Source organism: Paracraurococcus ruber, assembly GCF_004353985.1.
In the GTDB taxonomy this organism is placed as follows: domain Bacteria; phylum Pseudomonadota; class Alphaproteobacteria; order Acetobacterales; family Acetobacteraceae; genus Paracraurococcus; species Paracraurococcus ruber.
Map to the genome: position 1 here is coordinate 1 of NZ_SMOA01000032.1, position 42,366 is coordinate 42,366.

The following is a 42,366-nucleotide window of genomic DNA, read 5'->3' on the forward strand; positions in this document are numbered from 1 at the left end:
GCCCTGGTCAGGCCGGCGCATCCTCCGCCGCGCGCCGGCGGCGCGGCCCGGCCGGCCGCGGCGGCTCGGCGCCGAAGCGCGTCCAGCCCGGCACCCCGGCCGTCAGGTTCACCTCCCGCCATTTCGGGTGCCTCGGCGGGCGCATGAAATTCTCGAATTTCAGCGCCAGCGCGCGGGAGAAGCGCAGCAGCCGGTCGCGCCGCTCGGGCTGGGTGTGGTTGTAAGCGGCCAGCACGGCGCCGACCGCGATGGTCTCCACCGTCGCGCCCGCCGGCACCAGGCCGGGATAGTCCGTCGCGCTGAAGCTCGCCGGCAGGTAGGTCTCCAGCAGGCCCTCGTTCAGCGGGATCGGCAGCAGCCGCGCCCCTTCCGGCAGCGGCGTGGTGAAGCGCGCCGGCTTGCCGGTGACGCGCACCATGGCCGCGATCTCGCCGCGCCGCAGCTTCTCGGTCGCGTCCACCGTCGCCTCGTAGACCGGCTGGATGGGAATGCCGAGGCGGGCGAAGACCAGCGTCGCGGTCATCGCCGTGCCGGATCCGCGGTTGTCCATGCTCACCAGCTTGCCGCCGAGATCCGCCAGCGTGGCGATCCCCGGCCCGGCGAAGACATGCACCTCCTCGTCATACAGCTTGGTGACGTACTGCACCTGCTGCTCCATGCGCGGGAAGACGCGCTGCTGCGCCGCCGCGGCCAGCACGTCCGACTGCACGATCGCCAGGTCCACCCCGCGCAGGTACAGCAGGTCCGACAGGTTCTGCAGCGACCCCTTGCCGATGATGGGCAGCAGGCGCAGCCCGTCCACGCCGTCGAGTACCGCGGCAAGGTCGGCGGCGAAGCGGGTATAGGTCCCGTCCAGCCCGCCGGCGATGACGCCGAGGACGTTCGAATTCGCCTCCGCATAGGAATTCGGCGGGGTGGCGGGGGCCTGCGCGGCGGCAAGGCGCGGCAGGGCCAGGCCGGCGGCAAGGGCGGCAAGCAGGGCGCGGCGGTCCATGGATCGGCTCCTCCTCTGTCGGGGCGGGCGGTCAGCGCAGGGTGGCGAGGAGGCCGTCGGCCGCGCGGTCGCCCAGCGCCCGCGCCCGCTCGTACCAGCCCCGGGCCCTGGCCGCGTCCGCCAGGCCGGGCGGCGCGCCGAACAGCGGCAGGATGTTGGGGTCGTAGGTCTTGCCGGCGGCGATTGCCGCCGCAGCGGAGTCCGGAACGGTGGCGGCCGCCCGTTCATACATCGCCCGGGCGCGGGTGATGTCGCCGCGGACCATGGCGGCATCGCCCATGCGCATGAGGGAGGCGAAGATCGGCGGCTCTGCCGTCGCCGCCGGCGGCAGCACCAGGGAAGGCAGGGCGGAGGCGGGCGGCGCCGTCCCCGGCGGCTGGGCCTGGGCCTGGATGGGGATCTGCGACTGGGGCTGGGCCTGGGCCGGCACGACCGGCGCCGCGGCCCGGGGCATGTCAGGCAGGCGGGGCCAGGCGCCGGCCGGCCCGGGCAGGAGCAGGCCGGCCAGCAGGCCCGCCGCCACCGGCCCGAACCCGCCCCCCGTCCGCCGCGGCGATCCGGTCCGCGGCAGGGCGCGGGCAGCCCTGGCAGCCGCCCCCTGTCGCCCCGTCGCCCGCCTGCCTGTCGCAGTCATTCCGGTGCATCCCGCCTCGGTTGAGCTGTAGTTCCGCCAATCGCCACAAGAACTCGCGCCGGCTTGCGCGGCTCCCTCAGCCTGCGGTCTTATGCGTCAGTTTTGGACATGCCGGGCTGTGCTGTCCATGTCGGGCGAAGGAAGGCGCAATCATGAGACTCTCACGGCGGAGCCTGGGGCTGGCGGCCGGCGCGTCGGTGCTGGCGGTCGGCCGCGCAGCGGCGCAGCGACGCCCGGCCTGGCCGGACCAGCCGGTGCGCCTGATCGTGCCCTTCGCCGCCGGCGGCTCCACCGATGTCGCGGCGCGCATCCTGGCGGAGCGCATGGGCCAGACCCTCGGCCAGCCGGTGGTGGTGGAGAACCGCAGCGGATCCGGCGGGCTGGTCGGCGCCGATGCGGTTGCGAAGGCGCCGCCCGACGGCCATGTGGCGCTGATGGCCACCACCGGCCTGCTGGCCATCGCGCCGCATCTCTACCCGCAGATGCCCTTCGACCCGGCGCGGGACTTCGCCCCGGTCTCGCTGGCCTTCAGCACCGACCTGGTCATCACCGTGACCGGCGGGCTGGCGGCCCGGAGCCTGGCGGATTTCGTCGCCCTGGCGAAGGCGCAGCCGGGAAAGGTGGCCTATGCCTCCTCCGGCGCCGGCACCACCACCCATGCGGCGACCGAGCTGTTCCGCCTGACCGCCGGGATCGACCTGCTGCACGTGCCCTATCGCGGCAGCGGCCCGGCGATGAACGACCTGGTCGCCGGCAACATCCAGCTGATGGTGGACCAGATCGCCAGCTCCATCGGCCAGATCCGCGACGGCCGCATCCGCGCCCTGGCGGTGACCGGCGCCAGCCGCCACCCGCTGCTGCCCGAGGTGCCGACGGTGGCGGAAGCCGGGCTGCCCGGCGCGCAGGCGAGTTCCTGGGGCGGCATCGTGCTGCCGGCCCGAACGCCGGCCGCGGTGGTGGAGGCGCTGCACGCCGCGGTGGCGGAGGCGATCGCCCAGCCCCAGGTCCGCCAGCGCATGGCGCAGGCCGGCGCCGATCCGGCGGCCAGCACGCCCGAGGAATTCATCGGCTTCATCCGGGCGGAGCGGGAGAAATGGGGACGGGTGGTGCGGGAGGCGCATATCTCGGTCGGCTGACCGCCGCCCCGGGGGCTCCGCCATCCCCGGCGAGGATCGCCGGCCGGCGGCCCCGTCCCGGCGCGTGGCGCCGCCGCAATCCGGCCGGGCTAGAGCGGTTTCCGTTCGCGATGGCTCACGGCAACCGCTCTCGATTCTTGAGGCTACGAGCATCTTCGCCCGATCAGGTTATTCCACCTGATCGGGCGAAGATGCTCTACAGCGGGTCGCGCGAGGGCGTGAACGCCCGGACGCGTGAATCCGCTCTTCGATCAATAGGATAGAGCGGCCTGCGCGTTCTTCGGAACGCGTAAGCCGCTCTCAGTCGTGGCCGCCCGGTCAGCCTTCGACCGCATGCGCCTTCAGCTGTTCCAGGCTGCAGACCTCGAGGGCGGCGATATGCGTCGCCTCCAGCAGCACCGGCGGCGCGAGGCCGGCGGAGCGCGCCTCCTCCCACCGCGCGGCGCAGAGGCACCAGCGGTCGCCGGGCCTGAGGCCGGCGAAGCCGTATTCCGGCCGGGGCGTGGAGAGGTCGTTGCCGCGCGCCTTGGAGAAGGCGAGGAACTCCGCCGTCATCTCGGCGCAGACCACATGCAGGCCGAGGTCGTCCGGCCCGGTGTTGCAGCAGCCATCGCGGAAGAAGCCGGTCACCGGCGCGACCGAGCAGGGCAGCAGCGGCCCGCCGAGCACGTTGGTCGGCGGCGGCTGCCCGCCGCCGCCGCGCCGCCCGGGGCCCATCCCGCCATCCGGCATCAGGCGGCGGCCTGGCGGCGGGGGGAAGCGGGGCGGGCACCGCCGCCGCGGGGGAGCAGCCCCGGCGGGGCGGCACATGGCATGTCGCGGACCCAGGCTTCGATCATGCCGGCAGGATAGGCGGCCGCCGCGGCGGCCGCCACAGCGTTACGCCGCGGCGCGGATGGCCGCCGCCTTCACGTCCTCGGTCACCGCCCCGGCGAAGGTCTCGAAATTCTCCTCGAACAGCCGAACCAGCTTCTGCGCGGTGGCGTCATAGGCCGCCTTGTCGGCCCAGGACTCCCGCGGGTTCAGCACCTCGGCCGGGATGCCGGGGACGGATTTCGGCATCAGCAGGCCGAAGAAGGGGTCGCGGACGAACTCCACCTTCGCCAGCGACCCGTCCAGCGCCGCCCGCAGCAGGGCGCGGGTGTGCTGGATGCTCATGCGCTTGCCGGTGCCGTAGGCGCCGCCGGTCCAGCCGGTGTTCACCAGCCAGCAATCGGCGCCGTCGCGGGCGATCCGCTCGGCCAGCATCTTGCCGTAGACCTCGGGGTGGCGCGGCAGGAAGGGGGCGCCGAAGCAGGTGGAGAAGGTCGCCTGCGGCTCCTTGCCCAGCCCCTTCTCGGTCCCCGCCACCCGGGCGGTGTAGCCCGACAGGAAGTGGTACATCGCCTGCGCCGGGGTCAGCTTGCTGATCGGCGGCAGCACGCCGAAGGCGTCGGCCGTCAGCATGACGACGTTCTCCGGCTTGCCGGCGACGCCGCCCGCGACGGTGTTCGGGATGAAGTCCAGCGGGTAGCAGGACCGCGTGTTCTCGGTGAGCTTGTTGTCGTCGAGGTCGAGGATGCCGTGCTCGTCGCCGACCACATTCTCCAGCACCGCGCCGAAGCGGTGGGAGGCGTCCCAGATCTGCGGCTCGGCCTCGCGGCTCAGCTTGATGACCTTGGCGTAGCAGCCGCCTTCGAAGTTGAAGACGCCGGTGTCCGACCAGCCATGCTCGTCGTCGCCGATCAGGCTGCGCTCCGGGTCGGAGGACAGGGTGGTCTTGCCGGTGCCCGACAGGCCGAAGAACAGCGCGGTGTCGCCGGCCGGCCCGGCATTGGCGCTGCAATGCATCGGCAGCACGCCGCGCTCCGGCAGCAGCCAGTTCATGACCGTGAAGATGCTCTTCTTGATCTCGCCGGCATAGGAGGTGCCGGCGATCAGGATGGTCTTGGCGGCGAAGGACAGCGCGATGCAGGTGCTGGTCCGGCAGCCATCGGCGGCCGGGTCGGCCTCGTATTCCGGGGCGTGCAGGATGGTGAAGTCGGGCACGAAGCCCTCGAGTTCCGCCCGCGGCGGCCGGATGAACATGTTCCGGGCGAACAGCGCATGCCAGGCATTGGTGGTGACAAGCCGGACCTTGATGCGGTGCGCCGGGTCGGCGCCGGCATAGAGGTCCTGGGTGAAGAGCACCGGGCGGGCGCCGAGCCAGGACCGCACCTTGTCCGCCAGGCCGCGGAACTTCGCCACCGGCATCGGCCGGTTCACCTTGCCCCACCAGACCTGGTCATGCACCGCCGGGTCGTCGACCACGAACTTGTCCTGCACGGACCGGCCGGTATGGATGCCGGTGACCGCCATGAAGGCGCCGTCGGCCGAAAGCCGCCCCTCGCCGCGGCGCAGGGCGTGGTCCACCAGGCCTGGGGCCGTCAGGTTGGCATGCACGGTGGACCCGGTGGTCACCCCCGTGCCGGCGAGGGCGATGTCGGCCAGGCTCATTCACTCTCCTCCAGGGCAGTCGGCGCCGCAGCCATCGGTTGTGGCGCCGCGCGCTGGCCGCAGTGTTTGGTGTCTCAAAGGCTAAATTACGGCGACGGGGTTAACCCGGTCAATGCAACCGGATCGGACCGCAGTACCAGGACCATCAAGCCCTTAGCTTGCGCCTGCGTCGCGACTGGCGCGAATCAACTCCGCGCGGATGGCCTCCGCCGATGCGGCGGGGGCATTAAAATTAAGCCGCAGGACCGTCTCATCCAGTGCGACATCGGCGCCGTCCGGGTCCACCGCCACCATCCGCCAGGCGCCGGGCGGCCCGCCCAGCAGCCGGGTGGCGATCGCCGCCACGGCATCGGCATGGTCCTCGTTCATATGGGCGCAGATGCGGGCCTCGGCGGCCGCCACCGCCGCCACGGCGTCCGGCGGCGGCAGCAGGTCGGCCAGGCGCAGCCGGACGGCGCGGGCGAAGCCGCCGACCAGCAGCGCCCCCCCGGGCGCGATCCGCCACAGGGCGAAGTCGCCGAAATCGGCATAGAGCGCGGCATAGGGATGCTTCGCCAGGAAGCGCGCCTTGAGGGCGGGCACCTCCGCCTCCGGCACCCGCTCCGCCAGGCCGGTCAGGGTCACGCGCGGCGCGGTCTGCGGATTCGCCTCCCGCGGCCCGGCCGGGCCCTGGCCGGCGGGGGCGTCCGCCGCGGGCGACAGCAGGGGGGGCAGGCCCTGGACCAGAAGGGCGCAGCGCGGTTCCGCCTGCAACTGCCGCGTATGCTCCGACAGGGAGGAGAGCAGCAGCAGCGGGGCCAGGTCCGGCGCCGTGGCCGGGGTGACCAGGCTGGCGAAGGGCTGCCCGCCCGCCTGGGTTGCCAGGGTCGCCGAGGCGGCGGCGCGGATCAGCCTGCGCGCCTCGAAGCCGGGGTTGTCGGTCACCATCACGCTCCCGTCCGGGTTGTGCCACAATGCTGCACCAATATGGGGGCAACCCCAGCGCCTGGAGGACCGGGTTCGCCCGGTGGAGAGCAACGCATGCCTGCCACGATCGCCCTGGTGGACGACGACCGCAACATCCTCACCAGCGTGTCCATGACGCTGGAACAGGAAGGGTTCCAGGTCCGCACCTATACGGACGGGGAAAGCGCGCTGCAGGGCCTGCTGGCCCGCCCGGCCGACCTTGCCGTGCTGGACATCAAGATGCCGCGGATGGACGGGATGGAGCTGCTGCAGCGCCTGCGCCAGCGCAGCGCCATGCCGGTGGTGTTCCTGACCTCCAAGGATGAGGAGGTGGACGAGCTGATGGGCCTCCGCCTCGGCGCCGACGACTACATCACCAAGCCCTTCAGCCAGCGCCTGCTGCTGGAGCGCATCCGCGCCCTGCTGCGCCGCAACGAGGCCAGCCGGAACGAGGGCAGCGGCACGCCGGCCGGCGGCGTCATCGTCCGCGGCGACCTGGTGTTGGACGAGACCAAGCACACCTGCACCTGGAAGGGGCACGACATCCAGCTGACGGTGACCGAGTTCCTGCTGGTGAAGGCGCTCGCCTTGCGGCCGGGCATGGTGAAGAACCGCGACCAGCTGATCGATGCCGCCTACGGCGAGAACATCTATGTGGACGACCGGACCATCGATTCGCATGTGAAGCGGGTGCGCAAGAAGTTCCGCCAGGCCGACAACGACTTCGCGCAGATCGAGACGCTGTACGGCATCGGCTACCGCTACAAGGAAAGCTGAGGCGGATGCCGGACGACCCCCCGGCGGACGAGGAGGCCGCGGCGCCGCCGGTCGTCCCGGCGGCGACGGCCCCGGATGCCGATGCCATCCGCGCGGCCCTGGCCGAGCTGACGCCGGAGGAGATGCAACTGCTCCAGGCCATGCTCGAGCGCGGCGCGGGCAACACCACCACGCATTGAGCCGCGCCCGGCGCCGGGCTGTGCGCCGGCGCATCGCGCAGCGGCGGCATTCCTGATCCATCCTCACGAAAGCTTGAAGCAAGGATGGCGGCTGGCTAGCGTCCTTCAGGGCCGGGGCGGCCCTTCGGAGGATCGCCATGACCCGACGTCTCGGCCGGCTGCTGCTGGCTGGCCTGCTCGCCATCGGGCTGGCGGCCGGCGCCGTTGCCCAGTCCAACCTCAACCCCGATCTCGGGCCGGACTGGAAGCTGCCGAATGGCGAGCTGCGCTGGCCGCCGAATGACGGCTGCGCCGATCCGGCGCTGCGGGTGACGCTGCCGCCCGGCACCGAGATCGACCGCTTCGGCAGCGAATTCGGCCGCTTCTTCGCCACCCCGGGCGTGAGCTGGGAGGCGCGCGCACTGCCTTATGTGCAGTCCGCCATGCCCTATGCGGTGTATGTCGTGCGGACGCCGCTGGAGGCGGAACGCTGCACCATCGCCGCCTGGTTCGGCGCGCCGGGCGGCGGCACGCAGTTCAAGACGGCGGACAATGTCCAGGCGCTGCTGGCGAGTGGAGTGCTGAGCCGGAAATGACCGTGGCCGAGATGGTCGCCCTGCTGCGCCGCCGTGGCGTGCCCGAGGAATTCTACGTCACCGGCGGCCGGCTGGGCTTCGGCGAGTGCCTGGGCATCGAGCAGGATGCCCGAGGCTGGCTGGTCTATTATTCCGAGCGCGGCGGCAAGTCGCCGCTCGCCCGCCATGCGACGGAGGATGGGGCGGTGCAGGACATGCTCGCCCGCCTCGGCGTCATGCTGAAGCAGGCCGGGCTGCCGCCGCCGGCCTGAGCGCGCGCGGCGGCGTCGCGCCCCGCGGGCGCGCTGATATAGCCCTGCGGGCGCGCTGATTTGGCCCCGTGGGCGCGGTGATGCCGCCCTGCGGGCGTGGCGGTCTCACCCTCCGGGCGTTTCCCGGCCGTGCCGCACGGGCGGCGCGCGCGGGCCGCCGGTTCCGTGCTAAGCCGCCGGGCCCGCGAGACCCCACCATGCCCGATGTCGGCCTGCCGCCCGACCCGCCCGCCGTCACCGCCCCGCCCCGCCGCCGCTGGGTCTCCCCGCTGCTGCGGCGGATCCTGCTGCTGAACGTCCTGCCGCCGGCGCTGCTGGCGGCCGCCATGCTCTACCTCGACCAGTACCAGAACGGGCTGCTGGCCGCCGAGGTGGAGGCCATGCGCACCCAGGCCCGCATCTATGCCGGCGCGATCGCCGAGGCGGCGACGCGGCTGCAGGACGACCGCGCGGTGCTGGTGCCGGAACAGGCGCGGCCGCTGCTGCGCCGGCTGGTCGATCCTTCGCCCAACACCCAGGCGCGGCTGTTCGACAATACCGGCCTGGTGGTCGCCGACAGCCGGGTGCGGGACGGCGCCGGCGGCGCGGTGGTGACGGAGCCGCTGGCGCCGCCCGAGCCGCGCGACGCCTTCTCCCTCACAATCGCCGGGCTCTACGACCGCGTGCTGTCGGTGCTGCCGCGCGGCGGCCGGCGGGACGTGGAGGTGGACGTGAACCCCGACGCGCCCTCCTTCGACTGGCAGCCCAACCTGGGCCCCGACCGGCGGGAGGAATTGCGGCTGGCGCTGGAGGGCGGGGTCACGCCCTATATCCGCCGCACCGCCGATGGCCGCCTGCTGGTCTCCGTCGCCGAGCCGTCGCGGCGCGGCAACCAGTCCGTCGGCATCGTGCTGCTGACGCGCGAGGCGCGGGAGGTGGACCAGCGGCTGTTCGAGATCCGCGCCAGCGTCCTCGGCATCTTCGCCGTGTCCCTGGTGCTGACCGTGGCGCTGTCCTTCTACCTGGCGCGGACGCTCGCCGGCCCGATCATGCAGCTGGCCGGCAGCGCCGCGGCCATGCGGCAGGGCGAGGGGCGGGGCGGCAGCGTGCCGTCCGGCCTGCTGCGGCGGGAGGACGAGATCGGCATCCTGGCGCGCGACCTGCAGTCGGCCGCGACCGCGCTCTGGGCCCGGATCGATACCAATGAACGCTTCGCCGCCGATGTGGCGCATGAGCTGCGCAACCCGCTGACCAGCGTGCGCAGCGCCATCGAGACGCTGCGCCGGATCGAGAACCCGGAGCAGCGCAACCGCCTGCTGGCCATCATCGCCGAGGATGCGGTGCGGATGGACCGGCTGATCGCCGACATCTCCGACAGTTCCCGCGTCGATGCCGAGCTGTCGCGCACCGCGGCCGTGCCGGTGGATGTGGCGCCGATCCTCTCGACCCTGGCCGAGCTGCACGAGGCGACGCGGGAGGAGGACGACCCTCTCGTGGTGCTGGAGGCGCCGCCCGAGGGGCTGGTGGTGCGCGGGGTGGAGGGGCGGCTGGTGCAGGTCTTCCGCAACCTGCTGGGCAATGCCCTGTCCTTCAGCCCGGGCAGCGGCAAGGTGACGGTCCGCGCCCGGCCGGCCGGCTCGCTGGTGGAGGTGGTGGTGGAGGATGAGGGCCCCGGCATCCCCGAGGCCAAGCTGGAGCACATCTTCGAGCGCTTCTATTCCGAGCGGCCGAGCGGCGAGCGCTTCGGCCAGCATTCCGGCCTGGGGCTGTCGATCTGCCGCCAGATCGTCGAGGGGCTGCGCGGCCGCATCGCCGCCGAGAACCGCCGCGACGCGGCGGGGCAGGTGCTGGGGGCCAGGTTCATCGTGCGGCTGCCGGCGGCCTAGCCGCCGGCTTCGCCGCGCGTTGGAGACGGTTGCGGTTGCCGGCGGCCTAGCCGCCGGCTTCGCCGCGCCTAGCGAATGGTCGCGGCTGCCGGCGGCCTGGCCGTCGGCTTCGCCGCGCGTGGCGACGGGTCGCGGCATCGCCGGCGCGGCCGCGATGCCGGCGGTTGCGCCGCGACGGCGACACAACACTGTGGTTCGCCCGCCAAAGCAGCGTATATGCGAAGCGGCATGGGAGAGTCGGCGGCGCCGGCGGCGCGCGCCGATGCGTCGGGGCAAGCGCAGAATGGGCGAGATCGTCGTCACCGAATTCATGGAGGACTCCGCCGTCGAGTCCCTCCGCGCGGCCCGGTCCACCCTGTACGATCCCGAACTCTTCCGCGACCCGCCCGGGTTGCGGGCGGCGCTGGCCGGGGCCCGGGCGCTGATCATCCGCAACCGGACGCGGGTGGATGCCGAATTGCTGGCCCAGGCGCCCGACCTCCGGGTGCTCGGCCGGCTGGGGGTCGGCCTCTACAACATCGACCTGCCGGCCTGCCGGGCGCGGCAGATCGACGTCATCCCCGCCTCCGGCGCCAATGCGGATTCGGTCGCCGAATACGTCATCCTGGCGATCGGCCAGCTGCTGCGCGGCACCTTCCACGCGACGGCGGAGGTCGCGGCCGGCGGCTGGCCGCGCGAGAGGCTGATCGGCGGCCGCGAGATGGGCGGCAAGACGCTCGGCATCATCGGCTTCGGCGATATCGGCCGGCGGGTGGCGAAGCTGGCCGGCGCCTTCCGCATGACGCTGCTGGGGCATGACCCGCTGATCCCGGCCAGCCATTCCATGTGGGAGGAGATGCGGACCGAGATGGTCCCGCTCGAGGAGCTTCTCGCCCGCGCCGATGCGGTGACGCTGCATGTGCCGCTGGCGCCGGAGACGCGCGGGCTGATCGACGCGGCGCGGCTGGCCCGCATGAAAGCGGGGGCGGTGCTGGTCAATGCCTCCCGCGGCGGGGTGGTGGAGGAGGCGGCGCTGGCCGCGGCGCTGCGGGCGGGGCGCCTCGGCGGCGCCGCGCTCGACGTGTTCGAGACGGAGCCGCTGCCGCCCGGCTCGCCGCTGCTCGGCGTGCCGAACCTGATCCTCACGCCGCACATCGCCGGCGCGACGGTCGAGAGCAATGCGCGGGTGTCGTCGCTGATCGCCGCCCGGGTGCTGGTCAGCCTGGCGATGAGCTGAGGCCGGCCTGCGGACGCCCAGAGCAGATCCCGATCGGGGGGGATCACCTGATCGGGTGGAGATGCTCGTCGATTCGCACGATTAGGGCAGATTCCGATCCGGTGGAGTCCGCTGATCGGGTGACGATGCTCCTGAAATCAGACGACCGGAGCGGTTGCCGTGAGCCATGGCGAGCGGAGGCCGCTCTGGCCGCCCGCGTCCCGAATGCCGCGACGGGCCGGGCCACCGATGCCGCGACCGGCCTCGGGGCCGGCCAGAGGGCGGGCCAGAGGGCGGCTTGACTGCGGCGGGGAATGGCGCGGCGCGGCCGCACCCCGGCATGGGAAAGAGGGGCCGGCGTCAGCCGGACCGGCGCCCGTTGGTCTTGGCGGGAAGCTTGGCGGCGGCCGGCTGCACCATCGGCTTGGCCAGGGGCTTCGTCGCCACCACCGCCGGGCGCTTCGCCGGCGCGGCGGCGGCGCGGCCCGTATCGCCCTGTTCGACGCGCAGCGCGGCGCGGGCCTGCTTCACGGTGGTCGCTCGCAGCGGCGCCGTCCGGGCTTCCACCGTGCGGCGGGCGGCGCGGGGTTGCGGCGCGGCGCGGGCCACGACGGCCACGGCCCTCGCCGGGCGGGCGGTGGCGCGCGCCACCGGCGCCGCCTGGGCGCTGGCCATGATGGAGGGCAGGCCGCGGCGAGCCATCGGCGCGTCCCGGGCCGGCGAGACGCCCATGCTGGCGAAGCCCTGGTCGAGCAGCGCCATCATGTGCCGGTCCCGCTCCCGCCCCGTGCGGCCGCCGAAGACGGCGGCGATCAGGCGCACGCCGTCCCGCTGCGCGCTGGCCACCAGGTTGAAGCCGCTGTCGTTCACGTAGCCGGTCTTGATGCCGTCGGCGCCGTCATATTCCTGCAGCAGGCGGTTGTGGTTCCAGTGCGTCCGGCCGCGGAAGACGAAATGCGGGGTGGAGAAATAGGCGTAGCGCTCGGGGAAGTCCTTGATCAGGCGCTGGCCCAGCAGCGCCATGTCCCGCGCCGTCGAGACCTGGTCGAGGTCCGGCAGGCCGGAGGCGTTGCGGAAGGTGGTGTTGCGCATGCCGAGGCTGCGGGCGCGCAGCGTCATCATCTGCGCGAAGCGGTCTTCCGACCCGCCGCCCATGTATTCGCCGAGCGCGGCGGCGGCGTCGTTGGCCGACTTGGTGACCAGGGCGAGGATGGCTTCCTCGACCGTGATGCTCATCCCGGGGACGAGGCCGAGCTTGGAGGGCGGCATCGCCGCCGCCTCGTAGGAGACGCGGATGGGCGCGTTCAGCTCGATCCGGCCGTCGCGCAGGGCCTCGAAAGCCATGTAGACGGTCATCATCTTGGTGAGGGAGGCCGGGTAGCGCCGCTCATCCGGGCTGGCGGCGATCAGGGTATTGCCCGTGCGGGCATCGACCACGATGGCGGCGTAGCGTTCGCTGCCGATCTGCGCGGCGGCAGGTGTGGCCAGCCCGATCCCGAAAGCGAGCATGAGGGCCCCCACGACCCTCCCGCGCAAGGATGCGCTGGTCCCCGACATGGCCAACCCCCGGATGCGCGGCACCGCCCCCCCGGCATGCCTGCGAATCGGCTCAACCATACGGTGCCGCCGAAGTGAATGTCTACGGGGAATGGAACAAGAACCTTGTTCTATGAATAACTTGGCAAGAATTAGTGCCGCCCGGTCTGAGGGTCCGGGGCCTGTCTGGCCCCCCCGGCGCGGCGGGAATACGGGCCCGAAGCCACGATCAGCCGCGGCATTTTTGTGCACCGCAAAAAGATGCTTGCATCGCCGGTCGCGCGGAGGTTACACAGCCGATGTTGCAGTGCAGCAAGACGGCGCACCGAGAAAGCCCGATCGGACAGCATCCATCGGGACCTCCTTCCCGGCCCGCGCCGCGCAGAGGCGAGGCGTATCGTGGCGGTGCGAAAAGGCAAGGCGACAGCCAGCGTGACCGAGGCCAAGGCGGCGGTGACCGGTGCGGATCCCGCCCCGGCGCCGGCCCTGGCGGATGCGACGCCGGTGACCGAGGCGGCGGCGACAGCCGTCGAGGCGGTGGCCGATGTGGCGCCCGCGCTGGTCGCGGCGGCCCCGCCGCCCGAACCCGCCCCGCCGGCGGCGACCCCCGATGCCGGCCCGCAGGCCGGCCCGGTGCCGCCGCATGCGGTTGCCGATGCGACACAGGCAGTCCCCGCGCAGGCGCGCGTGACGATGGAGACGACGATGGACCAGGTGGCGAAGACGACCGAAGGCCTGTTCAAGGCGGCGGAAGAGGCGGCGGAGTTCGGCCGCGGCAACATCGAGGCGATCACCAAGGCGACGCAGGTCTATGTCGCCGGCGTGCAGGACCTCTCCAAGCAGACCCTCGCCATGGTGCAGGGCCTGGCCGACCACACCGTGGCCGGCGCCAAGGCGCTGGGCACCGTGAAGTCCCTGAAGGAGGCCGCCGACATCCAGGCGACCTACACCCGCGCCGCCATGGAGAAGACCTTCTCCGAGACCGCGAAGCTGCAGGAGGCCGCGCTGAAGCTGGCCGAGGCGTCCTTCGCCCCGATCTCCCAGCGCATGACCCTGGCGGTCGAGAAGCTGGCGAAGCCGCTGGCGGCCTGATCGCAGGCCGACCCCCGCGCCCCGGCCCCAGGCCGGGGCGGTGCGACCGGGCCCGGCCGGCCCGCCCTGTCCCCATCTGGGGACGGGGCGGGCCGGCCGGGCCCTTCTCGTTTTGCCCGCCGCCCTTCCGCGGCCGCGCTGCCGGGCCCATATGCCGGCGAAGCCCCGCGCGTAGCACTTCACCTGGCGCCGCGCGCGGCACTATCCTCCGCCGAGGGGCAGGGATGGGCCGGCCCCCTGGCGGACCCGGCCCGGCCAGCCCCCGCCCACCAGGAAATTCGATGAGCGACCAGGACAAGCGACCGAACGGAGGGAACCCGCCCGGGGACACCACGCCGAATACCGGCGTGGTGGTGAAGACCCGCCCGCGCACCAAGAAGCCGGCAATGTACAAGGTCTTGATGCTGAACGACGACTACACCCCCATGGAGTTCGTCGTGCACGTGCTGGAACGCTTCTTCCAGAAGAACCGGGAGGAGGCGACCCGGATCATGCTGCACGTGCACCGGCGGGGCGTGGGGGTGTGCGGCGTCTACACCTATGAGGTGGCCGAGACGAAGGTGACGCAGGTGATGGACTTGGCCCGGCAGAATCAGCATCCTCTCCAGTGCACGATCGAGAAGGAATGACCCGGCCGCCGTTTCGTGGCTGTGGTTGACGCAGGAATGACCCCAGCGCGGCGCGCGACCCAGCAACAATCCCCCGCGAATACGGGCCGCCCAGCTCCGCCAACCTTGCTGCCCACCCCGCCGAACGGGGGGGATGCCCGAGGGAGCGACGAGGCCAAGATGTTCAACCGGGGAAACCCCCCGGCCATCCCGGGCGATGTCGGGATTGCCGGATCTGTATGGGAGCGTCTCTAGCATGCTGTCACGCAACCTCGAGCAGACGCTCCACCGCGCCCTCGGCCTCGCCAATGAGCGCCGGCACGAATACGCGACGCTGGAGCACCTGCTGCTCGCCCTGACCGACGATACCGACGCCTCCACCGTGCTGCGTGCCTGCGGCGTCGATACCGAGAAGCTGAAGCGCGACCTCACCGAATTCCTCGACAAGGACCTGGCCGGCCTGGTGACCGAGCGGGCCGGCGACCCGAAGCCGACCGCCGGCTTCCAGCGGGTGGTCCAGCGCGCCGCCATCCATGTCCAGTCCTCCGGCCGGGACGAGGTGACGGGCGCCAATGTCCTGGTCGCCCTGTTCTCCGAGCGCGAGAGCCACGCGGTCTATTTCCTGCAGCTGCAGGACATGACCCGGCTGGATGCGGTGAACTTCATCTCCCACGGCATCGCCAAGGCCCCGGGCCGGGCGCAGAACCGCCCGGTGCAGGGCACGCCGACTTCCTCCGCCAACAACGAGGAGCAAGAGAAGGAGGAGAAGCCGAGCCGCGGTCGCGGCCAGGACGCCCTGTCCAACTACTGCGTCAACCTGAACAAGAAGGCGCAGCAGGGCAAGATCGACCCGCTGATCGGGCGCGACTCCGAGATCGAGCGGACGATCCAGATCCTCTGCCGCCGCACCAAGAACAACCCGCTCTACGTGGGTGACCCGGGCGTCGGCAAGACCGCGATCGCCGAGGGGCTGGCCAAGCGGATCATCGAGGGCGACGTGCCCGAGGTGCTGGGCAAGAGCACCATCTACGCGCTCGACATGGGCAGCCTGCTGGCCGGCACCCGCTACCGCGGCGACTTCGAGGAGCGGCTGAAGGCCGTGGTGAACGAGCTGGAGCAGCAGCCCGGCTCCATCCTGTTCATCGACGAGATCCACACGGTGATCGGCGCCGGCGCGACCTCGGGCGGCGCGATGGACGCGTCGAACCTGCTGAAGCCGGCGCTGGCCCAGGGCACGCTGCGCTGCATCGGCAGCACCACCTACAAGGAATACCGCAACTACTTCGAGAAGGACCGGGCGCTGGTCCGGCGCTTCCAGAAGATCGACGTGAACGAGCCGACGCTCGAGGATGCGGTCAAGATCCTGCAGGGCCTGAAGACAAACTACGAGAAGCACCACAAGGTCCGCTACACGCCGGAGGCGATCCGCGCCGCGGTCGAGCTGTCCGCCAAGTACATCCATGACCGCAAGCTGCCGGACAAGGCGATCGACGTGATCGACGAGGTCGGCGCGTCCCGCATGCTGCTGCCGGAGAACAAGCGGAAGAAGACCGTCACGCTGAAGGACGTGGAGGAGATCGTGGCGAAGATCGCCCGCATCCCTCCAAAGACCGTCAGCAACGACGACAAGGAGACGCTCAAGACCCTCGAGCGCGACCTGAAGTCGATGGTGTTCGGCCAGGAGAAGGCGATCGAGACGCTGTCGGCCGCCATCAAGCTGTCCCGCGCCGGGCTGCGCGACCCGGAGAAGCCGATCGGCAACTACCTGTTCAGCGGCCCGACCGGCGTCGGCAAGACCGAGGTGGCGAAGCAGCTGGCCAAGACGCTGGGCATCGAGCTGATCCGCTTCGACATGTCCGAGTACATGGAGCGGCACAGTGTCAGCCGGCTGATCGGCGCGCCGCCGGGCTATGTCGGCTTCGACCAGGGCGGCCTGCTGACGGATGCCATCGACCAGCACCCGCATGCCGTGCTGCTGCTGGATGAGATCGAGAAGGCCCACCAGGACCTGTACAACATCCTGCTGCAGGTCATGGACCACGGGAAGCTGACCGACCACAACGGCAAGACGGTGGATTTCCGCAACGTCATCCTGATCATGACGACGAATGCGGGTGCCGCCGACATGGCCAAGCCGGCCATCGGCTTCGGCAGCGCGGTCCGCGTCGGTGAGGACACCGAGGCGATCCAGCGCATGTTCACGCCGGAATTCCGCAACCGCCTCGACGCGGTGGTGCCCTTCTCCGGCCTCACGCCCGAGATCGTCGGCCGCGTGGTCGAGAAATTCGTCATGCAGCTGGAGGCGCAGCTCGCCGACCGCAACGTGACGATCGAGCTGTCCTCGGCCGCCAAGGAATGGCTGGCGGAGAAGGGCTTCGACCCGCTCTATGGCGCGCGGCCGCTGGCCCGGGTGATCCAGGAGCACGTCAAGAAGCCGCTGGCCGAGGAGCTGCTTTTCGGCAAGCTGGTGAAGGGCGGCGCGGTCAAGGTGAACCTGAAGGACGGCGAGCTGGCCTTCGACTATGTCGAGGCGGCGCCGCCCGCCCTGCCGAAGCCCGAGGAAGGCGACGGCGAGGCGGAGAAGGAGCCCGAGACCATCGAGTAGCCCTGCCCGTCGGCAGGGCGCAGGGAAGGGCGCGGGGGTCTCCTCCGCGCCCTTCGCGTTTCAGGGGAGAGGAACGCCGATGAGCGCCATCAAGGATTGGGACGCCTACAACGCCGCGGCGCGGGAGAAGGGCAAGGAGCTGTCCGGCCTGCACCCGGAGCTGGTGAAGGGCTTTTCCGCGCTGTCGCGCGGGGCCAGCACCACGCAGCACCTGGATGCCAAGACGCGGGAGCTGATCGCCCTGGCCGTCGCCATCACCACGCGCTGCGACGGCTGCATCGATGCGCATGTGCGCAAGGCGAAGACCGCCGGCGCCAGCAAGGCGGAGATCGCCGAGGCGCTGGGCGTCGCCATCGCGCTGAATGCCGGCGCCGCCTTCACCTACGCGCTGCACGTGCTGGACGCCGCCGGGGAGTGAGCGCCGGGCGCCCGCCTCAGCCTGCCGGGAAGGGGCGGGGGCCGTCCCGGATGAAGGCCTCCTGCGCGGCGGTCTCGATCGCGCCGGGGCGGGCGGCGCGCACCGCGGCGATGGCCGCGGCCGCGGGCATGCCGAAGCCGGTCAGCACCCAGGCTGCGACCATCCCGCTGCGGCCCAGCCCGGCGGCGCAATGCACCGCCACCCGCCCGCCCCCGGCCCAGCAGGCCCGCAGGCCGGGCGCGATCCCGGCCCAGGCGGCCAGGGCCGCGGCATCCGGCACCCCATAGTCGGCGATGGGCATGGCATGGTGCCGCAGCCCGGCCCCCAGGGCGGCCGGCGGCAGGTCGGGCACGCCGAGGCGCGCCAGTTCAGCCGGCCCGGCCAGGCTCAGCAGGTGGATGGCGCCCCAGGCGCGGATGGCGGCCAGGTCCGCCGCCAGGTCCCGCCCATCCCGGCCCGGGCAGGCCATGATCCCCAGCGCCCCGCCGCCCGGAAGCGGCAGGACGGCGATCCTCACGCGGCCGACGGGGCGGCGAGGCGCAGCATCAGCGCGCCAAGGTCGCCCTCATGCACCAGGCGGGCGGCCTCCTCCAGCGTGAACCAGCGCCGCTCGCGCTCGGCCTGTTCCGGCCAGCGGTCCAGCAGCACCTCCACCTCCAGCGGGTAGACCGTCACCTCGCAGGGCAGGTCGCCGCCATCGGGCATGCGCTTGCGGTAGCTGTAGTGGCCGATCGGCGTCGCGGCGACCTGGCCGCGCACGCCCGCCTCCTCGAAGGCTTCCCGCGCCGCCTGCTCCGCCGCGCTGCGGCGCGCCTCCACCCAGCCCTTGGGCAGCACCCAGCGGCGGGTCTCCCGGCTGGTCACCAGCAACACCTCCACGCTGTCCCCCTGGTGGCGGAGGGGGAGGGCGGCACATTGCTGGCGGCGGAGATGGGTGAGGCTGCGCGGCATGATGGTTTGATCCTGAACCTGTCAGGCCAGCCCAATCTACGGATGAATTTGCCCTAAGGTTGAGGGGCACCGCAGGAATCCGTAATTTCACGCCTCTGTCGCATGCGCTGGGCCGCATGGGCCGGGCCGCCGCACGGCCCTCTCGACGATGGCGGGCAGGCCGAAGGCGGCTGGGCGGCGAAGCCCTGCCGGCGGGGCGGATCGCGGCGGCGGGCGGTTCACGCCCCCCCGACCAGCGGCAGGGTGCGGCAGGGGCCAGGCTGTCCCGCGCCCGGGTGGCCACGCCCTCCCGCGTCGCGACCTACCCGATGGCGCCGCCATCCCGCCGGACGATGGCGATGACCGAGGGGCGCGGCGGCGCCCCCTCCCGGAAGTCCGGCCAACGGGTGGAGGGGCGTTCGAAGGTGCTGCCGGCATCCTCCCCGGGATGCTGGATGGCGAGGAAGACGGTGCGGTCGTCCGGGGTGAATTTCGGCCCGCAGACCTCGGCCCCGGTGGGCGCCTGGTAGAACAGCCGGGTCAGCGCCCGGCCCGGCCCGCTGGTGTCGGCGGCATAGAGGCCGTCCGCCACCCCGGCGGCGATCGGGGCGCCGTCGGTGGCGATCCAGATCCGCCCCTTGCTGTCGAAGGCGCAATTGTCGGGGCAGGACAGCCAGCCATCATTGCTGATGCCGCGGTGGTACTGCGTGCCGGGGTCGATCCCCGGCTTGCCGGCGGCGAGGAAGATGCCCCAGCGTGCCTCCTCCGCCGCATGGTCCACCCGGGCGGTGCCGGCGCCGGGCGGGACGATCTCCAGGACATGGCCGTGGATGTTGGCGGCGCGCGGGTTGGCGGCGTTCACCTGCTCCGCCTTCCGGTTGCCGTTGTTGGTCAGCATGACATAGACGCGGCCATTGGCCGGGTTGGTCTCCACATCCTCCGGCCGGTCCATGGGCGTGGCGCCCAGCAGGTCGGCGGCGCGCCGCGCCTCGATCACCACGTCGCCCTGGGAGGCGAAGCCGTTCGCCTCGGTCAGCGGGCCCCGGCCATGGACCAGGGGCAGCCAGCGCATGGTCCCGTTCGCCTCGAACCGCGCGACATAGAGCGTGCCCTCGTCCAGCAGGTCGCGGTTGGCGGCCGGGTTGGCCGGGTCCCAGGGCCGGGCGGTGACGAATTTGTAGACATACTCGAAGCGCTCGTCGTCGCCGGAATAGAAGGCCACGCGGCCATCGGCGCTGACGGCATGGGTGCAGCCCTCATGCTTGAAGCGACCGAGGGCGGTGCGCTTCACCGGCACGCTCTGCGGGTCGTAGGGGTCGAATTCCACCACCCAGCCGAAGCGGTTCGGCTCGTTCGGCGTCGCATCCAGGTCGAAGCGCGGCTCGTAGCGGTTCCAGCCGAAGATGGGCTGCTTCTGGATGCCGTAGCGCTTGTAGGCGGCGGCCTGGGGGCCCGCCTCGGCGGCCTCCCCGCCGAAATACATGTTGAAATTCTCCTCGCCCGTCAGGACGGTGCCCCAGGGCGTGTTGCCGCCGGCGCAATTGTTCATCGTGCCGCGCACGCGGGTGCCGTCCGGATCCTCCGCGGTCCGCAGCCGCGCATGCCCGGCCGCCGGGCCGCTGAGGCGCATCGGCGTCTCCACCGTGATGCGGCGGTTCCAGCGCCCGTCCTTCACGTAGGACCAGCGGCCATCCTGCCTGCGCACCTCGACCACCGAAAGGCCCATGGCCGCGCGCTCGATCGCGCATTGCTCGGCGCTGACGCGCGCCCGCGCCTCCCGCCCCGAGCCCAGGCCGGGGAACATCAGGTTGGTGTTGGTGTATTCATGGTTCACCACCAGCAGGCCGCGTTCCGCCGCGCGGCTGCCCTGCGGCAGCGGGAAGAAGTCCAGGTAGTCGTTGTTGTAGCCGAATTGCCGCGCCTGCGCCTCCGCGCTCTGGCGGTGCGGGTCGTGCTCCGGCGCATCGGGCAGGATGGGGTCGCCCCAGCGGATCACCAGCTGGATCTCATGCCCTTCCGCCACGGCATCGCGCTGCGACAGCTGGTGCCGCAATTCCGGGAAGCCGAGGCTGGAGGGGCCGCCCTGCGGCGTGTTCCCGGTATCCTGCGCCATGACCGGCAGGGCCGCGGCGGCGGCGGCGGCGACGCCCAGCAGGCCGCGGCGGGACAGGCGTTCGGCGATCAGCTCGCCGATCGGCCGGCGCGGGTCGGGGTTGCTGCCGATATCCTCGATCTCGATCGGGGCGTCTGGCGTCTCGGGCATGGGGTATCTCGGGGTCACGGGCAGCGGAATGGATCGGGACTCTGGCGCTGCCGCCCCCCGGATGTCCAGGGACAGGCCGATGACGACCCGCCGGCGCCCGGCCGCCCATGGCAGCCGCGCCCGGATGATCCGCGGCAGCGGTGGCGCCAGCGCATCGTTGCCCCGGCCGCCCTTGCCTGTCCGCATGCACCTGCGCTCCGGCTCGTCGCGCTCAGGCCCTCCGCGCGCATCCGCGTGCAGCCCCTCCGCGCGCATCCGCGTGCAGCCCCTCCGCGCGCATCCGCGTGCAGCCCCTCCGCGCGCATCCGCGCGACGCCCTTTCGCGCGCATCCGCGCGCCGCCCCTCCGCGCGCATCCGCGCGACACCCGCTCCATCCCGCCCGGCCGGGCTTCCCCGCGCCGGCCGGCCGTCGCATCCTGCCGCCCAAGCAGGAGGACCGCCCGATGACCCAAGCGCCCCGGCCCTTCACGCTGGCCGTTGCGGAGGCCGACCTGGCCGACCTGAAGGCCCGCCTGGCCCGCACCCGCCTGCCGGACCAGGCGCCCACCCCGGCCGGCCAGCCCTGGGCCTATGGCACCAGCGTGGACTACCTCTCGGACCTGATCGGCCACTGGCGGGAGGGGTTCGACTGGCGCGCGCAGGAGGCGGCGCTGAACGCCTTCCCGCAATACCAGGTGCATCTGCACGGCATCGACCTGCATTACCTGCACGTGCCGGGGAAGGGACCCGCGCCGACGCCGCTGCTGCTGATGCATGGCTGGCCCGGGTCGGTCTACGAGTTCCTCGACATCATCCCGCGCCTGACCGACCCGGCGGCCTTCGGCGGCGACCCGCGGGATGCCTTCACCGTCATCGCTCCCTCCCTGCCCGGCTACGGCCTGTCCTTCGCGCCGGGGCAGAAGCGCTTCGGCATCCAGGACATCGCCGACTGCCTGGCGCATCTGATGACCGGGGTGCTGGGCTTCCCGCGCTTCGCCGCGCAGGGCGGCGACTGGGGCGGCTTCACCGCCTCCTGCCTCGGCGCCACCCACCCCGAGAAGCTGATCGGCATCCACATCAACCTCCTGGCGGTCCGCCGCGATGCCTCCCTATTCGCCGGGGCGCTGTCGGAGGAGGAGCAGCGCTACCGCAGCGAGATGGAGCACTGGCTGAAGGAGGAGACCGGCTACCAGTGGATCCAGGGCACGCGGCCGCAGACCCTGGCGGCGGCGCTGGCCGACAGCCCGGCCGGCCTGGCCGCCTGGATCGCCGAGAAATTCCACGCCTGGACCGACAATGACGGCCGCATCGAGAGCGCCGTCAGCCGCGACCGGATGCTGGCGAACATCACGCTCTACTGGTTCACCGGCTGCATCGGCGCATCCTTCTGGCCCTACTACGCCCGGATGCACGGGCCCTGGCCGATCCCGGACGGGAAGACGGTGGACGTGCCGATGGGCTATTGCCAGTTCCCGCGCGAGATCCTGAAGCCGCCGCGCAGCCTCGCGGCGCGCAGCTACACCGATATCCGCCGCTGGACGGTGATGCAGAAGGGCGGGCATTTCGCCGCGCTGGAACAGCCGGAAGCCCTGGCCGCCGAGGTGCAGGCCTTCTTCCGCGGATTGAGGGGATGATGGAGTGATGCGAGCCGTCGGCTTCACGCAGAAGGCGCTGCCGATCGAGGATGAGCGGTCGCTGCTGGACCTGGACCTGCCGGATCCCGGCCTGCCGCAGGGGCATGACCTGCTGGTGCGGGTCCAGGCCGTGTCGGTCAATCCGCGCGACATGAAGAGCCGGATGACCATGGACGCCTCGCCGGAGAAGCCGGTGGTGCTGGGCTATGACGCATCCGGCGTGGTGGAGGCGGTGGGGCCGGACTGCACGCTGTTCCGCCCGGGCGATGCGGTGATCTATGCCGGCGTGCTGGACCGCCCGGGCAGCAATGCCGAGCTGCAGCTGGTGGATGAGCGCATCGTGGGCCGCAAGCCGCGCAGCCTGGACCATGCCCAGGCCGCGTCCCTGCCGCTGACGGCGCTGACCGCCTACGAGATGCTGTTCGACCGCATGCGCATCCCGCGCGGCGCCGAATCGTCCGGCAACGTCCTGCTGGTGATCGGCGGCGCCGGCGGCGTCCCCAGCATCGCCATCCAGCTTGCCCGCGCGCTGACCGGCCTGACCGTGGTGGCCACCGCCTCCCGCCCCGAGAGCGCCGCCTGGGTGCGGCAATGCGGCGCGCATCATGTGGTGGACCACAGCCAGCCGCTGCCGCCGCAGATGAAGGCGCTGGGCGCCGGACCCTGCCCCTGGATCTTCTCCACCCACACGAACACCGCGCGCTGGGCGGAGATGGCGCAGATCCTGGCGCCGCAGGGCAGCATCGGCCTGATCGACGACCCGGAGCCGCTGGACCTGCGCCTGCTGAAGTTCAAGAGCGCGGCGGTGCACTGGGAGGCGATGTTCACCCGCCCGATGTTCCGCACCAAGGACATGGTCCGGCAGCACGAGATCCTGTGCGAGGTCGCCGACCTGGTGGATGCCGGCACGCTGCGCGCCACCACCACCAGGGACTACGGCGCCATCAACGCCGCCAATCTCCGCGCCGCGCATGCGGCGATCGAGACCGGCAAGGCGGTGGGCAAGATCGTGCTGAGCGGCTTCTGAGGGTTCGGGCGATGCAGGACGCGACCGCGGCGCACGCCGCGCATGACCTGATCTGGGAAACCTGGCAGGCGGCCGGCCGCATCGCGGCGCTGCCGGACGGGCTGCGCCCGGCGACGCGGGCCGAGGGCTATGCCGTCCAGTCCCACCTGGAAGCGCGCAGCAGGACGCCGCTGTTCGGCTGGAAGATCGCCGCGACCAGTGCCGCCGGCCAGGCGCATATCGGCGTGGACGGCCCGCTGGCCGGCCGCATCCTGGCGGAGATGGTGGTGCCGGACGGCAGCGCCCTCACGCTGTCCGACAACGCCATGCGCGTGGCCGAGCCGGAATTCGTCTTCCGCATGGGACGCGACCTGCCGCCGCGCGCCGAGCCCTATGCCAGGGACGAGGTGCTGGACGCCGTCGCCGCGCTGCACCTGGGCATCGAGGTGCCGGACAGCCGCTTCGCCGATTTCGCCGCGGCCGGCGGGCCGCAGCTGATCGCCGACAATGCCTGCGCCCACCGCTTCGCCCTGGGGCCGGAGGCACCTTCGCTGTGGCGCGGCCTGGACCTGGCGCAGCACCGCGTGCGCTGCGTGGTGGCGCCGCGCTACGAGCGGGAGGGGATCGGGTCCAACGTCCTCGGCGATCCGCGCATCGCCCTGGCCTGGCTGGCCAACGAACTCTCCCGGCATGGCATCACGCTCCGTGCCGGGCAATGCGTCACCACCGGGACCTGCGCCGTGCCGCTGGCGATCCAGCCGGGCGATGCCGTCACGGTGGAGTTCGGCCCGCTTGGCAGCATGGGCCTGCGCTTCGTAGATTGACGGCCGATCCTCAGGACACGACGCACATGGCCGAGCCCGATGCCGACACCTTCGACTACGTCATCGTGGGCTCCGGCGCCGCCGGCTCCGTCCTCGCCAACCGGCTGAGCGCCGATGCCGGCGTCACCGTCTGCGTGCTGGAAGCCGGGCCGCCCGACCGCAACCCCTTCATCCACATCCCCGCCGGCTTCATCAAGACGCTGGTGGACCCGGGCGTCACCTGGCAGTTCAAGACCGAGCCGCTGGCGATGACCGGCGGCCGCCGCATCGCCACGACGCAGGGCCGCACGCTGGGCGGCTCCTCCTCCGTCAACGGCATGATCTACAACCGCGGCCAGCCCGCCGACCTCGACACCTGGGCGCAGCGCGGCAACCGCGGCTGGGGCTATGCCGATTGCCTGCCCTACTACCGCCGCAGCGAGAACCGGATCGGCGCCGCCGATGACAGTCGCGGCCGGAACGAGGATGGCATCCCCGTCACCGACATGGACTGGATCCATCCCCTGTCGGAGGCCTTCATCCAGGGCTGCCTCGGCCTCGGCATCCCGCGCTGCAAGGACTACAACAGCGGCAACCAGGCCGGCGTCGGCTATTTCCAGCGCGCCATCCGCAAGGGCCGGCGCGTCTCCGCCGCCGTCGCCTTCCTCAAGCCCGCGCTGGCGCGCAGGAACCTGGAGGTGCGGACCAATGCCCGCGCCAGCCGCATCCTGTTCGACGGCAAGCGCGCCGTGGGGGTGGAGTACCTCTCGGCGCCGGGCGCCGCGCCGCAGGCGGTGCGGGCCCGGCGGGAGGTGATCCTCTCCGCCGGCACGGTGAACACCGCGCGGCTGCTGCAGGTCTCGGGCGTCGGGCCGGCCGACCTGCTCGGCCGCCTCGGCGTGCCGGTGGTGCATGAGCTGCGCGGCGTCGGGTCCAATTTCCGCGACCACTACGCCTCCCGCTTCGTCATGCGCGCGCGGAAGGGCGTGGAGACGCTGAACGAGCTCTCGCGCGGGCTGAAGCTGGGCGCGCAGATCGCCCGCTGGGCGATGGGCAGGCCGAACATCCTGGCCACCTCGCCCAGCCATGTGCACGTCTTCTGGAAGAGCTTCGAGGGGCTGGACGAGCCTGATCTCCAGTGTGTCTTCACGCCGGGCAGCTATGCCGAGGGCAAGGTCTACGTGCTGGACGACTATCCCGGCGTGACCGCCGGCGCGTGGCAGCACCGGCCGGAAAGCACCGGCTGGGTCCGCGCCCGCAGCGCCAGCGTCTTCGAGGACCCGGAGATCAACCCCAACTACCTCTCCGACCCCATGGATGTCCGCGTGCATCTCGGCGGCATGCGGCTGCTGCGGCGCATGCTGGGCACGCCGGAACTCGGCAGGTATGTCGAGGCGGAGACGCTGCCCGGCCCCGATGTGCAGAGCGACGACGAACTGCTGGACTTCGCCAAGAAGAACGGCAGCACCACCTACCACCTGATCGGCACGGCGCGGATGGGGCCGGAGACCGACCCCACCACCGTCGTGAACGACCGCCTGCTGGTGCACGGCATGCAGGGGCTGCGCGTGGTCGATGCCTCCATCATGCCGAGCATGCCGAGTGCGAACACCTACGCGACGACCATGATGATCGCGGAGAAGGCGGCCGACTTCATCCGCGGCAGGGAAACACTCGCCGAGGCGGCCTAGCACCCAGGGAGGGCCCTGCCCTCCCTGGACCCACCCGCCAAAGGCCTTTCGGCCTTTGGAAACCTCGGGTCAGCGCCTCGGGCTCTGCGTCGCCGGCGACGGCACCGTCGTGCCGGTGTTGGGCGACGTGCCCTGGGACTGCGACTGCGCGCCGCTCATCGCCGCGCCGGAGCCGAGATTGCCCTCGGGGCGGTGCCGCGCCTGGGTGTCGCTGGCGCCGGGCGGCGCCGGGCTGTGCAGTTGCGGCTGCGGCGTCGCCGCGCCCGGCTGGCCGGTGCCGCCGGATTGCGCCGCGGCACGGTCCATGGCGGCGCCCGACTGCGTGTTGCCCTCCGGCCCGCGCGGCTGCGCCAGCGCCGGTGCGGCCAGCAGCGACGTCGCCAGCATCAGGGCATAGGTCGTCTTCATGGCATTCCTCCGGGTCGAACCCGCCGTCCCAACGCGGCAGGCCGTCCCGGGTGACGCCGCTGCCGCTCAGCCTTCGAAGAAGCGGTTCCCCGGCCGAGGCAGGCCGAGATTCTCGCGCAGCGTCGTCCCTTCGTAGTCCCGCCGGAAGATCCCGCGCCGCTGCAGTTCCGGCACCACGCGGTCGACGAACTCCTCCAGCCCCTGCGGCAGGTAGGGGAACATCACGTTGAAGCCGTCGCAGGCTTCCGTCTCCAGCCATTCCTGCATCTCGTCCGCGATCATCGCCGGCGTGCCGACCATGGCGAGGCCGGCGAAGCCGCCCAGGCGCTGCGCCAATTGCCGGACCGTCAGGTTCTCCCGCCGCGCCAGCCGGATCGCGCGCTCGCGCCCGCTCTTGCTCGCCTCGGTCTCCGGGATCTCCGGCAGCGGCCCGTCGGGATCGAATTTCGAGGCATCGACGCCGAGCGCCATGGAGAGCGACGCGATGGCGTTCGCGTAATGCACCAGGCTGTCGAGCCTGGCGCGCTTGGCCCGCGCCTCCTCCAGGCTGTCGCCCACCACCACGAAGCAGCCGGGCAGGATCTTCAGGTGGTCCCGGTTGCGGCCGAGCCGGTCCATGCGGCCCTTCACATCGGCATAGAAGGCGCGCGCCTCCTCGATGGAGGAGGAGGCACCGAACACCGCCTCCGCCGTCTCGGCCGCGATCTGCCGCCCGGCCTCCGAGGCGCCGGCCTGCACGATGACCGGCCAGCCCTGCACGGGGCGCGCGATGTTCAGCGGCCCGCGGACCGACAACTCCTCCCCCTTGTGGCCCAGCACATGCATCTTCGCAGGGTCGAAGAAGAGGCCGCTGGGGACGTCCCGCACGAAGGCATCGTCGGCGAAGGAATCCCACAGCCCGGTGACGACGTCGTAGAATTCGCGCGCCCGCTTGTAGCGCTCGCCATGCGCCATATGCGCATCCTGGCCGAAATTCAGCGCCGCGTCGGGGTTCGCCGTGGTCACCAGGTTCCAGCCGGCGCGCCCGTTGGAGATATGGTCCAGCGACGCGAATTTCCGGGCGATGTGATAGGGGTCGTTGTAGGTGGTGCTGGCCGTGGCGATCAGCCCGATGCGCTCCGTCACCATCGCCAGCGCCGACAGCAGCGTCAGCGGCTCGAAGGAGGTGACGGTGTGGCTGCGCTTCAGCGCCTCCACCGGCATGTTCAGCACCGCCATGTGGTCGGCCATGAAGAAGGCGTCGAAGCGGCCTTCCTCCAGCTTGCGGATCAGCCGGACATAGGCGTTCAGGTTGAAATTGGCGTCCGGCCAGGCGCCCGGGTAGCGCCAGGCGCCGGTATGGATGCTGATGGGGCGCATGAACGCGCCGAGACGAAGCTGTTTCGCGGCCATCGGGGGGGTCTCCGCCATTGGCCGGCAGCCTAGCGCGGATTGCCCCGGTTCCACCCCTGCAGAACGCGGATAACCGCCATACCTGATCCGTATCGTCCGGCGGCGGGCCGGCGTGACAGCCGGCCGGCCGGATGGCGGCGCCGGGGGCGCGGCCGCGCAGCGGCGCCGCGTGCCGGCATCAGGCGGCCGGCACGGACCCGGCCATGGAGGGGCGCGTCGCGAACCGCTCGAACCAGGCCGCCAGCTTCGGCCGGCCATGGCGCCAGCCGATATCCCCGAAGCGGAAATCCAGCCAGCCCAGGGCGCAGCCGATGCTGATGGTGCCGATGTCCACCCGGTCGCCGAAGCCCTCGGCCATGCCCTCCAGCACGTCCAGCGTGCCGGTCACCTTCTCCATCTGCCCGGCCTTCCAGGCGGCGGATTGCATCTCGGGCGTCCGCGTCACCGCCTCGTAGCGCAGCAGGATCCCGGCATCGAGGATGCCGTCGCCCATGCTCTGCTCGGTCAGCGCCCGCCAGCGCGCCGGGCCGGCGGCCGGGAAGATCCCGCCGCCCTTCAGCGCATCGAGGTATTCGCAGATCACCCGGCTGTCGAACAGCCTGATGCCGTCCTCCAGCAGCAGCGTCGGCACCTGGCCCAGCGGATTGTCGGCGACCACCGTGCGGTCGCGGTTGATTGGGTGCACCGCGCTCGGCAGGCGGTCCAGCGCGATGCCGAGTTCGGCGGCGACGACGGTCACCTTGCGGACGAAGGGCGATGCGGCGGAGAAATAGAGCTTCATGCGTGGGGTCTCCTCAGGCTCGGGCGATCTCGGCGTTGACCATGAAGGCGGGGTCGCGCCGCCCGTCCAGCACGTCCAGGATGTTCTGCGCCGCCTGCCGCGCCATGCGGGCCAGCCCTTCCTCGGTGCTGGCGGCGTTGTGCGGGCTGACGACGACATTGGGCAGGGCGAACAGGGGATTGCTGGCGTCGGAGGGCTCCACCTCCAGCACGTCCAGCCCGGCGCCCTGCAGCCGGCCGCCGCGCAGCGCCGCCACCAGCGCCGCCTGCGAGACGATCGGCCCGCGCGCCGTGTTCACCAGGATGGCGCCGGGCTTCAGCGCGGCGAAGGCGGCCTCGTCCATCAGGTGGCGCGTCGCGGGCGAGAGCGGGCAGTGCAGCGTCACCACATCGGCCTGGCGCAGCCCTTCGTGCAGGTCGCGCACCGGGGTGAAGCCATCGGCCGCGATGCGCGCGGGATGGAAGCCGGGATCCATGACCATGACCTCCATCCTGAAGGCCCGGCAGTAACTGGCCACCCGGCTGCCGATGCGGCCATAGCCCACCACCAGCACGCGCCGCCCGGCCAGGTCCACCATGCGCGGGTCCGGCCCGTCCCACCAGCCGCCCGCGGCGACATGGCGGTGGTGGTCCAGCCCGCGGCGCGCCACGGCCAGCATCAGCATCATGGCGTGCTCGGCGACGCTCAGGTCGTTGGCGCCGTTGGTCACCATCACCGGGATGTCGCGCGCGGTGCAGGCGGAGATGTCCACCGTGTCGAAGCCGACGCCGTAGCGGGAGACAACCTTCAGCCGCGGCGCGACGGCCAGCGCCGCCTGGTCCACCTTCTCCAGCCAGCACAGCACGGCATCGGCCGAGGAAAGGTGCTGGTGGAATTGCTCCACCGGCGGGTCGTGCAGCGTGACGATGTCGAGGTCGCTGCGGGCATCGAGCAGCGCCTGGCCGGCGGGGTGGAGCCTGCGGCAGAGCAGGATGCGGTTCGGCATGGTTTGGCGGTTCCTCCGGGCGGCCTTGCGCCCATGGTGCCGCCGAACCGGGTGCGCGCGAAGGGGGTCAGCGCCGCCCGCGCCGCCCGCTGAAATGCCGTGGCCCGCCCCAGCCGCCGGCATGGAAGCCGCCGTAATGGCCGCGATGCCCGTGCCACCAATGGCCGCGCCCGACGCCGATGCCGAGCCCGACGGAAGGGCCCCACCAGCCCGGCCCCCAATATCCCGGGCCATAGGCATGGCCGGGCGCAATGGCCAGCACCTGCGGCGGCGGCGCGACCCAGGGCTGTTCCTCCGGCCCCCAGGGGGCGCCGTGGTCCCATTCGTGCTGGGCGAGTTGTTCGGGGTTCGGCAGGGGCGTGGCGGGCTGGCCGGCGCAGGCGGCCAGCAGCAGCGGGGCGGCGAGGGCGGCCATCCATCGTGGCATCCCCCGCATATGGGCCTGCCGCGCCATCCGGTCAGCCCGCCGCCCGCTTACGCCGCGGCAATCTCGCCGCGCTCGATCACGAAGGTGCCCTCCACCAGCGGGCGGAGCAGTTCGGGGTTGCTCTCCGTGATCAGGATGGCGACCTCCGGCAGCGCCGCGTGCAAGCGCTTCAGCGCCTCCGCATACCGCAGCGCCAGCGCCGGGGCGAGGCCCTGGAAGGGCTCGTCCAGCAGCACCGCCCGCGTCCCGACCATCAGCGCCCGGCCCAGGGCCACCATCTTGCCCTGGCCGCCGGACAGGCCGGCGGCGCGGCGCGGCGCCAGGTCCTTCAGCTCCGGCAGCAGGGCGAAGACCGCGTCCAGCCGCCGCTGCACCTCGGCGGCGGGCAGCTTCAGCACCTGCGCCGGCAGCAGCATGTTCTCCTGCACGGAGAAGCTGCCGAACAGCCGCCGTTCCTCCGGCGCATAGCCGATGCCGAGCGCGGCGCGGCGATGCGCCGGCAGCGCGGTGGTGTCCTGCCCGTCGGTGACGACCCGGCCGGCGCGCACCGGCAGCAGGCCCATCAGCGTGCGCAGCGTGGTGGTCTTGCCGGCGCCGTTGCGGCCGATGAGCGCGACCCGGCCGCCCGGCGGCACCACGAGGTGGACGTCGCGCAGCACCGGCACGCCGGCGATGTCGACGGAGACGTCGTGCAGCTCAAGCATGGCCGGATTCCCTGGCGGGCAAGCCCGCCGGCGGCCCGGTCGGCGGCTCGATGCCGATGACGTCGCGCAGCACCGCCGGGTCCTTCAGCACGGTGGCCGGCGGGCCGAGGGCGGCGATGCGCCCCTGGCTCCAGACCGCGACGCGGTCGGCGAAGCGCTCCACCACCTCCATGTCGTGCTCGACGAAGACGGCGGTGACCTTCGCCTCCCGCAGCACCCGCACCAGCGTCTCCACCACGCCCATCTTCTCGGCCGCGGCGACGCCGCTGGTCGGCTCGTCCATCAGCAGCAGGCGCGGCTGCAGCGCCACCGCCATGGCGATGTCGGCCAGCTTGCGCGCGCCCTCGTTCAGCGCATCGGCGCGCTGCCCGGCCAGCGGCGCCAGGCCGAAGCGGTCCAGCACCGCCATCGCCTCCGTCCGCCAGGCCGGCCGCAGCAGCGGCGCCAGCGGCGACCACAGCCCGGCGCGGGCGGCGATGGCCAGCGCGGCATTCTCCAGCACCGTGTGCTCGGTGAACAGCTGGGGCAGCTGGAAGCTGCGGCCGATGCCGCGGGCGACGATGGCCCGCGGCGACAGGCCGAGGATCGGCTGGCCGTCATAGCTGATGCTGCCGGCCTGCGGGCGCAGGTAGCCGGTGGTCATGTTGATGAAGGTGGTCTTGCCCGCGCCGTTCGGGCCGATGATGGCGAGGAACTCGCCCGGCATGACGTCGAGGTCGATGCCGTCCGCCGCCTTGACGCCGCCGAAGGCGAGGCGGAGGCCGCGCGCCGAGAGCAGGGGCGCAGTCCCCTGGCGCGGCCGATCCACGGCCTCGTCCCCCGGCCGACCGGACGCGCTCATGCGCCCCGCCCCCGCAGCCGGCCCGACAGCATCCCCCAGATGCCGCCGGGGGCAAACAGGATGACCAGCAGCAGCACGCTGCCGAGGATGAGCTGCCAGGCCTCCGCCACCGCCGCCGCGGCATAGACCCGCACCAGCTCGAACCCGGCGGCGCCGAGGAAGGGGCCGAGCGCGCTGCCGGCGCCGCCGAGGATGGCGATGAAGACCAGCTCGCCGGAGGAGGTCCAGTAGGCGAGCTGCGGCGTGACGTGCCGGCTGGTCATCGCCACCAGCGCCCCCGCCGCGCCGCCCATCAGGGCGGAGAGGACATAGGCGAAGAGCAGCACGCGGCGGGCGGAGATGCCCATGAATTCCAGCCGCGTCTCCCGCGTCTTGATGCCCGCCAGCGCCCGCCCCATGGGGGAGCCGAGATAGGCCCGCACCAGCAGGCCGAAGCCGATGGCCAGCAGCAGGGCGAGGCCGAACATCAGCCATTCCTGGGTCTCGCGCCCCGGCACCGTGCCGGCGAAGCGCAGCGCGGCGACGCGGATGCCGTCGGTGCCCTTGGTGTAGTCGTAGAGCTTCTCGAGCAGCGAGTAGAGCACCATGGAGAGCGCGAGGTTGAGCATGCCGAAGAAGATGTCGCGGTAGCGCACGACGAAGAGCCCGACGGCGAGGCCGAGCAGCGTCGCCAGCAGCATGGCCAGCGGCAGCAGCAGCAGCACCTCCTCTATGCGGGGGGCGACGAAGGCGACGGTGTAGGCGCCGGTCGCCAGGAACATCGCATGCCCGAAGCTGACCTGCCCGGCGCGCAGCAGCAGCAGGATGCCGAGCACGGCGATGCCCTTGGCCAGCGCCAGGGTGAGGACGAATTTCAGCCAGGGCACCGCCCAGGCGACCAGGATGGCGGCGGCGGCGGCCAGCAGCGCCAGCGCCCCTTCCCGCGCCAGGGTGACGCCGGCCGGCCCCTGGGCGTGGACCTGGACATGGGCAGGGGCGGCGGCGGGGGCGTCCCGGTCCCCGCTCATACCCGGCGGGTTTCCAGCACGCCGAACAGGCCCTGCGGCCGGACCAGCAGGACGGCCACCATGATGATGTAGGGCACCACGACCTCGAATTCCGGGGCGAAATAGACGGCGACGCTGCGGCCGAGGCCGATCAGCAGCGAGGTGAGCGCCGCGCCCTCGATCTGGCCGAGGCCGGCGGTCGCCACCACGGCGAAGGAGAGCACGATGGTCTGCGCACCGATCCCCGGCACCAGGGAAGTGGTGGGGGAGGCGAGCGCGCCGCCCAGCGCGGCCAGCGCCGCGCCGAAGGTGAAGGTCAGCAGCGTCACGCGGGCGGCGTCGATGCCCATGGCCATCGCCGCTTCCTTGTCCGTGGTCACCGCCACGATCACCCGCCCGGTCAGCGTCCGCCGCAGGAACCAGGCGAGGCCGATGAGCGTCGCCAGCGCCACGCCGGGCAGCACGAAGAGCTGGTAGATGGTGAAGGGGATCACGTCGTCGCCGAAGGGCACGTCCACCGTGCCCAGCAGCTTCATCGGCAGGTCCTGCGAGACCGGCTGCACGCCCCAGATGAGCTTCTGCACGTCCTCGAGGATCATGAAGAGCGCGAAGGTGACGAGGAGCTGCAGCACCTCCTCCTGCCCGTAGATCCGGCGCAGCACCAGCCGTTCCACCAGCGGGCCGAGCACGGCGCCGACCAGCGCCGCGGCCAGCACCAGCGCCGCATAGCCCGCCCAGGGCGGCAGGCCGGCCGAGGCGAAGGCCAGGCCGAGCGAGGCGGCGCTGTAGGCGCCGATGGCGAAGAGGCTGCCATGCGCCACGTTGACGATGCGCAGCACGCCGAAGACCAGGTTGAGCCCGACCGCCACCATGAAGACCAGCGCCGCGTAGGCGAGGCCGTCCAGCAGCGCGAGGCCGAGAAGCAGCGTGTTGTCGGCGAGCCAGTCCGCCATGATGCCGGGCTCAGCCGGCGATCGGAGCGGGGACCTGCGCCAGCATCTCCGGCTTCAGCGTCTTCAGCCAGTCCACGCTCTTCTGCCCGACGGGGGTGGAGACCATGGCGGCGGGGAACATGATCATGTCCCGCGGCACGGCGAAGGGGAACCGGTCGTTGAAGCTGCTGAGGCCGACGATCTGGTCCTCCAGCCCCTGGCCGTCCTCCCGCAGGGTGATGGAGGAGGTGGGGGTGTCGAAGGTGAGGCCGCGGAAGGCGTTCGCCAGTTCCAGGTCGTTCGGCCAGCCGCCGCCCTTGGCCTGGATGGCGCGGCCGAGGCCGGCCTGCAGCGCGCTGATCGCCTGCGCCATGTGGTGGCAGGGATAGATCGGGTATTCGTTGTACTTCGCGCGGTAGGCATCGACGAATTTCGCCAGCCGCGCCGGGTCCTTCGGCTGCGGGTGGTTGTTCCAGTGGTCGCCGCGCGCGCCGATGACATGCCCGGCCGGCATGGTCCGGCCCAGCACCTGCATGGACGCCTCGGCGACCGGCAGGACGAAGGTGGACCGCTCGAAGAGCCGCCGCTCCGACGCCTGCCGCACCAGCGTGACCAGGTCGCCGCCCCAGCTCGTCGAGAGGATGACGTCCGGCCGCGCCGCCAGCAGCCGCGTCACCTCCGTGCTGTAGTCGGGCGCGCCGAAGCGGGGGAACATCTCCGCCACCACCCGCACGCCGGGCTTCAGCGCGTCCATCGCCGCCTTCCACAGCTCCCAGGAATCGCGGCCCCAGGCATAGTCCTGGTTGATGACCGCCAGGGTGCGGAAATCCGGCTTGTGCTTCAGCAGGTAGAGCAGCGGCGCCAGCACCTCCGGCGTGCCGTAGCCCTGGGTGCGGAAGGCGTAGGGGTGCTTGCCTTCCTCGAAGATCCGCTGGGTGCCGCAGTCCCACAGCAGCGTGGTCTTGCGCATCTCGTCCGACAGCGGGGTGCAGGCGAGGCAGGAGCCGGAGGAGATGGAGGCGAAGACGACATACACGCCTTCGTTCTGCACCAGCCGGCGATACTCGCCGACCAGGTGGTCGGTGCCCGGCGCCTCGTCCACGAAATAGGCGCGGACCGGCAGGCCGGCGATGCCGCCCGCCTTGTTGATCTCCTCGAACAGCAGCTCCGCCGCCTGCCGCGCCGGCACGCCGAAGACCGAGGCGGCGCCGGAGAGGAAGGTGGTGATGCCGATGCGCAGCTCGGTCGGCCGGGCCTGGGCGCGGGCATTGCCGCCGGCCAGCAGCAGGCTGCCGGCGGTGGCGGCGGCGCCCAGCAGGGCGTCGCGGCGGGTGATGGCGTCGTTCATGGCGTTTCGCTCCCTGCGTCCGGCGCGGCCCGGCTGCGGCGGAGCATGCCGGGGCGCCAGAGGGGTGTGAAGGGGGGGGGTGTGAAGGGCGGAGCCCCCGGTTGCCGGGCGCGCGGGGCGGGTCTAGCGTCCGCCGCCGTGAACATCCTTTCGATCCAGTCCTGGGTCGCCTACGGACATGTCGGCAATGCCAGCGCGGTCTTCCCGCTGCAGCGGCTGGGCGCCGAGGTCTGGGCGATCCACACCGTCCAGTTCTCCAACCACACCGGCTACGGCGCCTGGCGCGGCCAGGTCCTGCCGGCCTCGCTGATCGGCGACTGCGTGCAGGGCATCGCGGAGCGCGGCGTGCTCGGCCGCTGCGACGCGGTGCTGACGGGCTATGTCGGCGATGCCGCGACCGGCGAGGCGATCCTGGACGCGGTCGGGCAGGTGAAGGCGGCGAATCCGCGCGCCGTCTGGTGCTGCGACCCGGTGATCGGCGATGTCGGCCGCGGCATCTATGTCCGCGCCGGCATCCCGGAATTCTTCCGCGACCGGGCCCTGGCGCTGGCCGACATCGTCACGCCCAACCAGTTCGAGCTGGAATGGCTCACCGGCCGCAGCGTGGCGACGCTGGCCGAGGCGAGGGCGGCGGTGGCGGCGCTGCAGGCGGCGGGGCCGCGCTGCGTCCTGCTCACCTCGCTCCGCACCGCGGAGACGCCGGCGGATGCCATGGACCTGCTGGCGGCGGAAGGCGGCCAGGCCTGGCGGCTGCGCACGCCGCTGCTGCCGCTCTCGGTCAACGGCGCCGGCGATGCGATCGCCGCGCTGTTCCTGTTCCACCGCCAGCGCAGCGGCAGCGCGCGGGACGCGCTGGAACGCGCCGTCTCCTCCATCTACGGCGTACTGCGGCGGACGGCGGAGGCGGGATCGCGCGAGCTGCTGACGGTGGCAGCGCAGGATGAGTTCGTCGCGCCGTCCCGGCTGTTCGCGGCCGAGGCGTGCTGAGGCCTCAGCCCGGCCGGAAGCCCTCGATCAGTCGCGCCAGTTCCGGCTCCAACCCCGGCCAGTCCGCCAGCGGGGCGGAGGCGATGAGCAGCCAGCTGCGGTCCGGCGCGTAGACGCAGGCGGCGCGCACGCGCACCGGCAGGCCGCTGGGCTGGCCGGTGGCGGGCGCTTCCAGCATGTCGGCGGGCAGGCCGCCCAGCCGCAGATGCGTCTCCCCCGGCAACGGCGCGAAGCGGAAGGGGCGGAGGTTCTCCAGCGTCCGCGCCAGGTGGCCCGGCCGCGCCGGGGCCGGCACCGGGCGCTGCGCGCGGACCAGCAGCATGCCGGTCTCCGCCGCGCCGCGCGGCGCCGCGGCGTCGCGCAGCACGGTCCAGCCCAGGCCCTGGGCGACGATGCGCATCCGTTCGCCGTCCGGCAGGCGGAAGGGGGCCTGCGCGGCGGCGCCGGCGGGCAGCGCCAGCAGCGCGAAGGGAAGGACCAGCACGGCACGTCGCATGCACCGCAGGTGTGGCGGCGCCCGCCGCGCCGCAATCCCCCGCCGCGTTTGCGGTGCCGGAACGGGACGCGCATGATCCTGCCGCACCGGGAGAGACCGTGATGACGAAATCCCTGATCGCCGCCGCGCTGGCGCTGCTGCTGGCGGCACCCGCCGCGCTGGCGCAGCCGCAGCCGCCGGGCCCGACGCTCGCCGCCGTGAAGCAGCGGGACATGCTGGTCTGCGGCACCTCGACCGGCGCGGCCGGCTTCTCCCTGCCGGACAGCCGGGGCGAGTATCGCGGCCTGGATTCCGACCTGTGCCGCGCCATGGCCGCGGCGGTGCTGGGGGATGCGACGAAGATCCGCTGGGTGCCGCTGACCAGCCAGGCGCGGCTGCCGGCGCTGCAATCCGGCCAGGTGGACGTGCTGGCCCGCACCACGACCTGGACGCAGGTGCGCGACACCGCCAACGGGCTCAATTTCACCGTGGTGAATTTCTACGACGGCCAGGGCTTCATGCTGAAGGGGTCGCTCGGCATCGCCAAGCCGACCGACCTGCAGGGCGCCTCGATCTGCGTCGTCTCGGGCAGCACGAACGAGCTGAACCTGGCCGACTGGGCGCGGGTGAACCGGGTGGACTACCGGCCCGTGGTGTTCGAGCAGAACGACGAGGCGCGGCGCAGCTACCTGGCCGGGCGCTGCGACGCCTATTCCACCGATGCCAGCCAGCTGGCCGGGCTGCGCGCCAGCTTCCCCAACCCGGAGGAGCACGTGATCCTGCCGGAGATCATCAGCAAGGAACCGCATGCGCCGGTGGTGCGGCATGGCGACGACCAGTGGTTCGACATCGTCCGCTGGACCATCTTCGCCCTGCTGACGGCGGAGGAGCTGGGGATCACCCAGGCGAATGTGGAGTCGCAGCTGGCCAGCCCGAACCCGGAGGTGCGGCGGCTGCTGGGCCTGGCCGGCGACCACGGGCCGCTGATGGGGCTGGACCGCCGCTGGGCCTACAACGCCATCAAGGCGGTGGGGAATTACGGCGAGATCTTCGAGCGCAACCTGGGCATGGGCAGCCCGGTGAAGCTGCGCCGCGGGCTGAACGACCTGTGGACCCGCGGCGGCCTGATGTACGCGCCGCCCATCCGGTGACGGCGGCGCGTCGAGGAGGGCGCTGCCCTCCTCGAGCTCCACCCGCCAGGGGTCGGGCGACCCCTGGACCGGCCTGAGTCATCGGGGTCCCTCCAAGGGCGATTGAATTCATACGGGGGTCCGGGGGTCGGTTCGATCCCCGGCGGGTTGGGTCCGGGAGGGGCGGCGCCCCTCCTGCCATGCGCGCCCGGTCTCGTCAGGCCGCCGTCTTGGTCGGCACGAAGGTCTCCAGGTCGTCGTTGGCCGCGTCGGCGACATCCTCCGGCTCCGGCTTCATCTCGCCCTCCCACTTGCCGACCACGGCGGTGGCGAGGGAGTTGCCGATGACGTTGGTCGCCGACCGGCCCATGTCGAGGAACTGGTCGATGCCGATGATCAGCAGCAGGCCGGCCTCGGGGATGTTGAAGGTGGTCAGCGTCGCGGCGATGACGACGAGGGAGGCGCGCGGCACCCCGGCCATGCCCTTGCTGGTCAGCATCAGCAGCAGCAGCATGGTCGCCTGCTGGCCCCAGCTCAGCTCGATGTTGTAGGCCTGCGCGATGAAGATGGTCGCGAAGGTGCAGTACATCATCGACCCGTCGAGGTTGAAGGAATAGCCCAGCGGCAGGACGAAGCTGATGACCTTGCGGCTGACCGGGAAGCGGACCAGCTGCTCCATCAGCCGGGGATAGGCGGCCTCGCTGCTGGCGGTGCTGAAGGCCAGCAGGAAGGGCTGGCGGATCAGGCTGATCAGCTCGAACACCCGGCGGCCGAAGATCAGGAAGCCGACCGCGGCCAGCAGCGCCCAGAGGATGGCGAGGCCGAGGTAGAATTCGGCGACGAATTTCCCGTAGGTGAGGAGGATGCCGAGGCCCTGGGTGGTGATGATCGCCGCCATGGAGGCGAAGACGGCGAGCGGCGCCAGCAGCATGATGTAGCCGGTCACCTTCAGAATGACGTGGCTCAGCTCCTCGGTCCATTTCACCACGGTCTTCGCCTTCTCCCCCAGCGCGGCGCAGGCCACGCCGAAGAAGATGGAGAAGACGACGATCTGCAGGATCTCGTTCTGCGCCATCGCCTCGAACACCGAGCGGGGCACGAGATGCGCGACGAAATCCTTCAGCGAGAGCGAGGAGGTGCCGACCCCGCTGCTGGCGCCGGCATCCGGCAGCGGCAGGTCGAGATTGGCGCCGGGCTGCAGGATGTTGACCAGCACCATGCCCAGCAGCAGGGAGACGACGGAGGCGCTGATGAACCAGGCCATCGCCTTGCCGCCGATGCGCCCGACCGCCCGCGTGTCGCCCATATGCGCGACGCCGACCACGAGGGTCGAGAAGACCAGCGGCGCGATGATCATCTTGATCAGCCGCAGGAAGATGTCGGTGATGAGGGAGATGTAGCCGGAGATCGCCTTGGCGGTGTCCGGGTTGGGCCAGGTGGCGTGACAGACCGCGCCGGTGGCGATGCCCGCCACCATCCCGACCAGGATGAGGATCGTCAGCTGCTGCGTCCGCATGCGCCGCCCTCCCATGCTCCCCTCCGGCACCGCGGGGGAAGCAATTCTGGATACGGCAGGGTTAGCGCTGGCGGCGGCGTCGGGTTTCGCGCGGCCGTGAGTCCGGGCCGCGGGGCGGCGTCAGGCTGCCGGCGCCACCGACAGGCCGCGCACCTTGTGCCTGGCGATCAGCTCGGCGACCAGGCCGCTGCGCTTCGCCTCCTCGACGAAGTCGCGCAGCCAGGCGAAGCCGGCCTCGTTCGGCTTGCCGGTGCCGATCGCCTGCTGCACCGCCATGAACCGCCCGTCCAGGATGCGCGCGCCCGGCAGCGTGTCCACGTCGCTCAGCAGGCCGGGGCGCAGGCCAGCATAGACCTCCCCCTTGTCGGCGACGAATTGTTGGAAGGCGGCCCCGCCGCCGCCGGGCACCAGCACCAGCTTCGCCTGCCTGATGTTCCGCTCCAGCCACAGGGTGTAGGCGGCGCCGGCGCCGGAATAGATGCGCAGCCCCGGCCGGTCCACCTGGTCGAGCGCCGTGATGCCGGAGCCGGGCGGGACCAGATAGGTCGCCTCGATCTCGCAATAGGCGGCGCTGAAGCTGATCTTCGCCGCGCGCTGCGGCTCGGCGCCGATATTGGCGATGTCCCAGGCATCGGTGCCGGCGGCGTCGGCGATCTCGTTCGGCCGGGCGTAGGGGACGAGCTTCACCGGCACGCCCAGCCGCCGCCCGATCTCCCGCGCCATGTCGGGGGAGACGCCGTCCGGCTCCCCCTCCGGCGTCTTGCCGGTGACCAGAAGGAAATTCCCCATGTTGATCGCGGCGCGGAGCACGCCGGTCGGGGCGAGCTGGGAGACGACCTCTGGCGACATGCGCGGGCTTCCATCACTGCGTGTGGCGAGGGGCAGCGTGGCGAACGCGCCCAGCAGCGCGCGGCGATGCGGCATGCGCGGCCTCCCCCCGTATCCTTCCGCGGGATCAGACCGCATCCGCGCCGCCCCGGCAAGCCGCCGGCCGGGCGCGGGGGCGGCAGCGCGCCGGCGCCGGAGGCCCGGCGCGGACCTCCGGCGTTCCTCCCTGGCCCGCCGTCAGGCCTTGCCGATGCCGCGATTGACCAGGGACAGATCGAAGGCGCGGCGCCAGTCGAGGTCGCGCGGCAGCACGCCCACCTCCGCCACCGCGGCGTGGAAACGCTGCCAGCGCGCCTCCGTCATCGCGCCGATGCCGAGCGTCGCGGCATCGCCCGACCGCACGATCCCCGCCTCGTTCATCATCCGCGTGCCGAAGGCGAGCAGCGCATCCGGCATCTCCGGGTTGTGCTGTTTGATCAGCGCATTCGCCGCCGCCGTGTCGAAGCCGCCCGCCGGCCCCTTCAGGTACTGGTCCCACCCGGCCATGGTCGCATCCATGAAGCGCTGGATGGCGTCGCGCTTCTCGGCCAGCGTCCGCTGGCCGATATTGATGGTGGTGCCATAATTCTCGAAGCCGGCATCGTGCAGCAGCAGCGTGTCGGGCTGGATGCCGGCCTCGCGGATGGAGAAGGGCTCGCTGCCCAGATAGCCCTGCTGGACGATCTGCCTGTCCGCCAGGAAGGGCTGCAGGTTGAAGGTGTAGGGGCGGAGCTGATCCTCCCGCAGGCCGTATTTCCGCACCAGGAAGGGCCACCAGGTCACCCGCGCCTCGGCGCCCACCAGGATGGTGCGGCCGCGCAGCGCCTCGAACCCCGTCAGGCCGGTGTTCGGGTGCGCGATCAGCACCTGCATGTCCTTCTGGAAGATCGCGCCGATGCACAGGAAGGGGATGCTCTCCCGCACGAAATTCAGCGCCGACAGGCCATTGCCCATGGACATGTCGACGCGCCCGCCCAGCAGCAGCTGCGCCGGGTTGATCTGCGGCCCGCCGGTGCGCAGCTCCACCTCCAGCCCCGCCTGGCGGTACAGCCCGGCCGCCTGCGCCTGGTAGAAGCCGCCATGCTCCGCCTGGGCACGCCAGTTGGTCACGAAGGACAGCCTGTCGAGCCGCGGCTGCGCCCGCACCGGGCCGGGCGCCGCCACCAGCAAGGGCGCGCCGGCGCCCAGCAGGCCGAGCGCCGCGCGGCGCGAGACGGTGAAGCGCTGGATGGCCATGAGTTCCTGTCCTCCCCCCGGGCGCGGACGCTGCCTGCCGGCCCTTCTTCCCGCAAGGTGGCAGGCCGCGGCGGGACCGCAAGCGGCGGGCCTGGAGGCGCCGGCCGGGCGGGGCACGGGGCGGGTCCCCTTGGCAGGTCCCGGGTGGAGCGAGGTCGCCGTGGCGCCCGCCGCCGGCCCCCTCCGGGCGGATGATCCCGCCCCGGTCCGGTCCGGCCCCGGGTCAGCGCGTGCCCTGGTTGTGCTGCGCCGGCGTCAGATCCTCCCGCGGGGCGCGGGCGACCCGGCGGATGTCGATGCCCTCGGCGCGGTTGAAATCCGGCAGCGGCGTTGCCTCGAAGCGGTTCACGAAGGCCCAGGCGACGCCGCCATCCGCCGCCTGGCCCTCGCCGGCGGGGGGCGTGGGGCCGGTGATGCCGGCGGCGGCGGCGCGGTACAGGCGCAGCCCGGCGCGGCGGTACTCGCCGGCGGCCACCCGCTCGCCCGGGGCCCAGTCGCGGTAGAGCGCCGCATGGGTCATGACGCCCAGCTGCTGGGTCGGTCGCGGCTGGTCGTCATCGACCACGACCTCCGCCACCTGGTTGTGCTGCGCCACGCCGCCGAAGCCCTGCAGGAAGGCGATGCCGGCGCTCCAGGCCCGCCGGACCTCGTGCCGCTGGCTGTTGCCGGTGAAGGTGCCGCCCCGCAGCACGTTCCAAGATCCGTAGAAGGCGATGCCGTTGCCGGCGCAGTAGCGGCCGGTCAGGTTCTCCAGCCGGTTGTGGCTGCCGGTGATGGAATAGCAGTTGTCGCCGGTGCGCAGGGCGGTGCTGTCGCTCAGGCTGTTGCCATGGGTCTGCCAGGTCATCCCGACCAGCTCCAGCCCGCTGAACACGGTGCGCAGCCGGGTCAGCCGGTTGCCGTGCGAATCGCCGCGCAGGATGACGCCGAAGCCGCGCTGGCCGTGCAATTCCGCCCCGTCCACCAGATTGTCCTGGCTGTCGGCGATCGTCACCCCGTGCAGCCGGCTGCCGAGCACCGTCAGGTCGGCGATGGTCACGTCCCGCGTGCCATCGGCCAGCAGGATGCCGTCGCCCGGCCGCAGCAGCCGCAGCCGCTCGATCCGGCCGGAGGGGGTGCCGCGCAGCTCGATGACGCTGGCGGCGGGGGCATCGCCGGCATCGATGGTCAGCCCGGCGAGCAGGAAGCCGCCGGACCCGGCATCGCCGCGGAAGGCGCGGCCGCTGGCGCCGAGGACCAGGACCGGGTCGCCGGCGCCGACCAGCCGCATCCCGGCGGGAATGCGGAGGCCGCGGGCGAGGCCGCAGCGCGCGCCCGGCCGGTCGGCCTGCAGGACCACCCGCCCGCCCGCCCGGGTGGTGTCGGCGATCGCGGCCTCCAGCGCCGCGGTCACGTCGCCCCGGCAGGCCAGGTCCAGGTCGCTGGCGGCCGCCATCCCTGGCAGCAGGATGGCGGCGAGGCCGGGCAGGCGCAGCATCCGCGACAGGCGCATGGCGGCAATGCATCCACAGGTTGAATGCATACGATACGCAATCCACCGCGCGGGCTGCAATACGGCGCATGGCCGGCCCCGGCCCACCCCCGCCATGACCCGGCGGAACGGCCGGGCGCCGCGGGACGGGCGCCAGGGGCCAGGCGCCAGGAGACGGCCGCCGGGGAGGCTCGCCCGAAGGGGGGGCGATGACGGCGCCGGTCCCGCCACCCCGCGCGCCGGGGGCCGCGGGTCCGCGGCCCGCCGGGGGGGCGAAAGCGCGACCGG

At 72.2% G+C, this 42,366-nt stretch carries 41 protein-coding genes; 17 read left to right on the plus strand and 24 right to left on the minus strand.

Annotated features, from left to right (window positions below):
• Positions 1-7 precede the first annotated feature (7 nt).
• Together E2C05_RS08720 and E2C05_RS08725 are read right to left on the minus strand one after the other, a co-directional pair.
• Entirely contained in the window at positions 8-994 is a 987-nt protein-coding gene (locus E2C05_RS08720; RefSeq protein WP_133219227.1) for a TAXI family TRAP transporter solute-binding subunit, read from the minus strand.
• Between the two features lie 31 nt (positions 995-1,025).
• On the minus strand, positions 1,026-1,448 hold the full coding sequence (locus E2C05_RS08725; protein WP_133219228.1) for a hypothetical protein: 423 nt from the start codon (positions 1,446-1,448) through the stop codon (positions 1,026-1,028).
• A 332-nt stretch (positions 1,449-1,780) separates the two neighbouring features.
• Here E2C05_RS08725 and E2C05_RS08730 point away from each other — a divergent pair, with 332 nt between their 5' ends.
• Positions 1,781-2,764 carry a Bug family tripartite tricarboxylate transporter substrate binding protein gene (locus E2C05_RS08730; RefSeq protein ID WP_133219229.1) on the plus strand — a complete coding sequence of 328 codons (984 nt, stop codon included), beginning with the start codon at positions 1,781-1,783 and terminating at the stop codon, positions 2,762-2,764.
• A 318-nt stretch (positions 2,765-3,082) separates the two neighbouring features.
• On the opposite strand, the gene E2C05_RS08735 is transcribed toward E2C05_RS08730, so the two are convergent.
• From E2C05_RS08735 to E2C05_RS08745, 3 genes are all read right to left on the minus strand, one after another.
• On the minus strand, positions 3,083-3,496 hold the full coding sequence (locus E2C05_RS08735) for a DUF2237 family protein (RefSeq protein WP_240046657.1): 414 nt from the start codon (positions 3,494-3,496) through the stop codon (positions 3,083-3,085).
• A 147-nt stretch (positions 3,497-3,643) separates the two neighbouring features.
• Positions 3,644-5,239: a phosphoenolpyruvate carboxykinase gene (locus tag E2C05_RS08740; protein WP_133219230.1), complete on the minus strand. Its 1,596-nt coding sequence runs from the start codon at positions 5,237-5,239 to the stop codon at positions 3,644-3,646.
• A gap of 153 nt (positions 5,240-5,392) precedes the next feature.
• Entirely contained in the window at positions 5,393-6,163 is a 771-nt protein-coding gene (locus E2C05_RS08745; RefSeq protein ID WP_240046660.1) for a HugZ family pyridoxamine 5'-phosphate oxidase, read from the minus strand.
• A 96-nt stretch (positions 6,164-6,259) separates the two neighbouring features.
• Between E2C05_RS08745 and E2C05_RS08750 the strand changes: the two genes are divergently transcribed.
• From E2C05_RS08750 to E2C05_RS08770, 6 genes are all read left to right on the plus strand, one after another.
• Positions 6,260-6,961 carry a response regulator transcription factor gene (locus E2C05_RS08750; RefSeq protein WP_133219232.1) on the plus strand — a complete coding sequence of 234 codons (702 nt, stop codon included), beginning with the start codon at positions 6,260-6,262 and terminating at the stop codon, positions 6,959-6,961.
• 5 nt (positions 6,962-6,966) lie between these two features.
• Positions 6,967-7,140 (plus strand): hypothetical protein, encoded by a 174-nt coding sequence (locus E2C05_RS32895; protein ID WP_158292025.1) that lies wholly within the window; start codon positions 6,967-6,969, stop codon positions 7,138-7,140.
• A 137-nt stretch (positions 7,141-7,277) separates the two neighbouring features.
• Positions 7,278-7,715 carry a TNT domain-containing protein gene (locus E2C05_RS08755; protein WP_133219233.1) on the plus strand — a complete coding sequence of 146 codons (438 nt, stop codon included), beginning with the start codon at positions 7,278-7,280 and terminating at the stop codon, positions 7,713-7,715.
• Entirely contained in the window at positions 7,712-7,966 is a 255-nt protein-coding gene (locus tag E2C05_RS08760) for a hypothetical protein (protein ID WP_205082763.1), read from the plus strand. Before E2C05_RS08755 ends, E2C05_RS08760 begins: the two co-directional genes overlap by 4 nt.
• Positions 7,967-8,163: 197 nt before the next feature.
• Positions 8,164-9,831 carry a stimulus-sensing domain-containing protein gene (locus E2C05_RS08765; RefSeq protein WP_133219235.1) on the plus strand — a complete coding sequence of 556 codons (1,668 nt, stop codon included), beginning with the start codon at positions 8,164-8,166 and terminating at the stop codon, positions 9,829-9,831.
• Positions 9,832-10,114: 283 nt separating this feature from the next.
• On the plus strand, positions 10,115-11,047 hold the full coding sequence (locus tag E2C05_RS08770; RefSeq protein WP_133219236.1) for an NAD(P)-dependent oxidoreductase: 933 nt from the start codon (positions 10,115-10,117) through the stop codon (positions 11,045-11,047).
• Positions 11,048-11,386: 339 nt separating this feature from the next.
• Here the strand turns inward: E2C05_RS08770 and E2C05_RS08775 are convergent, their stop codons facing one another.
• Positions 11,387-12,535: a D-alanyl-D-alanine carboxypeptidase family protein gene (locus tag E2C05_RS08775; RefSeq protein ID WP_240046661.1), complete on the minus strand. Its 1,149-nt coding sequence runs from the start codon at positions 12,533-12,535 to the stop codon at positions 11,387-11,389.
• A gap of 459 nt (positions 12,536-12,994) precedes the next feature.
• Between E2C05_RS08775 and E2C05_RS34595 the strand changes: the two genes are divergently transcribed.
• The 4 genes from E2C05_RS34595 to E2C05_RS08795 all read left to right on the plus strand — a co-directional run bounded on the left by E2C05_RS34595 (position 12,995) and on the right by E2C05_RS08795 (position 17,285).
• A complete protein-coding gene (locus E2C05_RS34595; RefSeq protein ID WP_240046663.1) occupies positions 12,995-13,654 on the plus strand; it encodes a phasin family protein in 660 nt (219 codons plus the stop codon).
• Positions 13,655-13,935: 281 nt separating this feature from the next.
• Positions 13,936-14,283 (plus strand): ATP-dependent Clp protease adapter ClpS, encoded by a 348-nt coding sequence (gene clpS, locus E2C05_RS08785; RefSeq protein ID WP_133219238.1) that lies wholly within the window; start codon positions 13,936-13,938, stop codon positions 14,281-14,283.
• Positions 14,284-14,518: 235 nt separating this feature from the next.
• Entirely contained in the window at positions 14,519-16,867 is a 2,349-nt protein-coding gene (gene clpA / locus E2C05_RS08790) for an ATP-dependent Clp protease ATP-binding subunit ClpA (protein ID WP_133219239.1), read from the plus strand.
• Between the two features lie 88 nt (positions 16,868-16,955).
• Positions 16,956-17,285 carry a carboxymuconolactone decarboxylase family protein gene (locus E2C05_RS08795; RefSeq protein ID WP_275670495.1) on the plus strand — a complete coding sequence of 110 codons (330 nt, stop codon included), beginning with the start codon at positions 16,956-16,958 and terminating at the stop codon, positions 17,283-17,285.
• 16 nt (positions 17,286-17,301) lie between these two features.
• Here E2C05_RS08795 and E2C05_RS08800 read toward each other — a convergent pair whose 3' ends face one another.
• The 3 genes from E2C05_RS08800 to E2C05_RS08810 all read right to left on the minus strand — a co-directional run bounded on the left by E2C05_RS08800 (position 17,302) and on the right by E2C05_RS08810 (position 20,478).
• Entirely contained in the window at positions 17,302-17,802 is a 501-nt protein-coding gene (locus tag E2C05_RS08800; RefSeq protein ID WP_133219241.1) for a phosphatase domain-containing protein, read from the minus strand.
• The gene (locus E2C05_RS08805) at positions 17,799-18,236 is read right to left on the minus strand and encodes an NUDIX hydrolase (RefSeq protein WP_133219242.1); all 438 of its coding nucleotides are present in this window, start codon (positions 18,234-18,236) and stop codon (positions 17,799-17,801) included. Before E2C05_RS08805 ends, E2C05_RS08800 begins: the two co-directional genes overlap by 4 nt.
• A 301-nt stretch (positions 18,237-18,537) precedes the next feature.
• Positions 18,538-20,478 carry a PhoX family protein gene (locus tag E2C05_RS08810; RefSeq protein WP_133219243.1) on the minus strand — a complete coding sequence of 647 codons (1,941 nt, stop codon included), beginning with the start codon at positions 20,476-20,478 and terminating at the stop codon, positions 18,538-18,540.
• Positions 20,479-20,922: 444 nt separating this feature from the next.
• On the opposite strand from E2C05_RS08810, the gene E2C05_RS08815 reads away from it, so the two are divergent.
• From E2C05_RS08815 to E2C05_RS08830, 4 genes are read left to right on the plus strand one after another with little or no spacing between them, the layout of a single operon-like run.
• Positions 20,923-22,092 (plus strand): epoxide hydrolase family protein, encoded by a 1,170-nt coding sequence (locus tag E2C05_RS08815; protein ID WP_133219244.1) that lies wholly within the window; start codon positions 20,923-20,925, stop codon positions 22,090-22,092.
• A gap of 7 nt (positions 22,093-22,099) precedes the next feature.
• Complete coding sequence (locus tag E2C05_RS08820; protein ID WP_133219245.1) at positions 22,100-23,119, plus strand: zinc-binding alcohol dehydrogenase family protein; 1,020 nt, start codon at positions 22,100-22,102, stop codon at positions 23,117-23,119.
• A gap of 11 nt (positions 23,120-23,130) precedes the next feature.
• On the plus strand, positions 23,131-23,922 hold the full coding sequence (locus tag E2C05_RS08825; RefSeq protein WP_133219246.1) for a 2-keto-4-pentenoate hydratase: 792 nt from the start codon (positions 23,131-23,133) through the stop codon (positions 23,920-23,922).
• 26 nt (positions 23,923-23,948) lie between these two features.
• The gene (locus tag E2C05_RS08830) at positions 23,949-25,592 is read left to right on the plus strand and encodes a GMC family oxidoreductase (protein ID WP_133219247.1); all 1,644 of its coding nucleotides are present in this window, start codon (positions 23,949-23,951) and stop codon (positions 25,590-25,592) included.
• A 69-nt stretch (positions 25,593-25,661) separates the two neighbouring features.
• Here E2C05_RS08830 and E2C05_RS08835 read toward each other — a convergent pair whose 3' ends face one another.
• From E2C05_RS08835 to E2C05_RS08880, 10 genes are all read right to left on the minus strand, one after another.
• The gene (locus E2C05_RS08835) at positions 25,662-26,000 is read right to left on the minus strand and encodes a hypothetical protein (protein WP_133219248.1); all 339 of its coding nucleotides are present in this window, start codon (positions 25,998-26,000) and stop codon (positions 25,662-25,664) included.
• 66 nt (positions 26,001-26,066) lie between these two features.
• Positions 26,067-27,410 (minus strand): LLM class flavin-dependent oxidoreductase, encoded by a 1,344-nt coding sequence (locus E2C05_RS08840; protein ID WP_240046664.1) that lies wholly within the window; start codon positions 27,408-27,410, stop codon positions 26,067-26,069.
• Positions 27,411-27,570: 160 nt separating this feature from the next.
• Positions 27,571-28,173 (minus strand): glutathione S-transferase, encoded by a 603-nt coding sequence (locus E2C05_RS08845; protein ID WP_133219249.1) that lies wholly within the window; start codon positions 28,171-28,173, stop codon positions 27,571-27,573.
• A gap of 13 nt (positions 28,174-28,186) precedes the next feature.
• On the minus strand, positions 28,187-29,158 hold the full coding sequence (locus tag E2C05_RS08850) for a hydroxyacid dehydrogenase (protein ID WP_158292026.1): 972 nt from the start codon (positions 29,156-29,158) through the stop codon (positions 28,187-28,189).
• 67 nt (positions 29,159-29,225) lie between these two features.
• Entirely contained in the window at positions 29,226-29,573 is a 348-nt protein-coding gene (locus tag E2C05_RS08855) for a hypothetical protein (protein WP_133219251.1), read from the minus strand.
• A 59-nt stretch (positions 29,574-29,632) separates the two neighbouring features.
• The gene (locus tag E2C05_RS08860; RefSeq protein ID WP_133219252.1) at positions 29,633-30,289 is read right to left on the minus strand and encodes an ABC transporter ATP-binding protein; all 657 of its coding nucleotides are present in this window, start codon (positions 30,287-30,289) and stop codon (positions 29,633-29,635) included.
• Complete coding sequence (locus tag E2C05_RS08865; protein ID WP_240046665.1) at positions 30,282-31,097, minus strand: ABC transporter ATP-binding protein; 816 nt, start codon at positions 31,095-31,097, stop codon at positions 30,282-30,284. Before E2C05_RS08865 ends, E2C05_RS08860 begins: the two co-directional genes overlap by 8 nt.
• A gap of 29 nt (positions 31,098-31,126) precedes the next feature.
• A complete protein-coding gene (locus E2C05_RS08870; protein ID WP_133219254.1) occupies positions 31,127-32,137 on the minus strand; it encodes a branched-chain amino acid ABC transporter permease in 1,011 nt (336 codons plus the stop codon).
• Complete coding sequence (locus tag E2C05_RS08875; RefSeq protein WP_133219255.1) at positions 32,134-33,069, minus strand: branched-chain amino acid ABC transporter permease; 936 nt, start codon at positions 33,067-33,069, stop codon at positions 32,134-32,136. Before E2C05_RS08875 ends, E2C05_RS08870 begins: the two co-directional genes overlap by 4 nt.
• A gap of 10 nt (positions 33,070-33,079) precedes the next feature.
• Positions 33,080-34,396, minus strand: a complete 1,317-nt coding sequence (locus E2C05_RS08880; RefSeq protein ID WP_133219256.1) for an ABC transporter substrate-binding protein — start codon at positions 34,394-34,396, stop codon at positions 33,080-33,082.
• Positions 34,397-34,534: 138 nt separating this feature from the next.
• Between E2C05_RS08880 and pdxY the strand changes: the two genes are divergently transcribed.
• Positions 34,535-35,383, plus strand: coding sequence for a pyridoxal kinase PdxY (gene pdxY / locus E2C05_RS08885; protein WP_133219257.1), 849 nt, complete (start codon positions 34,535-34,537; stop codon positions 35,381-35,383).
• A gap of 4 nt (positions 35,384-35,387) precedes the next feature.
• On the opposite strand, the gene E2C05_RS08890 is transcribed toward pdxY, so the two are convergent.
• A complete protein-coding gene (locus tag E2C05_RS08890) occupies positions 35,388-35,879 on the minus strand; it encodes a hypothetical protein (protein WP_133219258.1) in 492 nt (163 codons plus the stop codon).
• Between the two features lie 101 nt (positions 35,880-35,980).
• Here E2C05_RS08890 and E2C05_RS08895 point away from each other — a divergent pair, with 101 nt between their 5' ends.
• The gene (locus E2C05_RS08895) at positions 35,981-37,009 is read left to right on the plus strand and encodes an amino acid ABC transporter substrate-binding protein (RefSeq protein ID WP_133219259.1); all 1,029 of its coding nucleotides are present in this window, start codon (positions 35,981-35,983) and stop codon (positions 37,007-37,009) included.
• A 196-nt stretch (positions 37,010-37,205) separates the two neighbouring features.
• Here E2C05_RS08895 and E2C05_RS08900 read toward each other — a convergent pair whose 3' ends face one another.
• From E2C05_RS08900 to E2C05_RS08915, 4 genes are all read right to left on the minus strand, one after another.
• Positions 37,206-38,504 carry a dicarboxylate/amino acid:cation symporter gene (locus E2C05_RS08900; protein WP_133219260.1) on the minus strand — a complete coding sequence of 433 codons (1,299 nt, stop codon included), beginning with the start codon at positions 38,502-38,504 and terminating at the stop codon, positions 37,206-37,208.
• Between the two features lie 120 nt (positions 38,505-38,624).
• Positions 38,625-39,353 carry a transporter substrate-binding domain-containing protein gene (locus E2C05_RS08905; RefSeq protein WP_133219261.1) on the minus strand — a complete coding sequence of 243 codons (729 nt, stop codon included), beginning with the start codon at positions 39,351-39,353 and terminating at the stop codon, positions 38,625-38,627.
• A 216-nt stretch (positions 39,354-39,569) separates the two neighbouring features.
• The gene (locus E2C05_RS08910; protein ID WP_133219262.1) at positions 39,570-40,607 is read right to left on the minus strand and encodes an ABC transporter substrate-binding protein; all 1,038 of its coding nucleotides are present in this window, start codon (positions 40,605-40,607) and stop codon (positions 39,570-39,572) included.
• A 223-nt stretch (positions 40,608-40,830) separates the two neighbouring features.
• Positions 40,831-42,099, minus strand: a complete 1,269-nt coding sequence (locus E2C05_RS08915; protein ID WP_133219263.1) for a right-handed parallel beta-helix repeat-containing protein — start codon at positions 42,097-42,099, stop codon at positions 40,831-40,833.
• Positions 42,100-42,366: the final 267 nt, after the last annotated feature.

What these genes read in the sequence shown, in the direction of transcription:
- E2C05_RS08825 (WP_133219246.1), top strand. Translation starts at nt 23,131, where the DNA reads ATGCAGGACGCGACCGCGGCGCACGCCGCGCATGACCTGATCTGGGAA.
- E2C05_RS08835 (WP_133219248.1), bottom strand. Translation starts at nt 26,000, where the DNA reads ATGAAGACGACCTATGCCCTGATGCTGGCGACGTCGCTGCTGGCCGCA.
- clpA (WP_133219239.1), top strand. Translation starts at nt 14,519, where the DNA reads ATGCTGTCACGCAACCTCGAGCAGACGCTCCACCGCGCCCTCGGCCTC.
- E2C05_RS08845 (WP_133219249.1), bottom strand. Translation starts at nt 28,173, where the DNA reads ATGAAGCTCTATTTCTCCGCCGCATCGCCCTTCGTCCGCAAGGTGACC.
- E2C05_RS08730 (WP_133219229.1), top strand. Translation starts at nt 1,781, where the DNA reads ATGAGACTCTCACGGCGGAGCCTGGGGCTGGCGGCCGGCGCGTCGGTG.
- E2C05_RS08840 (WP_240046664.1), bottom strand. Translation starts at nt 27,410, where the DNA reads ATGGCGGAGACCCCCCCGATGGCCGCGAAACAGCTTCGTCTCGGCGCG.
- E2C05_RS08770 (WP_133219236.1), top strand. Translation starts at nt 10,115, where the DNA reads ATGGGCGAGATCGTCGTCACCGAATTCATGGAGGACTCCGCCGTCGAG.
- E2C05_RS08850 (WP_158292026.1), bottom strand. Translation starts at nt 29,158, where the DNA reads ATGCCGAACCGCATCCTGCTCTGCCGCAGGCTCCACCCCGCCGGCCAG.
- E2C05_RS08905 (WP_133219261.1), bottom strand. Translation starts at nt 39,353, where the DNA reads ATGTCGCCAGAGGTCGTCTCCCAGCTCGCCCCGACCGGCGTGCTCCGC.
- E2C05_RS08895 (WP_133219259.1), top strand. Translation starts at nt 35,981, where the DNA reads ATGACGAAATCCCTGATCGCCGCCGCGCTGGCGCTGCTGCTGGCGGCA.
- E2C05_RS08755 (WP_133219233.1), top strand. Translation starts at nt 7,278, where the DNA reads ATGACCCGACGTCTCGGCCGGCTGCTGCTGGCTGGCCTGCTCGCCATC.
- E2C05_RS08915 (WP_133219263.1), bottom strand. Translation starts at nt 42,099, where the DNA reads ATGCGCCTGTCGCGGATGCTGCGCCTGCCCGGCCTCGCCGCCATCCTG.
- E2C05_RS08750 (WP_133219232.1), top strand. Translation starts at nt 6,260, where the DNA reads ATGCCTGCCACGATCGCCCTGGTGGACGACGACCGCAACATCCTCACC.
- E2C05_RS08910 (WP_133219262.1), bottom strand. Translation starts at nt 40,607, where the DNA reads ATGGCCATCCAGCGCTTCACCGTCTCGCGCCGCGCGGCGCTCGGCCTG.
- E2C05_RS08870 (WP_133219254.1), bottom strand. Translation starts at nt 32,137, where the DNA reads ATGAGCGGGGACCGGGACGCCCCCGCCGCCGCCCCTGCCCATGTCCAG.
- E2C05_RS08725 (WP_133219228.1), bottom strand. Translation starts at nt 1,448, where the DNA reads ATGCCCCGGGCCGCGGCGCCGGTCGTGCCGGCCCAGGCCCAGCCCCAG.
- E2C05_RS08875 (WP_133219255.1), bottom strand. Translation starts at nt 33,069, where the DNA reads ATGGCGGACTGGCTCGCCGACAACACGCTGCTTCTCGGCCTCGCGCTG.
- E2C05_RS08860 (WP_133219252.1), bottom strand. Translation starts at nt 30,289, where the DNA reads ATGCTTGAGCTGCACGACGTCTCCGTCGACATCGCCGGCGTGCCGGTG.
- E2C05_RS08890 (WP_133219258.1), bottom strand. Translation starts at nt 35,879, where the DNA reads ATGCGACGTGCCGTGCTGGTCCTTCCCTTCGCGCTGCTGGCGCTGCCC.
- E2C05_RS08720 (WP_133219227.1), bottom strand. Translation starts at nt 994, where the DNA reads ATGGACCGCCGCGCCCTGCTTGCCGCCCTTGCCGCCGGCCTGGCCCTG.
- E2C05_RS32895 (WP_158292025.1), top strand. Translation starts at nt 6,967, where the DNA reads ATGCCGGACGACCCCCCGGCGGACGAGGAGGCCGCGGCGCCGCCGGTC.
- E2C05_RS08830 (WP_133219247.1), top strand. Translation starts at nt 23,949, where the DNA reads ATGGCCGAGCCCGATGCCGACACCTTCGACTACGTCATCGTGGGCTCC.
- E2C05_RS08880 (WP_133219256.1), bottom strand. Translation starts at nt 34,396, where the DNA reads ATGAACGACGCCATCACCCGCCGCGACGCCCTGCTGGGCGCCGCCGCC.
- E2C05_RS08740 (WP_133219230.1), bottom strand. Translation starts at nt 5,239, where the DNA reads ATGAGCCTGGCCGACATCGCCCTCGCCGGCACGGGGGTGACCACCGGG.
- E2C05_RS08900 (WP_133219260.1), bottom strand. Translation starts at nt 38,504, where the DNA reads ATGCGGACGCAGCAGCTGACGATCCTCATCCTGGTCGGGATGGTGGCG.
- E2C05_RS08735 (WP_240046657.1), bottom strand. Translation starts at nt 3,496, where the DNA reads ATGCCGGATGGCGGGATGGGCCCCGGGCGGCGCGGCGGCGGCGGGCAG.
- E2C05_RS08855 (WP_133219251.1), bottom strand. Translation starts at nt 29,573, where the DNA reads ATGGCCGCCCTCGCCGCCCCGCTGCTGCTGGCCGCCTGCGCCGGCCAG.
- clpS (WP_133219238.1), top strand. Translation starts at nt 13,936, where the DNA reads ATGAGCGACCAGGACAAGCGACCGAACGGAGGGAACCCGCCCGGGGAC.
- E2C05_RS08760 (WP_205082763.1), top strand. Translation starts at nt 7,712, where the DNA reads ATGACCGTGGCCGAGATGGTCGCCCTGCTGCGCCGCCGTGGCGTGCCC.
- E2C05_RS08820 (WP_133219245.1), top strand. Translation starts at nt 22,100, where the DNA reads ATGCGAGCCGTCGGCTTCACGCAGAAGGCGCTGCCGATCGAGGATGAG.
- E2C05_RS08815 (WP_133219244.1), top strand. Translation starts at nt 20,923, where the DNA reads ATGACCCAAGCGCCCCGGCCCTTCACGCTGGCCGTTGCGGAGGCCGAC.
- E2C05_RS08775 (WP_240046661.1), bottom strand. Translation starts at nt 12,535, where the DNA reads ATGCTCGCTTTCGGGATCGGGCTGGCCACACCTGCCGCCGCGCAGATC.
- E2C05_RS08805 (WP_133219242.1), bottom strand. Translation starts at nt 18,236, where the DNA reads ATGCCGCGCAGCCTCACCCATCTCCGCCGCCAGCAATGTGCCGCCCTC.
- E2C05_RS08810 (WP_133219243.1), bottom strand. Translation starts at nt 20,478, where the DNA reads ATGCCCGAGACGCCAGACGCCCCGATCGAGATCGAGGATATCGGCAGC.
- E2C05_RS08765 (WP_133219235.1), top strand. Translation starts at nt 8,164, where the DNA reads ATGCCCGATGTCGGCCTGCCGCCCGACCCGCCCGCCGTCACCGCCCCG.